The organism is Janthinobacterium amylolyticum, assembly GCF_051380655.1.
GTDB lineage: Bacteria > Pseudomonadota > Gammaproteobacteria > Burkholderiales > Burkholderiaceae_D > Janthinobacterium.
Genome location: NZ_JBNYXL010000011.1, coordinates 114897 through 171979 on the forward strand (window position 1 = coordinate 114897; position 57083 = coordinate 171979).

At 63.0% G+C, this 57083-nt stretch carries 49 protein-coding genes and 2 tRNA genes (2 of these 51 cut by a window edge); 20 read left to right on the forward strand and 31 right to left on the reverse strand.

The genetic code is table 11. From position 1 onward, the window contains the following. The 5 genes from ACQ4WR_RS22580 to ACQ4WR_RS22600 form a co-directional block, all read right to left on the reverse strand. A tRNA-Ser gene (locus ACQ4WR_RS22580) sits at positions 1-29 on the reverse strand; it reaches 61 nt to the left of the window's first position. Between the two features lie 500 nt (positions 30-529). After that, a tRNA-Ser gene (locus tag ACQ4WR_RS22585) sits at positions 530-619 on the reverse strand. Between the two features lie 110 nt (positions 620-729). Then, positions 730-2019, reverse strand: a complete 1290-nt coding sequence (serS, locus tag ACQ4WR_RS22590; RefSeq protein WP_436490039.1) for a serine--tRNA ligase — start codon at positions 2017-2019, stop codon at positions 730-732. A 146-nt stretch (positions 2020-2165) separates the two neighbouring features. Then, positions 2166-2369: a hypothetical protein gene (locus ACQ4WR_RS22595; protein WP_436490041.1), complete on the reverse strand. Its 204-nt coding sequence runs from the start codon at positions 2367-2369 to the stop codon at positions 2166-2168. Between the two features lie 149 nt (positions 2370-2518). Continuing rightward, positions 2519-3940: an aminotransferase-like domain-containing protein gene (locus ACQ4WR_RS22600; RefSeq protein ID WP_436490043.1), complete on the reverse strand. Its 1422-nt coding sequence runs from the start codon at positions 3938-3940 to the stop codon at positions 2519-2521. A gap of 179 nt (positions 3941-4119) precedes the next feature. On the opposite strand from ACQ4WR_RS22600, the gene ACQ4WR_RS22605 reads away from it, so the two are divergent. Next, complete coding sequence (locus tag ACQ4WR_RS22605) at positions 4120-4410, forward strand: DUF2917 domain-containing protein (protein ID WP_436490044.1); 291 nt, start codon at positions 4120-4122, stop codon at positions 4408-4410. Continuing rightward, positions 4407-5150, forward strand: a complete 744-nt coding sequence (locus ACQ4WR_RS22610; RefSeq protein WP_436490046.1) for an NAD-dependent epimerase/dehydratase family protein — start codon at positions 4407-4409, stop codon at positions 5148-5150. The genes ACQ4WR_RS22605 and ACQ4WR_RS22610 overlap by 4 nt, the downstream gene beginning before the upstream one ends. A 2-nt stretch (positions 5151-5152) precedes the next feature. Here ACQ4WR_RS22610 and ACQ4WR_RS22615 read toward each other — a convergent pair whose 3' ends face one another. The 3 genes from ACQ4WR_RS22615 to ACQ4WR_RS22625 all read right to left on the reverse strand — a co-directional run bounded on the left by ACQ4WR_RS22615 (position 5153) and on the right by ACQ4WR_RS22625 (position 9568). Beyond that, on the reverse strand, positions 5153-6472 hold the full coding sequence (locus ACQ4WR_RS22615; RefSeq protein ID WP_102293326.1) for a replication-associated recombination protein A: 1320 nt from the start codon (positions 6470-6472) through the stop codon (positions 5153-5155). Positions 6473-6542: 70 nt separating this feature from the next. After that, positions 6543-7202, reverse strand: a complete 660-nt coding sequence (gene lolA, locus ACQ4WR_RS22620; protein WP_436490049.1) for an outer membrane lipoprotein chaperone LolA — start codon at positions 7200-7202, stop codon at positions 6543-6545. A gap of 2 nt (positions 7203-7204) precedes the next feature. Then, positions 7205-9568, reverse strand: coding sequence for a DNA translocase FtsK (locus ACQ4WR_RS22625; protein ID WP_102293324.1), 2364 nt, complete (start codon positions 9566-9568; stop codon positions 7205-7207). A 216-nt stretch (positions 9569-9784) separates the two neighbouring features. Here ACQ4WR_RS22625 and trxB point away from each other — a divergent pair, with 216 nt between their 5' ends. From trxB to ACQ4WR_RS22640, 3 genes are all read left to right on the forward strand, one after another. Further along, on the forward strand, positions 9785-10738 hold the full coding sequence (trxB, locus tag ACQ4WR_RS22630) for a thioredoxin-disulfide reductase (RefSeq protein ID WP_034758671.1): 954 nt from the start codon (positions 9785-9787) through the stop codon (positions 10736-10738). Between the two features lie 7 nt (positions 10739-10745). Further along, positions 10746-11420 (forward strand): Smr/MutS family protein, encoded by a 675-nt coding sequence (locus ACQ4WR_RS22635; protein ID WP_436490051.1) that lies wholly within the window; start codon positions 10746-10748, stop codon positions 11418-11420. A 123-nt stretch (positions 11421-11543) separates the two neighbouring features. Next, entirely contained in the window at positions 11544-12173 is a 630-nt protein-coding gene (locus ACQ4WR_RS22640) for a trimeric intracellular cation channel family protein (protein WP_102293322.1), read from the forward strand. A 220-nt stretch (positions 12174-12393) separates the two neighbouring features. On the opposite strand, the gene ACQ4WR_RS22645 is transcribed toward ACQ4WR_RS22640, so the two are convergent. Then, the gene (locus ACQ4WR_RS22645; RefSeq protein ID WP_034758685.1) at positions 12394-12732 is read right to left on the reverse strand and encodes a P-II family nitrogen regulator; all 339 of its coding nucleotides are present in this window, start codon (positions 12730-12732) and stop codon (positions 12394-12396) included. A 174-nt stretch (positions 12733-12906) separates the two neighbouring features. Further along, entirely contained in the window at positions 12907-14523 is a 1617-nt protein-coding gene (locus tag ACQ4WR_RS22650) for an NAD+ synthase (protein WP_436490053.1), read from the reverse strand. An 86-nt stretch (positions 14524-14609) separates the two neighbouring features. On the opposite strand from ACQ4WR_RS22650, the gene ACQ4WR_RS22655 reads away from it, so the two are divergent. Continuing rightward, positions 14610-15779 carry a GNAT family N-acetyltransferase gene (locus ACQ4WR_RS22655; protein ID WP_436490181.1) on the forward strand — a complete coding sequence of 390 codons (1170 nt, stop codon included), beginning with the start codon at positions 14610-14612 and terminating at the stop codon, positions 15777-15779. Between the two features lie 61 nt (positions 15780-15840). On the opposite strand, the gene ACQ4WR_RS22660 is transcribed toward ACQ4WR_RS22655, so the two are convergent. Both ACQ4WR_RS22660 and ppa read right to left on the reverse strand, forming a co-directional pair. Beyond that, complete coding sequence (locus tag ACQ4WR_RS22660) at positions 15841-16422, reverse strand: HdeD family acid-resistance protein (RefSeq protein ID WP_436490055.1); 582 nt, start codon at positions 16420-16422, stop codon at positions 15841-15843. A gap of 197 nt (positions 16423-16619) precedes the next feature. Continuing rightward, complete coding sequence (ppa, locus tag ACQ4WR_RS22665) at positions 16620-17168, reverse strand: inorganic diphosphatase (protein WP_102293351.1); 549 nt, start codon at positions 17166-17168, stop codon at positions 16620-16622. A gap of 157 nt (positions 17169-17325) precedes the next feature. On the opposite strand from ppa, the gene ACQ4WR_RS22670 reads away from it, so the two are divergent. Together ACQ4WR_RS22670 and ACQ4WR_RS22675 are read left to right on the forward strand one after the other, a co-directional pair. Beyond that, positions 17326-18369, forward strand: coding sequence for a Rieske 2Fe-2S domain-containing protein (locus ACQ4WR_RS22670; protein WP_436490057.1), 1044 nt, complete (start codon positions 17326-17328; stop codon positions 18367-18369). Positions 18370-18876: 507 nt separating this feature from the next. Further along, the gene (locus ACQ4WR_RS22675; RefSeq protein ID WP_436490059.1) at positions 18877-21321 is read left to right on the forward strand and encodes a membrane-bound PQQ-dependent dehydrogenase, glucose/quinate/shikimate family; all 2445 of its coding nucleotides are present in this window, start codon (positions 18877-18879) and stop codon (positions 21319-21321) included. 295 nt (positions 21322-21616) lie between these two features. Here the strand turns inward: ACQ4WR_RS22675 and ACQ4WR_RS22680 are convergent, their stop codons facing one another. The 4 genes from ACQ4WR_RS22680 to hemC are packed head-to-tail and all read right to left on the reverse strand — an operon-like array spanning position 21617 to position 25763. Then, positions 21617-22813: a heme biosynthesis protein HemY gene (locus ACQ4WR_RS22680; protein WP_102293318.1), complete on the reverse strand. Its 1197-nt coding sequence runs from the start codon at positions 22811-22813 to the stop codon at positions 21617-21619. 4 nt (positions 22814-22817) lie between these two features. Continuing rightward, a complete protein-coding gene (locus tag ACQ4WR_RS22685) occupies positions 22818-23972 on the reverse strand; it encodes a uroporphyrinogen-III C-methyltransferase (RefSeq protein WP_102293317.1) in 1155 nt (384 codons plus the stop codon). Next, the gene (locus ACQ4WR_RS22690) at positions 23969-24760 is read right to left on the reverse strand and encodes a uroporphyrinogen-III synthase (RefSeq protein WP_436490061.1); all 792 of its coding nucleotides are present in this window, start codon (positions 24758-24760) and stop codon (positions 23969-23971) included. Before ACQ4WR_RS22690 ends, ACQ4WR_RS22685 begins: the two co-directional genes overlap by 4 nt. After that, the gene (hemC, locus tag ACQ4WR_RS22695; RefSeq protein ID WP_436490063.1) at positions 24753-25763 is read right to left on the reverse strand and encodes a hydroxymethylbilane synthase; all 1011 of its coding nucleotides are present in this window, start codon (positions 25761-25763) and stop codon (positions 24753-24755) included. Before hemC ends, ACQ4WR_RS22690 begins: the two co-directional genes overlap by 8 nt. A gap of 261 nt (positions 25764-26024) precedes the next feature. Between hemC and ppc the strand changes: the two genes are divergently transcribed. The 3 genes from ppc (at position 26025) to ACQ4WR_RS22710 (ending at position 32040) form a co-directional block, all read left to right on the forward strand. Next, complete coding sequence (gene ppc / locus ACQ4WR_RS22700; RefSeq protein WP_436490065.1) at positions 26025-28874, forward strand: phosphoenolpyruvate carboxylase; 2850 nt, start codon at positions 26025-26027, stop codon at positions 28872-28874. A 172-nt stretch (positions 28875-29046) separates the two neighbouring features. After that, positions 29047-30804: a PAS domain-containing sensor histidine kinase gene (locus tag ACQ4WR_RS22705; protein WP_436490066.1), complete on the forward strand. Its 1758-nt coding sequence runs from the start codon at positions 29047-29049 to the stop codon at positions 30802-30804. Between the two features lie 90 nt (positions 30805-30894). Continuing rightward, a complete protein-coding gene (locus tag ACQ4WR_RS22710) occupies positions 30895-32040 on the forward strand; it encodes an HAF repeat-containing protein (protein WP_436490067.1) in 1146 nt (381 codons plus the stop codon). A 57-nt stretch (positions 32041-32097) separates the two neighbouring features. On the opposite strand, the gene rpoD is transcribed toward ACQ4WR_RS22710, so the two are convergent. After that, a complete protein-coding gene (gene rpoD / locus ACQ4WR_RS22715; RefSeq protein WP_436490069.1) occupies positions 32098-34641 on the reverse strand; it encodes an RNA polymerase sigma factor RpoD in 2544 nt (847 codons plus the stop codon). 579 nt (positions 34642-35220) lie between these two features. On the opposite strand from rpoD, the gene ACQ4WR_RS22720 reads away from it, so the two are divergent. Genes ACQ4WR_RS22720 through ACQ4WR_RS22730 form a run of 3 tightly spaced genes read left to right on the forward strand, consistent with a single transcriptional unit; the run spans position 35221 to position 36853 of the window. Further along, positions 35221-35730, forward strand: a complete 510-nt coding sequence (locus ACQ4WR_RS22720) for a ProQ/FINO family protein (protein WP_102293312.1) — start codon at positions 35221-35223, stop codon at positions 35728-35730. A 9-nt stretch (positions 35731-35739) separates the two neighbouring features. Further along, positions 35740-36387 (forward strand): 3'-5' exonuclease, encoded by a 648-nt coding sequence (locus ACQ4WR_RS22725; protein ID WP_102293311.1) that lies wholly within the window; start codon positions 35740-35742, stop codon positions 36385-36387. Between the two features lie 37 nt (positions 36388-36424). Continuing rightward, on the forward strand, positions 36425-36853 hold the full coding sequence (locus ACQ4WR_RS22730; protein ID WP_436490071.1) for an SMI1/KNR4 family protein: 429 nt from the start codon (positions 36425-36427) through the stop codon (positions 36851-36853). A gap of 21 nt (positions 36854-36874) precedes the next feature. On the opposite strand, the gene ACQ4WR_RS22735 is transcribed toward ACQ4WR_RS22730, so the two are convergent. The 3 genes from ACQ4WR_RS22735 to ACQ4WR_RS22745 form a co-directional block, all read right to left on the reverse strand. After that, positions 36875-37222: a DUF4870 domain-containing protein gene (locus ACQ4WR_RS22735; protein ID WP_436490073.1), complete on the reverse strand. Its 348-nt coding sequence runs from the start codon at positions 37220-37222 to the stop codon at positions 36875-36877. A 92-nt stretch (positions 37223-37314) separates the two neighbouring features. Further along, a complete protein-coding gene (locus tag ACQ4WR_RS22740) occupies positions 37315-38283 on the reverse strand; it encodes an IS1595 family transposase (protein ID WP_436490183.1) in 969 nt (322 codons plus the stop codon). Between the two features lie 96 nt (positions 38284-38379). Further along, positions 38380-39834, reverse strand: a complete 1455-nt coding sequence (locus ACQ4WR_RS22745; protein WP_436490074.1) for an aminotransferase-like domain-containing protein — start codon at positions 39832-39834, stop codon at positions 38380-38382. 168 nt (positions 39835-40002) lie between these two features. Between ACQ4WR_RS22745 and ACQ4WR_RS22750 the strand changes: the two genes are divergently transcribed. Together ACQ4WR_RS22750 and ACQ4WR_RS22755 are read left to right on the forward strand one after the other, a co-directional pair. After that, positions 40003-40725, forward strand: coding sequence for a c-type cytochrome (locus tag ACQ4WR_RS22750; protein ID WP_258002824.1), 723 nt, complete (start codon positions 40003-40005; stop codon positions 40723-40725). Continuing rightward, positions 40722-41996 carry a c-type cytochrome gene (locus ACQ4WR_RS22755; RefSeq protein WP_436490076.1) on the forward strand — a complete coding sequence of 425 codons (1275 nt, stop codon included), beginning with the start codon at positions 40722-40724 and terminating at the stop codon, positions 41994-41996. The genes ACQ4WR_RS22750 and ACQ4WR_RS22755 overlap by 4 nt, the downstream gene beginning before the upstream one ends. Before the next feature lie 157 nt (positions 41997-42153). On the opposite strand, the gene ACQ4WR_RS22760 is transcribed toward ACQ4WR_RS22755, so the two are convergent. After that, positions 42154-42789, reverse strand: a complete 636-nt coding sequence (locus tag ACQ4WR_RS22760; protein WP_072456614.1) for a class I SAM-dependent rRNA methyltransferase — start codon at positions 42787-42789, stop codon at positions 42154-42156. A 188-nt stretch (positions 42790-42977) separates the two neighbouring features. Here ACQ4WR_RS22760 and ACQ4WR_RS22765 point away from each other — a divergent pair, with 188 nt between their 5' ends. Further along, complete coding sequence (locus ACQ4WR_RS22765) at positions 42978-43763, forward strand: head GIN domain-containing protein (RefSeq protein WP_436490078.1); 786 nt, start codon at positions 42978-42980, stop codon at positions 43761-43763. Between the two features lie 60 nt (positions 43764-43823). Here the strand turns inward: ACQ4WR_RS22765 and ACQ4WR_RS22770 are convergent, their stop codons facing one another. Together ACQ4WR_RS22770 and purU are read right to left on the reverse strand one after the other, a co-directional pair. Further along, entirely contained in the window at positions 43824-44366 is a 543-nt protein-coding gene (locus ACQ4WR_RS22770) for a YaeQ family protein (RefSeq protein WP_102293304.1), read from the reverse strand. Positions 44367-44404: 38 nt separating this feature from the next. Beyond that, complete coding sequence (gene purU / locus ACQ4WR_RS22775) at positions 44405-45286, reverse strand: formyltetrahydrofolate deformylase (RefSeq protein WP_102293303.1); 882 nt, start codon at positions 45284-45286, stop codon at positions 44405-44407. 344 nt (positions 45287-45630) lie between these two features. Between purU and ACQ4WR_RS22780 the strand changes: the two genes are divergently transcribed. The 3 genes from ACQ4WR_RS22780 (at position 45631) to ACQ4WR_RS22790 (ending at position 47298) form a co-directional block, all read left to right on the forward strand. Continuing rightward, positions 45631-46134 (forward strand): phasin family protein, encoded by a 504-nt coding sequence (locus ACQ4WR_RS22780; RefSeq protein WP_436490080.1) that lies wholly within the window; start codon positions 45631-45633, stop codon positions 46132-46134. A gap of 48 nt (positions 46135-46182) precedes the next feature. After that, on the forward strand, positions 46183-46557 hold the full coding sequence (locus ACQ4WR_RS22785) for a KGG domain-containing protein (RefSeq protein WP_102293301.1): 375 nt from the start codon (positions 46183-46185) through the stop codon (positions 46555-46557). 228 nt (positions 46558-46785) lie between these two features. Further along, complete coding sequence (locus ACQ4WR_RS22790) at positions 46786-47298, forward strand: YgjP-like metallopeptidase domain-containing protein (protein ID WP_102293300.1); 513 nt, start codon at positions 46786-46788, stop codon at positions 47296-47298. A 97-nt stretch (positions 47299-47395) separates the two neighbouring features. Here the strand turns inward: ACQ4WR_RS22790 and ACQ4WR_RS22795 are convergent, their stop codons facing one another. The 8 genes from ACQ4WR_RS22795 to ACQ4WR_RS22830 form a co-directional block, all read right to left on the reverse strand. Then, positions 47396-47986, reverse strand: coding sequence for a PEP-CTERM sorting domain-containing protein (locus tag ACQ4WR_RS22795; protein WP_102293299.1), 591 nt, complete (start codon positions 47984-47986; stop codon positions 47396-47398). A gap of 453 nt (positions 47987-48439) precedes the next feature. Continuing rightward, on the reverse strand, positions 48440-48985 hold the full coding sequence (locus ACQ4WR_RS22800) for an LOG family protein (protein ID WP_180979323.1): 546 nt from the start codon (positions 48983-48985) through the stop codon (positions 48440-48442). An 11-nt stretch (positions 48986-48996) separates the two neighbouring features. Next, complete coding sequence (locus ACQ4WR_RS22805) at positions 48997-49770, reverse strand: tetratricopeptide repeat protein (protein WP_436490083.1); 774 nt, start codon at positions 49768-49770, stop codon at positions 48997-48999. Positions 49771-49831: 61 nt separating this feature from the next. Then, complete coding sequence (locus tag ACQ4WR_RS22810; protein ID WP_034758777.1) at positions 49832-50503, reverse strand: TetR/AcrR family transcriptional regulator; 672 nt, start codon at positions 50501-50503, stop codon at positions 49832-49834. 139 nt (positions 50504-50642) lie between these two features. After that, a complete protein-coding gene (locus ACQ4WR_RS22815; RefSeq protein ID WP_102293296.1) occupies positions 50643-51362 on the reverse strand; it encodes a phasin family protein in 720 nt (239 codons plus the stop codon). 134 nt (positions 51363-51496) lie between these two features. Next, a complete protein-coding gene (locus ACQ4WR_RS22820) occupies positions 51497-55138 on the reverse strand; it encodes an EAL domain-containing protein (RefSeq protein WP_102293295.1) in 3642 nt (1213 codons plus the stop codon). A 303-nt stretch (positions 55139-55441) separates the two neighbouring features. Next, positions 55442-56398 (reverse strand): esterase/lipase family protein, encoded by a 957-nt coding sequence (locus tag ACQ4WR_RS22825; protein ID WP_102293294.1) that lies wholly within the window; start codon positions 56396-56398, stop codon positions 55442-55444. Then, positions 56395-57083 carry the 3' end of a GMC family oxidoreductase gene (locus tag ACQ4WR_RS22830; RefSeq protein WP_102293293.1) on the reverse strand. It continues 958 nt past the right edge of the window, so 689 of the gene's 1647 nt are visible here — the last part of the coding sequence; the start codon falls outside the window, past its right edge; the stop codon is at positions 56395-56397. Before ACQ4WR_RS22830 ends, ACQ4WR_RS22825 begins: the two co-directional genes overlap by 4 nt.

A 57083-nucleotide genomic window follows, 5' to 3' on the forward strand; every position in this document is an offset into this window, starting at 1 on the left:
AGTACATTCGACCACTCTGCCACCTCTCCGTTTACTGCGGTCTATTCGTTCAAACTGACGTGTCCGTTTGAACGAGGCGCTATTTTAGCATGGGGATTGTTGGCTTGGGTAGGGGTTTTATTGGTGATTTGCAACTGAAGGCTGGTAGCCAAACCAAAAACCAATTGGACGATTCGGGGAGGCTGGCGCGCGGCGCGGCTCGCCTTTGCAGACGCCACCTTGGCGCACGCGTGAAAACCAGTTTGACGATTCGGGGAGCCTCGCGCGAAGCGCGGCTCGCCTTTGCTGAGGTCACCTTGGCGCACGCGTGAAAACCAGTTTGATGATTCGGGGAGCCTCGCGCGAAGCGCGGCGCGCCTTCGCAGACGCCACCTTGGCGCACGCGTGAAAACCAGTTTGACGATTCGGGGAGCCTCGCGCGAGTACGCGCTCGTCTTCGAATCCCACGCGTACGCCCCGCAGGGGGCGTACTCCTCTTCGCCGCCACAAATAAAAAAAGCTCCCTTGCGGGAGCTTTCTCTATTTGTTCTGGCGGAGAGGGTGGGATTCGAACCCACGGTACGATTTAACGTACGCTTGATTTCGAGTCAAGTACATTCGACCACTCTGCCACCTCTCCATTTGCTGCGGTCTTTCCCGCATTGCTGCGAGAAGGCAAGATTATAGCAGCCGCTTGAGAAAATGGAAGGACTATTTTCAGCCTTTCATTGCAGCGACTGCCTGAGCCTTTTAAGCCTTCAGATGCGTCAGGCCGCCCATGTACGGGCGCAGCACTGCCGGGATCTCGACGCTGCCGTCCGCTTGCTGGTAGTTTTCCAGCACGGCGACCAGGGTGCGGCCCACGGCCAGGCCGGAGCCGTTCAGGGTGTGCGCCAGTTCCGGCTTGCCGGCGGCGTTGCGGAAACGCGCTTGCATGCGGCGGGTCTGGAAGGCTTCGCAGTTCGACAGGGACGAGATTTCACGGTAGGTGTTTTGCGCCGGCAGCCACACTTCCAGGTCGAAGGTCTTGGTGGCGCCGAAACCCATGTCGCCCGTGCACAGCGACATCACGCGGTATGGCAGGCCCAGGCGTTGCAGGATGGCTTCCGCATGGCCGACCATCTCGTCCAGCACCTGGTACGAGGTATCCGGGTGCACCACTTGCACCATTTCGACTTTATCGAACTGGTGCTGGCGGATCATGCCGCGCGTGTCGCGGCCGTAGCTGCCCGCTTCCGAACGGAAGCATGGCGTGTGGGCCGTCATTTTCAGGGGCAATTGGTCGAGCGCGAGGATTTCATCGCGGGCGATGTTGGTCAAGGTCACTTCCGACGTGGGGATCAGGTAGAAGGTTTCGCCCTCGCCTTCCGCGCCGCCTTTTTTCACCGAAAACAGATCGGCTTCGAATTTCGGCAGCTGGCCCGTGCCGCGCAGCGAATCGGCGTTCACCATGTACGGCGTATAGCATTCCGTGTAGCCGTGCTCGTCCACGTGCGTGTTGAGCATGAATTGCGCCAGCGCGCGGTGCAGGCGGGCGATGCCGCCCTTCATGACGGAGAAGCGCGAACCGGTCAGCTTGGTGGCCACTTCGAAGTCCAGGCCCAGCGGGGCGCCCACGTCGACGTGATCCTTGACTTCAAAGTCAAACGTGCGCGGCGTGCCGACCTTGCGCACTTCCACGTTGCCCGCTTCGTCTTCGCCTAAGGGCGTCGATTCATGCGGCAGGTTAGGCACGGCCATGATGAAGTCGCTCAGCTTGGCTTGCACCAGGGTCAGCGCCGCTTCATCGGCTTTCAATTCATCGCCCAGGCCCGACACTTGCGCCATCACGGCCGAGGTATCTTCCCCCTTGCCTTTCAACATGCCGATTTGCTTGGACAGCGCGTTGCGCTTGCCCTGCAGTTCTTCGGTGCGCGTCTGGATCGCCTTGCGCTCGGCTTCGAGGGCGGTAAAGCCTGCCACGTCGAGCGGGAATTTGCGCGTTGCCAGGCGGACGGCAACAGTGGCGATGTCTTTACGGAGAAGTTGGATATCTATCATGGGTGGATGTCGGTGCCGATGGATCGAAAGCATCCATTGTACCAAGACCCGTTCACTTCCTTATGAGTTTTGCACACGGCCCGCCATCGTCATGGCAGCCTGGCTGGGCACTCGCGCCCGCTGTACAACTGATGCTCAGGCCAGCATTAGATAAAGGCGGCTTTCTCGGCGGCGCTCAGGCGGCGGGCGCTGACGGTGACGACCGGCATCTTGCTGTCGGCAGCCTGGGCGACCACCGTGCTGCTGGCGCTCACTTCCAGCGTATTCGCGCCGGCGGTGGCGAAACTGGCGCCGATGGCGATGACGGCGGCGGCGACAAAGGCGATTTCCATGTTTTTCAGTGCGTGCATGATGTAACTCCTGGTTGGTTTGTGTGGTTGACTGCTGCTGGTATGGTGCTACTTTAGCCAACGGGCACACACAACGCCACCGGCTTGCGACCAGCGGCGAAAAACAGGGAGCGAACGGTGAAAAACAGGGACTGAAGCGCGCGCAATAGTTACAAGGCGTCATGCACCAGGCGGCCCAGGCGGCCGATCGCCTGCTCGATGCGCGGCGTCCATGCATTGCCGCAATTGAGGCGCAGATAATTGCCGAACTTGCCCGAAGCCGAAAACAGCTGGCCCGGCATGAAAGCCACGCCACCGGCGATCGCCTGCCCATGCAGGGCCAGCGCGTCGACCTGCGGCGGCATCTGCACCCACAGCACGAAACCGCCCTGCGGCTCGGACAGCATGCAGTCCGCCGGAAAGTGTGCCGCCACGGCGTCGGACATGCGCGCGATGCGCTGCACCAGGGTGCGCCGCATCTTGCGCAGCTGCTGGTCGTAGCTGCTGCCTTCCAAAAAATCGGCCAGCACGGCCTGGAAGAAATGGCTGGTGGCGCCGCTCGACACGGTTTTGAGCAAGGCCACTTCCTGCGCGAAACGCCCCGCCAGCACGTAGCCGACGCGCGAGGCGGGCGTGATGGCCTTGGAAAACGAAGAGCACAGCAGCACATTGCCGCTCGTGTCGTAGGCCTTCACGGGCCACGGCCGCTGCGGAGCAAAGCACAGGTCGCCGTACACATCGTCTTCCACCAGCGGGATATTGAATTCCGACAGCAGCCCCGCCAGTCGCTTCTTGTTTGCTTCCGGCATGACGCAACCGAGCGGGTTGTTGGCGTTCGGCACGAACAGGCACGCTTGCACGAGGCCGGCGCGCAAGGCGAGCTCCAGCGCGTCGAGCGACGGCCCCGTCTTCGGGTCGGTGGGAATTTCCAGCGCCTTCATGCCCAGGCTTTCGATCATCTGCAGCAGCACGAAATATGTGGCCGACTCGATGGCGATGGTGTCGCCCGGCCTGGCCACGGCGCGCAGGCACAGGCTGATGGCTTCCGTGCAGGAATTCGTCACGACGATTTCTTCCGGGTCCAGCTTGCCCCAGTCCAGCGCCCGGCGCGTCACCTGGCGCAGGAAATTGCCTTCGCTGATGTCGTAGCAGCTGACCTTGCTTAATAAGGCGGGTTCGCGCCGCGCCACGGCGCTGATGGTGCGCTGCATGCGCTTGATGGGCAGGATTTCGTCGGGCGGCCACGCCGTGCCCAGCTGCACCAGGTCGCGCGTCTCGTTGTCCTTCAGCACGCGCATCAAGAGATTATTGATGCCGACAAAGGCCGGCTCCTTCAGGTGCGGCGCGTCGGCGCTGCACGGACGGCGCGGCGCGCGGTGGCGCACGAAGTAGCCGGACTGGGGCCGCGCATCGACCTGCCCCCGGTCTTCCATCAGGCGCAAGGCTTGCATCACCGTGCTGATCGAGATGCGCTTTTGCTGCGCCAGGTGGCGGATGGACGGCAGCCGCTCGCCCGGGGCGAACACACGCGAGTCGATCAGGGCGCCCAGCTCGTTGGCCAGGTGCTCGTACAGATTGATGTGCGTGCTCATGTTCATCCCCTCAGTATGCGGCGGCCGCACGGTACCGGCACAGATACAGTTGCCCGTTTTTTTGACAAGCACAGTGTAAGGCAAAGGGTGCTGTGTTCATGACAATTTCGTTTTCCTGCATCTGTTCTCGTTGGCGGCCTGGGCCTAAGCTGCTCCTGTCCGCCCACCAGGAGTTTGCCATGCACACCGACCATGAATTGCGCCCACAACAGCCCTTGCGCCTGGAAAAGGCTGAGCATGCCGTGATCGAATGCCTGCACGGCACGGCCTGGATCACGGCCTACTCCGAATTTGACGACTGCGTGCTGCGCAGCGGCGAACGCTACACTATCCCCAACGGCGGCCTGGTGCTGGTGGAGGCCGTGGGTAGCGGACGCATCCGCGTGCATGCGCCAGCCGCCCACCGCCCCGCCCTGCTGCGCTGGCTGCACCTGGCTCTGTCCCACACACTGATGACAAGGAATACATGAATCAAGCAGTCACACCATTGCGCGTCCTCGTCACGGGCGCGGCCGGCGTCATCGGCACCGCTTTCTGGCAGCGCCGGCACGGGGAATTCTCCCTGCGCCTGGCTGACCTGCACACAGGCAAGCTGGCCGAATCGCCCTGCCCATCCATTCAGCTTGACGTGGCCGACTACGCCGCCTGCCTGGCAGCCTGCGCCAACATCGACGTGGTGCTGCACCTGGCCGGCGTGCCGCACGCCAGCGCCGATTTCGACACGCAACTGCTGCAGCCAAACATTGTCGGCACGCACAATATCTTCCGCGCGGCGCAGGCGCAAGGCGTCAACAGAGTGGTGTTTGCCAGCAGCGCGCAAGCCGTCGAAGGCTATGCGCTGGACGTGCAAGTACAGGAAGCCATGCCCGCGCGACCGGCGAACATGTACGGCGCCAGCAAGGCCTTCGGCGAAGGCGTGGCCTCGGCCTTCGCCCACCAGCATGGCATGACAGCCATCGCCGTGCGCATCGCCAACGTGGCGCAGTTTGAACAAGGCCAGCAGCACAGCGCACGCGACATCGCCGCCTTCATCAGCGAGCGCGACGTGGTGCAGCTGCTGGCCCGCTGCGTGACGGCCGACGTGCCGCCCGGCTACCACGTCGTGCATGGGGTGTCGGACAACCGCTACAAACGCCTGTCCATCGCCGCGACGCGCCAGCTGGTCGGCTATGCGCCGCAGGATGACGGTTTTAGCTTGTTGGGCCTGTAGCCTCAGCCCTTGCCGGCTGGTTTTCCTGCTTTTCTGTCCAGCTCGCGCAACCATGCCAATTTATCGGCGATCTTGCTTTCCAGTCCGCGCGGCACGGGCTGGTACCAGCCCGGTTCCGCCATGCCATCCGGAAAATAGGTTTCGCCGGCCGCATACGCGTCGGGCTCGTCATGCGCATAGCGGTAGGCATGGCCGTAGCCAAGTTCCTTCATCAGCTTTGTCGGCGCATTGCGCAAATGCACGGGCACTTCCTTCGACTTGTCCTTCTTCACGAACGCCATGGCCGTGTTGAACGCGTTGTAGCCGGCATTGCTTTTCGCCGCAATCGCCAGATAGATCACGGCCTGGCCCAGCGCCAGCTCGCCTTCGGGCGAACCGAGACGTTCATACGTTTCCGCCGCATCATTGACCATGGTCAGGGCACGGGGGTCGGCAAGGCCGATGTCTTCCCAGGCCATGCGCACGATGCGCCGCGACAAATAGCGCGGGTCGGCGCCGCCGTCGATCATGCGGCAAAACCAGTACAGGGCCGCATCGGGATTCGAGCCGCGCACGGACTTGTGCAGGGCGGAAATCTGGTCATAGAAATTATCGCCGCCCTTGTCGAAGCGCCGCGAGTTCAAGGTCAGCGCGTTGTCGACAAAGGCCGCGTCGATGGTGGTCGTGCCCGTCGAGCTGGCGGCCGTCTCGGCCTGTTCCAGCAAGTTCAGAAAGCGCCGCGCATCGCCATCCGCATAGCCGATCAGGGTATCGGCGGCAGCCTCGTCAAACGTCAAATGCGTCAGCGCAGCGCTTTGCGCCTTGGCCAGCAGCTGCTTCATCTCGTCTTCGTTCAGCGATTTCAGCACGTACACTTGCGCGCGCGACAGCAGTGCCGAGTTCACTTCGAAACTGGGGTTTTCCGTCGTCGCACCGATGAACGTCACCAGGCCCGATTCCACGAAGGGCAGCAAGGCGTCCTGCTGCGATTTGTTGAAGCGGTGGATTTCGTCGACAAATAACAAGGTGTGCTTGCCGAACTGGTCCAGGCTGTGACGGGCCTGGTCCATGGCCGCGCGGATATCTTTGACGCCCGCGAACACGGCTGACAGGGCGATGAATTCGCTGTCGAAGGCATTGGCCATCAGGCGTGCCAGGGTGGTCTTGCCCACGCCGGGCGGACCCCATAAAATCATCGAGTGGGCCTTGCCCGCCTCGAATGCGAGGCGCAGCGGCTTGCCCACGCCCAGCAGATGCGTCTGGCCGATGACTTCGTTCAGGGTCGCCGGCCGCAAGGCCTCGGCCAGCGGCTGGCGCGGTGCGGTGGAAAAGAGATCCGCCATAATATTTACCGGTTAAGAATGCAAAGGCCCCGCATCGCTGCGAGGCCGGTCAACAACCAGACGTCAACAATCAATTATTGATGACATCCGCGCCCTTGGGCATGACAAATTTAAAGTGATTGGCAGACAAGGTAGGGTTCTTCTGGAAATTCTTGAACGATAGCACCGACGTCTGGCCGAACGAATCGCGCAATTCCATCGCTTCGGGCACGCCGTTGCGCAAGCCGATGCTGATTTCGTCGAACGTCGTGTCCTTGGCTTTCGGCGTGGCTTTCAGCCATTCCAGGCCATCGCGCGTGCCCGCTTCGGCCAGGGTGAAATTCTTTTCCAGGTCGTTGCTGCCGAACAAAATCGCCGCTGGCGAGGAACCGAGCGCGTCGCCCAGTTTCTTCACCGTCACCTGGCTCAGGTCCTTGTCGTAGATATACAGCTGCTCGCCATCGGCTTGCAGCAGCTGCTCGTACGGCTTCAGGTAAGTCCAGATGAACTTGCCCGGACGGGCGAATTCAAAAGTGCCGCTGGCCGGTGTCGACACTTTCGCCTTGCCGCCCGCGTCCGCCTTCTTGACCTGGCGCTGCACGAATTCGCCCTTGGCCGACTTGGTACCGGCCGCAAAGCTCTTGAATTGCTCCAGGGCGCTGGCCGAGGCGCTGGCAGCGAACAGCAGGCTGCAAGCGATGCCTGCCGCGCCGATCACCATTTTTGCTGCGAAAGTCTGTTTCTTCATCATTCTTATTGCCCTTGTTCGCTACTTGCCGCCGGCACCAGGATTTCCCGGTTGCCATTGGATTGCATTGTTGAAACCACGCCGCTCTGCTCCATCTGCTCGAGCAGACGGGCCGCGCGGTTGTAGCCGATGCGCAAATGACGCTGCACCAGCGAAATCGAGGCACGGCGGTTTTTCAGCACCACCGCCACCGCCTGGTCGTACAGGGCATCGGCCTCGCCGCCGCCCTCGCCCGGCACGCCGCCTTCGGCGCCATCGCCTTCCAGGGTGCCGCCTTCGAGGATGCCCTCTATATAATTCGGTTCGCCCTGCAGCTTCAAATGACTGACAACGCGATGGACTTCCTCATCGGACACGAACGCGCCGTGCACGCGCATCGGCAAACCGGTGCCGGGCGGCATGTACAGCATGTCGCCCATGCCCAGCAGGGTTTCCGCGCCCATCTGATCGAGAATGGTGCGCGAGTCGATCTTCGACGACACCTGGAAAGCGATACGCGTCGGAATGTTCGCCTTGATCAAGCCCGTGATCACGTCTACAGATGGGCGCTGCGTGGCCAGAATCAAGTGCAAGCCGGCAGCGCGGGCCTTTTGCGCGATACGCGCGATCAATTCCTCGACTTTTTTGCCCACCACCATCATCAGGTCGGCCAGCTCGTCGATGATGATGACGATGGTCGGCAGTTTTTCCAGCGGCTCGGGCGAATCCGGCGTCAGGCTGAACGGATTCGGGATGTGTTCTTCGCGCTTTTTCGCGTCGGCGATCTTGGCGTTGTAGCCGGCCAGGTTACGCACGCCCATCTTGCTCATCAGCTTGTAGCGGCGTTCCATTTCGTTGACGGCCCAGTTCAGCGCGTGGCCGGCCTGGCGCATGTCGGTCACGACGGGCGCCAGCAAGTGGGGAATGCCTTCGTAGACGGACATTTCCAGCATCTTCGGATCGATCAGGATCAGGCGCACGTCGAGCGGGTCGGATTTGTACAGCAGCGACAGAATCGTCGCATTGATGCCCACGGATTTACCGGAACCGGTGGTACCGGCCACCAGCAAGTGAGGCATCTTGGCCAGGTCGGCCACGACGGGCTTGCCGGCGATATCCTTGCCCAGCGCAATCGTCAGGCTGGACACGCCATCGTTGTACACCTTGGAGCCGAGGATTTCCGTCAGGCGCACGATCTGGCGCTTGCTGTTCGGCAGTTCCAGCGCCATGTAATTCTTGCCGGGGATGGTTTCCACCACGCGGATCGAGGTGAGCGACAGCGAACGGGCCAGGTCGCGCGCCAGGCCGACGATCTGGCTGCCCTTGACGCCCGTGGCCGGCTCGATTTCATAGCGCGTCACGACAGGGCCGGGGTAAGCGGCCACTACCTTGGCATCCACGCCAAAGTCCGACAATTTCTTTTCGATCAGGCGGCTCGTGAATTCCAGGGTTTCCACGGACACCGTTTCCACCACGGGCGGCGCTTCGTCGAGCAGGGACAGGGGCGGCAGCTTGCCGTCGCCCAGGTTCTCGAACAGATGGGCCTGGCGTTCCTTTTCCACGCGCTCGGATTTCACCACGGTGACGACTTGCGGCTCGATCTTCACGGGCGGCGCGGCCACGTGCTTTTCCACGTGCTTGGCGCGCTCGATGACCACCACTTCATCGCGGCGCACGGCAGCCACTTCGCCCTGGCGGCGGTCTTCGCGGTCCTGGTAGCGCAGCACGAACCAGTTGAATGCGTCTTCGATGGCGCCGCCGATGCGCTCGGCCACTTGCAGCCAGGACACATGGAAGAACAGGGAAAAGCCCAGGCCGAACAGCAGCAGCAGTAATAAAGTCGCGCCCGTAAAGCCGAAGGCCACGTGGGCCGAGTGGCCCACCAGCTGGCCCAGCACGCCGCCCGGGTCGCGCGGCAGCTGCACGTGCAGGCTTTTCGCCATGCGCAGGTATTCGAGGCCCATGCTGCCGATGAGCATGATGGAGAAGCCGACGATGCGGATCAGCATCTCGACATGGTGCTCGCGCTCGGCTTCCTCTTCTTCCAGCAGGAAGCGCTTACTCAGGCGGCGATAGCCATTCCATACGGTGCGCAGCAGCCAGACACACCACCACCAGGCCGAAAAACCGAAGATATACAGCAACAGGTCGGACAGGGTCGCGCCCAGCTTGCCGCCCAGGTTGGCCACCTTCTCGACGGAGGTGGCGTGCGACCAGCCTGGGTCGAGCTTGTTGAAGCTGGCCAGGATGAGCACGAAGTACAGGGCAAACGCGGCCAGCGCGAACCAGCGCGCCTCGGACAGCAGCCGCACCAGCCGGTTGGGCAGAGGCCGGCGCTCGACCGGTTTACGGGTGTAACTATTCTGTGTGGCCTGGGCTGGTTTAGTCATTCTGGGAAGCGCTGCAAGGTGATAAATGTTACTGGAAGGGAATTTCCCATAATAAGGAGGTATTCTAAGCCATATATGGCGCCGACGGCCCCACGATTCGTCGCCACAGGCGGCTTGGTCTATAATCCGGGATTGCTTGCGCAAGCGCAATACGCCCTTGTTCTTCGCGCGTATGCCCCCAATTCGGATAGACCCCACTCATAGAGAAGCCCTATTATGACCACTACCAAACACGCCCGCGTCTTGATTCTCGGTTCCGGCCCCGCCGGCTACAGCGCCGCCGTTTATGCCGCGCGCGCCAACCTGAACCCGATGCTGGTTACCGGCGTGGAACAAGGCGGCCAGCTGATGACCACCACCGACGTGGAAAACTGGCCAGGCGACCCGATGGGCGTGCAAGGCCCGGACCTGATGCAGCGTCTGCTGCAGCACGCCGAGCGTTTCAATACGGAAATCGTGTTTGACCACATCCACACCACGTTCCTGAATGAAAAGCCGATCCGCCTGAAGGGCGACAGCCACGAATACACGTGCGACACCTTGATCATCGCCACGGGCGCATCCGCGCAATACCTGGGCCTGCCATCGGAAGCGGAATTCATGGGCAAGGGCGTATCCGCCTGCGCCACCTGCGATGGTTTCTTCTACCGCAACCAGGAAGTGGCCGTCGTCGGCGGCGGCAATACGGCCGTCGAAGAGGCGCTGTACCTGTCGAACATCGCCAACAAAGTCACCCTGATCCACCGCCGCGACAAGTTCCGCGCGGAAGCGATCCTGATCGACCGCCTGAACGCCAAGGTTGCCGAAGGCAAGATTGTGTTGAAATATAACCACACTCTGGATGAAGTGACGGGCAACGAAGGCGGCGTGACGGGCCTGAACATCAAGTCGACCATCGACGGCAAGGTCGAAGCGCTGTCCGTGCATGGCGTGTTCATCGCCATCGGCCACAAGCCGAACACGGGTATCTTCGAAGGCCAGCTGGACATGCACAACGGCTACATCAAGACGAAAACTGGCCTGGAAGGCATGGCCACGGCCACCAGCGCACCGGGCGTGTTTGCCGCCGGCGACGTGCAAGACCACATCTACCGCCAGGCCATCACCAGCGCCGGCACGGGTTGCATGGCAGCACTGGACGCCCAGCGCTACCTGGAAGGCCAGGAGTAATCGCCGCATGGCGTCGATGAAAGACTTTGCCGACCTGAAAGCGGTCAGCAAGCAGCTCAAGGAGCAGGCCGATGCGCGCGCTCAGGCTGAAGCGGAGCGCGCCAAGCAGGTCAAGGTGCAGGCCGTGGAGAGCAATCTGTTCAAGGCCAGCATCGGCGGCGTCAAGCGCCTGCCCGAGTCCGACCGCTACGTGCCCAGCCTGCCCAAGACGGGCGCCATGGCGCCCCAGCAGCCGGCGCGCAAGTTGTCGCCGGAAGAGGACGATGCGGCCGTGCTGCGCGAGTCGCTGTCGGACTTGTTTGAAGTCGACCATTACCTGGAAAACGATCCGGCCCTCAACTATGCCCGCCCCGGCGTCGGGCCGGACGTGGTCAAGAAGATGCGCAAGGGCCACTGGCCTATCCAGGATGAGCTGGACTTGCACGGCTTGCGCCGCGACGAGGCGCGCGACGGCATCGGCGCCTTTTTGAACCAGGCCACGCGGCGCAAGCTGCGCTGCGTGCGCGTGATCCACGGCAAAGGTTTTGGCTCGAAAGGCCAGGAACCGGTCTTGAAATCCATGGTGCACAGCTGGCTCGTGCAAAAGGATGAAGTCATCGCCTTTTGCCAGGCGCGCCGCTCCGAAGGCGGCGATGGCGCGCTGGTGGTCTTGCTGTCCGCCGCCCTGCAGCCCATCCGCTAGGCTTGCCAACAAGAAAATACAATTCAGTCACACGTTCCACACTGCACACGGCCCCGTTTGTCACCATTCGGGGCCGTGTCATGTTAACCTGTGACAATTATTTCCTGTCCTCGCGCTCCGCCCATGATGCCACCCCAATTGCCGCCTGGCTCGCTGATCAAGATCATTGAGGTCATCGCTATCCTGGTGGGCGCCTTTTCCGGTTTCATCGAAGCGCGCCGCAAGCGCATGGACCTGGTGGGCGTGTTCGTCGTGGCCTTCATCACGGCGTTTGGCGGCGGCACCTTGCGCGACATCCTGCTCGACAAACGGCCCCTGTTCTGGGTCTCGCACCAGGAATACGCCATTCTGATCTTCGTGCTGGCCCTGACGGCCGCGCCATTGATCCAGCATTTGCGGCAAATCGTCTCGGAACGCCTGATCGTCGTGGCCGATGCCATCGGCCTGGGCATGTTCGCCATCGCCGGCGTGGCCGAAGCGACGCGCGCCGGCATGCCGCTCTTCATCGCCTCGATGATGGGGGTGATTACGGGAATCTTTGGCGGCGTGATGCGCGATATCGTCTGCAATGAAGTGCCGATGGTGTTTCGCGACGGCAAACCGTATGCCATCTGCGCGTTCTTTGGCTGCTGGGCTTATCTGCTACAGATGCACTTCGGCGCCGAGCACGACTTCGCGCTGTGGACCAGCGCCAGCGGCATCACCATCCTGCGCCTGATCTGCTGGAAATTCGACATGCGGCTGGGGCGTTGACAGGTCATCCGGCAATATTCTTGGTGGCGCATGTCGGCTTACGCGCTGGCGCGCTAAGCCGACCTACGATGGCTGGAAATTCGACATGCGGCTGGGGCGCTGACGCATCATCGGCTTACGCGCTGGCGCGCCAAGCCGACCTACGGCCAGATGCGCGATACATCGCGTAGGTCGGATTAGGCTCGAAGAGCCGTAATCCGACAACATTGCTGGCCTGAACTTATACGGCGTCCGGGCCCGTCTCACCGGTACGAATACGGATCACCTGCTCCACGTCGCGCACGAAGATCTTGCCGTCGCCGATCTTGCCCGTGCGGGCCGCCTTGATGATGGCGTCGACCACCAGTTCCGACACGCTGTCATCGACCACCACTTCGACCTTGACCTTCGGCAGGAAGTCGACCACGTACTCGGCGCCACGGTACAGCTCGGTATGCCCCTTCTGGCGGCCAAAACCCTTCACTTCCGTCACGGTCAAGCCCGTCACGTTCACATCGGCCAGCGCTTCGCGTACTTCGTCGAGCTTGAATGGTTTGATGATGGCTGTAATCTGTTTCATGGCTTTCTCCTTATTAATAATCGACAATTCTTCACCAAGTGGCTTAACGGGACCCCGCAAAACCGTAGCGAGCAAGTTCAATACCGGGTTGAGTAGCGGAGCCGTACTTTAAGTACGGTGAGCAACGGATGCCCGGTAGTGAGCTGCGCAGTAGGTTTGGCGGGGTTCCCCTCGTTATTCGTAGAACCTCGAGGTAATCGGATAACGCCAGTCGCGGCCGAAGCCACGGTGCGTGACGCGGATGCCCACGGGCGACTGGCGCCGCTTGTATTCATTGATCTTGATCAGGCGCGTGATTTTCGCCACGTCGGCCGGCGGGTAGCCTGCCTCGATAATGTCGGCGATCGGCCGGTTTTCTTCCATATACATCTGCATGATGCCATCGAGTATTTCATACGCTGGCAAGGAATCCTGGTCCAGCTGGTCGGCGCGCAGTTCGGCCGACGGTCCGCGCGTCAGGATACGCTCGGGTATCACGCTTGAGATGCTGTTGCGGTACGCGCACAAACGGTACACCAGGGTCTTGGCAATATCCTTGATGACGGCAAAGCCGCCCGCCATGTCGCCATACAGGGTGCAATAGCCGACGGCCATCTCGCTCTTGTTGCCGGTCGTCAGCACGATGCTGCCATGCTTGTTCGACAAGGCCATCAGCAAGGTGCCGCGGATGCGCGCCTGGATGTTTTCTTCCGTCGCGTCTTCCGCCAGTCCGGCGAATTCCCCGGCCAGGGTGGCGCGGAAGGCATCAAAAGTTTGTTTGATCGGAATTTCATCGTAGCGTACATCGAGGCGTTTTACCATGTCGCGCGAATCGATCCACGAGATATCGGCCGTAAATTGCGATGGCATCATGACGGCACGCACCTTGTCGGCGCCCAGCGCATCGACGGCAATGGCCAGGGTCAGGGCCGAATCAACGCCGCCCGACATGCCGATCAGCACGCCAGGGAAACCGTTCTTGCCGATATAGTCGCGCACGCCCAGCACCAGCGCCTGGTAGACCTGCGCTTCCGTCGCCAGCGGCGCGGCCAGCGCTTGCGGCACGGGCGTGGCGCCGTCGAAGTCGACCAGCTGCAAGTCTTCCTCAAAGTGGCGAAGCTGGGCGCAAATCGTGCCGGCCGCGTCCATGACGAAGGAATCGCCATCGAAAATCAGCTCATCCTGGCCGCCGACGAGGTTGGCATACACGAGCGCCATGCCTTGCGCGCTGATGTTCTTGCGCATGGTGTCATAGCGCAGGTGCTGCTTGTTCATGTGGTAGGGCGAGCCGTTCGGCACCAGCAGCACTTGCGCGCCGGCCGCGCGGGCGCGCATCGGCGCGTGCTCGAACCACGTGTCTTCGCAGATATTGATACCGAAACGCACGCCTTTCACGCCAAACACGAAAGCCTGGTCCGACGACGTGAAATAACGCTTTTCATCGAACACGGTGGTGTTCGGCAAGTCGTGCTTGCGGTAGGTGCCCAGCACTTCGCCGTTCAGCAGCACGGAGGCGGCATTGTGGCGCACGCCCTTCTCGTCCTGCAGGGGCAGGCCCACCACCACGTGCAAATCCTTGAACTGGGCCAGGTCGGCAGCCAGCCCCGCAAACGCTTCCTGCGTTTTTGCGTAGAATGCATTGCGCAGCAACAGGTCCTCGGGTGGATAGCCGACCAGCGACAGCTCCGGCGTGAGCACGATATCGGCGCCCGCTTCAAAGGCGCGGCGGGAAAGGTCGAAGATCTTGGCACGGTTGCCGGCCAGATCGCCGACCGTACTATTCATTTGAGCAATTGCGACTTTGACTGTCATGATGATGGATATTTCGCTTATTAAACAAGACGGTGGCGCACAGGCCGGTGGTGGCGCCCCGAGAGTGATGAATGCACACTACAACAATGAATTATCGCACGGCTATCGTCTCTACCCTGGCTGAAATTGGCGAAGCGGCCTGGTCGGACCTGCTGGCGCGCCAGTCGGACGCCAAGGCGCAGGCCAAGGCAGAGGCCAATCCCTTCCTCTCCTACGCTTTCCTGCACGCGCTGCACGAATCGGGCTGCGCCAGCGCGGACACGGGCTGGCAGCCGAATTACCTGGTGCTGTGGCAAGGCGATGTGCTGGCCGCCGCCCTGCCCCTGTACCTGAAGCTGCACTCGTATGGCGAGTACGTGTTCGACTGGGCCTGGGCCGATGCGTATCAGCAGCATGGCCTGGAATACTACCCGAAACTGTTGTCCGCGATACCGTTTACGCCCGTCAGCGGCCCGCGCCTGCTGGCCCGCGATGGCGAGGCGCGCGCCGCGCTGCTGGCCTTCCTGCAAGCTCAGCAGCAAGCGGCCGAAGTCTCGTCCACGCATATCCTGTTCCCGCCGGAAAACGAGGCGCGGCAACTGGCGGCGGCCGGCTATCTCTTGCGTAGTGGCGTGCAGTTTCACTGGCTCAATCCCGGCTACACGGACTTCGAGCAATTCCTCGCCACCCTGGAGCACAAGAAGCGCAAGAATATCCGCGCCGAACGGCGCAAGGTGATTGAGGCGGGCGTGGCCATGCGCCAGGTGCGCGGCGTCGATGCGAAGGATACCGACTGGCAGCTGTTCCACCGCTGCTACAGCAACACTTATGCGGAACACCGCTCGTCGCCGTATCTGTCGCTGGATTTCTTCCGCCGCATCGGCGCCAGCATGCCGGACAATATCCTGCTGGTGATCGCCGAACGCGAAGGCCGGGCGATTGCCGCCTCGCTGCTGATCCACACCAAGGACACTTTATATGGCCGCTACTGGGGCGCGCTGGAGCACGTGCCCTGTTTGCACTTCGAGACGGCGTACTACCAGCCGCTGGAGTTTTGCATCGCCAACGGCATCGCCACCTTCGAGGGCGGCGCGCAGGGCGAGCACAAGATGGCGCGCGGCTTCCTGCCGCAAAAGACCTGGTCCGCCCACTGGCTGGCGCACCCGGCCTTCGCCGATGCCGTGCAGCGTTTTTTAGAAAGGGAACGGGGCGGCATCGATGCCTATCTCGATGAGTTGAACGAGCACAGCCCGTTTCGCGCCGCATCGCCCCCATAATGCAACAACGCTCCCGGCCGGCTGGCGGGGAGCGCTGTCGGTCACGCGCACCTGAAGAGCATCAGGCGGCCGAGCGTCCCGCGCCGGAACCGAAGGCGCCGTCCTTCTTCAGTTTATAGGCGCGCCATGCCAGGCTCAGCAGCAAAATGCCTGTCAGCAAGGCATACACGCCGATCATCCACACGAGGGCGAACGTGCCTGCCGCAGGGAATGCCAGGATCAGGATGCCGAAGACGATGGAAATGATGGCATTGAGCACCAGCAGCCATTCGCCCTGGATGGCCTTGCGCAAACGGATCGCCAGCACGATATCGAACACGCCCGAGATCAGGGCATTGACGCCGATCATGACGATCAAGGCAAACGTCGTCAGCAGCGGGTAGATGATGGTCAATATGCCCACGGCCAGGCCGCAGATGCCCAGCAGCAGCAAGGCCCACCAGTCGCCGCCATGCTTGCGGTTGCTGAATGCACCGACGACAGAGGCACCGCCGCCAAGCAGCGCATACACGGCAAACACGGTCAGCAGGGACAGCACCGTCACGCCAGGCAAGACCAGGGTGATCACGCCAAAGGCAACGGCCGCCAGGCCACGCAGGGCCAGGACCCACCACGAGCGCATCAATAAATGCTCAGCATACATACCATCTCCCGTTCAAAATCATTACAAAGTTAACTTTTCGATAATATTTTTGGCGTAGGCCTGCCCTGCCATCCATCGGAAAGAGTTATGTTGTGGCAATAAAAAAGCGCACCCGGCCATCATAGCAGGGTGCGCTTTTTACTTGCACACGACAGAAAACCGGCGGCTGGCCGCCGGCTCCGCGGGAAATGACTTGCTTAGGAAGCTGCTTTTGCGGCATCCGCCTTGTAAGCGGCGACGCCGCCAAGGATTTCTTCCTTGGCCACTTCAGGACCGTACCAGCCGTCGATCTTGACCCATTTGCCTTTTTCCAGATCTTTGTAGTGCTCGAAGAAATGCTGGATCTGGCGCAAGCGCAGTTCGTTCAAGTCTTCCGGCTTTTGCCAGTGGCTGTAGATCGACAGGACTTTATCGACTGGCACGGCCAGCACTTTCGCGTCTTCGCCCGACTCGTCGGTCATTTTCAGCACGCCGATAGGACGGCAGCGCACGACCACGCCAGGGATCAGCGGGAACGGGGTGATGACCAGCACATCGACCGGGTCGCCGTCCGGCGACAGGGTGTTCGGCACGTAGCCGTAGTTGCACGGGTAGTGCATGGCGGTACCCATGAAGCGATCAACGAAAATCGCGCCGCTTTCCTTGTCGACTTCGTACTTGATCGGATCGGCGTTCATCGGGATTTCGATGACGACGTTGAAATCGTTCGGCAGGTCGCGGCCGGAAGAGACGTTATTCAAACTCATGGGATTCCTCATTAGCGGGTGGTGTTTTAACCGCGTAATTATAGCGAAGTACAGGCCGCTTGTGCGATGCAGCAGCAGCCTGCGCGCGTTTCGCGCAGCTAGCAAGCAACATTGCCACAGTGACACAACGGTACGCATGGCCATGCCAGGGTACGCTTTGGAAGAACTCTTCAATAAAAGCGTGTTTCCCTTGCGCACCGGTTGCCGCCTGGCCGACAATCGCGGCATGCAACTAGCTCAAGACCAGTGGTACCCCGTCCTCGACAGCGTCGAACTCAAAAAACAGCCGTTGGGTGCGCAGCGCCTGGGTCGGCGCCTGGTATTCTGGCGCACGGCTGACGGCAAGCCGCATGCCCACCAGGACCGCTGCCCGCACCTGGGCACGGCCCTGAGCGCGGGCAGCATTCATGGCGACAGGCTGGTGTGTCCTTTTCACGGCTTTGCCTTCGATGGAAACGGGCGCTGCGGCCACATCCCCGCCAACGGCTGCGCGCGCAAGGTGCCGAAGGCGATGGCCGTCGACAGCTTCCCCCTTGCCGAGGCGCACGGCTTCATCTGGCTGTGGCTGGGCCAGGCGCGGGAAAGCTATCCGCCCCTGCCCTTCTTCGAACAGTTGCAGCAGGGCTGGCAGTACCGCACCGAAATCGTCGACTGGCCCGTGCACTACACGCGCGCCATCGAAAACCAGCTCGATGTGGCCCACCTGGCGTTCGTGCACCGCAGCACCATCGGGCGCGGCGGGCGCAGCTTTGTCGACGGCCCGTATGTGGAAGCGGATGCGCAAGGCATCCGCGTGTGGACCAGCAATGCGCCGGACCAGGGGCAGGAACACCGCAGCCAGGCCGAACTGGCGCAGGCAGCGCAAGGCAGGGAACCCAGCCTGCAGCTGCTGTTTCCCGGCACCTGGCTGCTCAACATCACGCCAGGATTAAGGAACTTCATCGCCTTCGTCCCCATCAACGAGCACACGGTGCGCTATTACCTGCGCTTCTACCACCGCGTGCGCGTGCCCGGTCTGGCATGGCTGTTCGGACGCCTGATGGGCTGGAGCAACCGCATCGTCCTGAACCAGGACCGCCGCGTGGTGGTCACGCAAACGCCGGCCAACAGCCTCGATGCAATGGACGACCGCTTTATCGAAGCGGACCGCGCCATCATCGCTTACCGCAAACAGCTCGCCCGCCTGCTGCAAAATAAATAGGCGGCGCGCCGATATTATCTGCGCAGGCCGCGCAACAGATAATCGGCGAGCGATGAAATAGAATAAGTATAAACACGTAGGTAATATTACCGACTTCCTGCATTAATATCTGCCGCCTCGCCGCACGGCCATCCCGACATTACCATGTGATAAACATGGTTATTATTGAGCGCATTGCATTTCTTGCAGCCATTCATGGCAACTGTCTCAGCCCGCCGCTTCCCGTATCACTGCATCGCGGCGAGCCACGCCCGGAAAACCACGACAATCCTCGCGCTGGCGCGGCTGTGCTACCCCCTTCCAGCATAATATTTGTTTTTATTTGAAGCATTTATTTCTTTAAATCGGAAAAGCGGCAAAAGCCGCCACTACCAGAAGACAATAATGAATTCTGATAAAATATTACATTCTGGTGTTTCCAAAACTTCGCATACTCTGCAAACAACGCCTTCGCTAGATTCAATATGGCGCACTTCGCGCCACCGATAAATCCTTGCAAAAAGGAATATGATGATTCCCTCTTACCGGCCCGGGCCTTTATTAAAGGTCACCGGCGTTATTTTCATTCTGTTTGGCCTCGCCCTGCTGGGCGGCGGCATCTGGCTCGCCACGCTCGGCGGCTCCTGGTACTACTTGCTGGCCGGCATAGGCATGCTGGTTGCCGGCGGCCTCGTCTTCAAGGGCCGCCGCAGCGCCCAGCCTTTTCTCGCCTTCCTGCTGTTCGCCACCCTGGTGTGGTCCGTCATTGAAGTGAAATTCGACTGGTGGCAATTGCTGCCGCGCCTGGATATCTGGTTCGCCGCCGCCGTCTGGCTGCTGCTGCCCTTCGTCAGCCGCCGCCTGAGCCCGCCAGCAGATGGCGCGGCGAAACAGGGGCAGGCAGGCAAGACCGCCCTCTCCGCCGCCGTGGCCCTGACTGTCGTCGCCGGCGTCATCGCCCTGTTCCAGGATTACCATGACCTGCATGGCGACGTGCCGGCCGAAAACATGGCCGCCACCGCCACGGGCGACCTGGCGCCCGGCGTCGAGCACAACGACTGGTCCGCGTATGGCCGCTCCGGCTATGGCGACCGCTATGCGCCCGCCGCGCAGATCACGCCGGCCAATATTTCCGGCCTGAAAGAAGCCTGGACCTATCACACGGGCGACTTCAAGGGCCCCAACGACCCGGGCGAGATCGCCAACGAAGTCACGCCGCTGAAGGTCAACGACATGCTTTACCTGTGCACGCCGCACAACATCGTCATCGCCCTGAACCCGGACACGGGCAAGGAAATCTGGCGCCACGATCCGAAGATCAACCGCGACGCGGCCAGCTACCAGCACATGATCTGCCGCGGCGTCGCCTACTGGGACGTGAACGCGGGCCGCGCCAGGAACGACCCTGCGCCGCAGGCTGCCACGATGGAATGCCCGCGCCGCATCCTGGCGCCGACCATGGACGGCACCATGATCGCCGTCAATGCCGATACGGGCGAGTCGTGCAAGAGCTTTGGCAACAACGGCGTCGTCAACCTGTATAAAAACATGGCGATGATCAAGCGCGGTTTCCTGATGCCGACCTCGCCGCCAGCCGTGGCGCAAAACGTGGCCGTGATCGCCGCCAGCGTGACGGACAACCATTCCACGGAAGAGCCATCGGGCGTGATCCGCGGCTACGATCCCGTCACCGGCAAGCTGCTGTGGAACTGGGACCCGGCCACGCCGGAAGATACCGAGCCTTTCCCTGAAGGCAAGAACTACACCAACAACTCGCCCAACTCGTGGGGCGTGGCCAGCATCGATGAAAAGCTGGGCATGGTGTACATCCCGATGGGCAATGAAACCCCCGATACCTGGGGCGGCAACCGCAACAAGAATGGCGAGAAATACAATAGCGCCATCGTCGCGCTGGACCTGGCGACGGGCAAAGTGCGCTGGGCTTACCAGACCGTGCACCACGATATCTGGGACATGGACATCGGCGGCCAGCCGAGCCTGGTCGACATCGATACGCCAAAAGGCAAGGTACCATCCGTGGTGGCCACGACAAAACGCGGCGACATCTACGTGATCGACCGCCGCGACGGCAGCCTGGTGGTGCCGGCACCGGAAAAACCCGTACCGACGAGCAATCCGGCCGCTGGCGACACCCTGTCGCCCACGCAGCCGTTCTCGGCCCTGACCTTCCTGCCAGAGCGCAATATCAGCGAAGCGGACATGTGGGGCACCACGCCGTTCGACCAGCTGGCCTGCCGCATCATCTTCAAGGAACGCCGCTATGAAGGCCCGTTCACGCCGCAAACGGCCGGCAAGGGCGCCGTCATTTCGCCTGGCCCGCTGGGCATCTTCGAATGGGGTGGCGCGGCCATCGACCCCGTGCGCCAGTTGTTGATCGTCAATCCCGACTACATGGGCTTCCTGGAAAAACTCGTGCCGCGCGCCGAGACGACGGCCAAGGGCGGCACGGGCGGCGAAATGGGCTTGCAGCCGCAGACGGGCGTACCGTTCGCCGTGGAAATCAAGGCCTTCCTGTCGCCACTGGGCTTCCCATGCCAGGCACCGCCGTGGGGCTATGTGGCCGCCGTCGACCTGCGCACCATGAAGAAAGTCTGGATGCACAAGAACGGCACCACGCGCGACAGCGGTCCCGTGCCGATTCCATTGCCACTGGGCGTGCCCAGCCTGGGCGGCATGGTCACCACCGGCGGTGGCGTGACGTTCCTCAGCAGCACGCTCGACTACTACATCCGCGGCTACGATGTCAGCAACGGCAAAGTCATCTGGAAAGCCCGCCTGCCAGCCGGCGGCCAGGCCACCCCGATGAGCTATGTGTCGAACAAGTCGGGACGCCAGTTCGTCGTCGTCATGGCCGGCGGCCACGGTTCTCTGGGCACGAAGATGAGCGACACGCTGGTGGCGTATGCTTTGCCGGAAGGCACGGCTGTCAAGAAAGCCGAAGCAAAGAAATAAACTGAACGGCAGCCAAGTGCATGCCAGGCGGCCCGCTCGATGCATCATCGGGCGGGCCGTTTTTCATGTGGCACGCACATCTGCAAGCAGGTGGCGCCGGCAAACGGGCCTGCCTCCTTGCCGCAGACGTGGCTGGCCATGGCCCGTGGCCGCGCCACCAGGCCACGACATGCCAGTGCTTGCCCCGGCTCCGCCAGCCGGCCAGCGCCCGCGTCGCGGTGGCGATGGCGATGGCGCAAAAAAAGCCGTTCAGTCTGCACTGAACGGCTTTTTTACGTCTGAAGAAACGGCTGGCTTACAGGATGGTGGCCAGCGCGCATTGGCGGTAATGGGCGGCGGCCTGTTCCGTCTGTTGCAAGGCGTCGTGCATCTGCGCCAGCTTCAGGTGCGCGTCGCGCACCATCCGCGGCTCGTTCGCGTCCGACAGCGCCTGCTCCAGGTGGCGCTGCGCCTTGCCCCAGAGTTTCTGCTTGAGGCACAGCGAACCGAGGGTCAGCGCCAGTTCCGCGTCCAGCGGACGCTTTTTCAGCCACTGTTCGCAATGTTCGATCTGCAGCAGCAAGGCGGGCGTGCCGCCTGGGGCCGCCGCTTCGCGGTAGGCGCGCACCACGCGGTCGTCCCAGTCGGCGGCCAGCGACTCTTCGCACACCAGGCGCGCTTCATCGTGCAGGCCGCGCGCATTCAGGGCCGTGGCGGCGCGGCAGGCGATATACGGCTTGACCCGGTCGCTGCTGGGCACGGTGGACCAGACGCGCATCAGCGATTCGGCGTCGTGCGTGGGGTCGGACAGCAAATGGTCATACGCCAGTTCACGCAGGCGCGACGACAGGGCCGGGTGCAGGGCGCGGTGCTTGTCGAGCGAACGCACGAGGCGCAGCACTTCCGGCCAGTTCTTCGCCTGCTGCTCGGCTTTCAGCGACCATTGCAGCGCGTGGATGTGGCGCGTGCCGCTGGCGTTCAGTTCGCGCACGGCGGCCAGCGCCGCTTCCGGCTGGTGGTCGTCGACCAGCAATTCCGTCACCGTCATCAGGCGCGCCGTTTTCAGGCTGGCATCGCCTTCGACACGCGCCAGCCAGCTGTCGCGGCGTTCGGACTGGCGCATGCGGTGCGCGGCGCGCGCGCCGATCAGCGCGGCCAGGCCGGCGTTTTCTTCCAGCTCGGCGGCCCGCAGGGCAGCCTTCTCGGCATGGCCGAAACGGCCTTCGAACAGGGCTTTCAAGGCTTCGCGCAAGCCCTTGTTGCCATCGCGCTCACGCTTGCGCTGGCGGTAGGCGGCCACTTGCGCCGGCATGCGCACGGTGGCGCGCACGGCGCGCACCAGCAGGTACAGCAGCACGAACAGCACCACCTGCAGCAACAGGAAGAAGTTCAGCGACAAATCGATGCGGTATGGCGGATAGAACAGCACCACATTGCCAGGGTTGAAACGGGCCGTCACGGCGATACCGATCGCCGCGGCCATCAGGGCGAGTAACCAGAGAAATAGACGCATGGGCTCAGGACTTCGCTTTGTAGTTGCGCACAGCGGTCAGGCTGTCGGACAAGGTCGGCATTTCGATGGCCAGGTTGCTCGCCTGCACCTGGCGCAGCAGGGCTTGCGCCGTCTGCGTGCTCCTGGCGCGCGTGTCGAAATACTTGGCCAGCGCATCCTGGGTGGCAATCAGGTCATTGCGGAACGCCGTCTCATTGCGCGACAACAATGCCATGCGGGCATTGAGCAGGCGCAGCTTGACGTTTTCACGCAAGAAATATGTTTGCGTCGGCGACAGCATCAGCGCTTCCGGCGTGTCGACCCGGCGGATGCGGATCAGCTGGCGCACGTCGTTCCACATGTCGCTGCTCCAGGTATTCCAGCCTTCGCGCACCGTGTGCAGCAGCGGCTCGGGCGCCGGCGGGCCCACCAGCTTGCCGCTGGCATCGCGCGCATGCCTGGCGCCGGCCTTGCCCGGCTTTTCCGGCGCCGCCGGCAAGGCCGGCGTTTCATCGGACAGCATCGGCAAGGCGTCGATCTGGGCAATCACGGCATCGAGGCGCAGGGCCACGCCCGTCGAATCGACGCTGGGCAGGGCCTTGAGTTTTTCCATGTCGCGCGCGATGGCGCGGCGGATGGTGATGAACTGCGGCTTGTCCGAGCGCGACAGGCTGCGGTCGGCGTTTTGCAGGGCGATCAGCGCGCCGGGCACATTGCCGGCCAGTTGCAGCTGCTGGCTGGCCGTCGACAGCACTTGCTCGATTTCCGTCAGCGCCCACTCGTCGCGGTTCTTCGACAAGTCGTTATACAGTTGTTCCAGCGCCAGCTGCTGGCTCTGGGTTTCGCTCTGGCGGTTTTCCAGCGCGCCAACCTTGATTTGCAGCTCTTTCGTGCCTTCCTGCACGGTGCGCGCCAGCATGCCCGTTTCGGCATTGCTGACGTCGCCCTTTTGCAGGCGCTTGGCCACTTCTTCGCGCAGATTACGGATCTGCTTGCTGGTCGACCAGCTTTGCGCGGCCAGCAGCACCGCCAGCACGATGACGGCGATACTCATGGGCTTTTGCAGCTGCTCGATCAGGCTCGGCGCGCGGCCAGCGGATTGGTCGGCCGCCTGCGGCGCCGTCTTCACGGCGCTGCCAGGCGTTGCATTCGATTCGGGGATGGTAGGCATTTCGTTCATGGTCGTGATTGTAACGCGGCGAGCACTCCTGCGTCGCCTGATCCTGTCAAGGTGACCCGGGCAAAGCCCAGGGCGGCCGCCGTTTGTGCAATGCGGGCATGCGGTACGATCAGATGCTGCTGTTGCATTTTTGCAACAGCTGTCTTTTCACCACCGCTGTCGTCCAGCGCCGCCAGCAAGGCCAGCAAACCGCGCAGCGCTTCCGAGCTGGTGATGATCCAGTCATTATTATGCTGCAACAAGTTTTCCAGAGTCGCGCGCAAGGCGGCTGTCAGCGCTGGCACCTGGCGGCGGTAGGCCGTAACGAACTCGACGGAAGCTCCCGCCGCGCGCAAGCCGTCGGCCAGGAAGTCGCGCCCGCCATCGCCGCGCACGATCAGCGCGCGCTTGCCGCGCAGGGCCGGCAAATCCAGTGCCAGCAACAGGTGCTCGGAATCGCTGCGCGCCGTATCGAACGGGCTGGTGATGCTGGCGTTGGCATCCGTGACGCCATGCGCCGCCAATGCCATGCGGCTGCCCTCGCCCACCACGGCCAGCGGCACGCCGGCCGGCCAGGCTGGCAAATGCGCAAAGACGCAGTCGATGGCGTTCGGCGAAACAAACACCACCAGATCGAACTCAGGCAGGCGCGCCAGCATGCGCAGCAGCTGCCCGCGCTCGGCTGCGCCGTCGAGGGCATGGATTTCCAGCAGCGGCAGCAGTTGCACGGGCAAGCCCAGCGCCGCGACCTTGGCGGCCAGCGGCCCCGCTTGCGCCGCGGGCCGCGTGATCACCACGGTGTCAGGCATGCGGCGCCAGGCCTTCATGGTTGTCGGGTGTAACAGCGCACGAGGCGAGGATGCCGGCCGCGTCTTGCGCGCGCAACAGCTCGGCCACCTGTTCGCCCAGCAGTTCCGGCCCGCTGGCCGGGCCACTGACATCGGCGCAGGCCATGCGCGCGCCATCCGGCGTGGCAACCATGGCGCGCAAGCGCATCTGTTCGCCATCGACGGTGGCAAACGCGGCCAGCGGAATCTGGCAGCTGCCGCCAAAGATCTTCGACACCTTGCGCTCGGCCGTGACGGCTTGCGCCGTGGCCGTGTGGTTCAGCGGCGCCAGCAGGCGCACGAGGTCGGCACCGTCGGCGCGCCCGCTGCGGATCTCGATGGCCATGGCGCCCTGGCCTGCGGCCGGCAGGCTGTCTTCCGGCGCCAGCACGGCGCGGATGCGCGATGCCAGGCCCAGGCGTTTCAAGCCGGCGGCGGCCAGGATGATGGCGGCGTAGTCGCCACGGTCGAGCTTGCCCAAACGCGTATCGAGGTTGCCGCGCAGGGGCAGGATGGTCAGGTGCGGATAGCGCGCGGCAATCAGCGACTGGCGGCGCAGGCTGCTCGTGCCCACCACGGCGCCGTGCGGCAATTCGGCCAGGCTGGCGTAGTCGTTCGAGACGAAGGCGTCGCGCGGGTCCTCGCGCTCGAGGATGGCGGCCAGGGCAAAGCCCTCCGGCAATTCCATCGGCACGTCCTTGAGCGAATGCACGGCCAGGTCGGCGCGCCCTTCTTCCATCGCCACTTCCAGTTCCTTGACGAACAAGCCCTTGCCGCCTACCTTGGACAGGGCGCGGTCGAGAATCTGGTCGCCGCGTGTGGTCATGCCGAGAATTTCAACGCTACACTGCGGATACAGGGCGGCCAGGCGCGCGCGCACATGTTCCGCTTGCCACATGGCAAGACGGCTTTCGCGCGTGGCGATCACCAGGCGGGCGGGAATAGTCGGCGTCAATTCGTTCGGGGTCAATTCGGATGCTTTCAAAACAAGTTCTTTCGCTGTCGTTGTCATTGTGGTTGCGATTGTCGTTGAGATTCTCGTGGCCCATTCGCCCATCCGATCTCAATTTATACCGGCATGGCGCGTGGCGTCGCTATAATCGTTATCCCTTTGCCTACACGGCCAAGTCAGGCTGGCGTCCATGTTGAAGACCACAAATTTTATCATGCGCCCCCTCCCTCCTGCGGCCAAACGCCCGGTGCGATCCTCATTCCCTTGCTTTTACACTTACTTTGGTTCTTTATTATGCTCAATGACGCAGTAGCACCAGAAATAGTTCCAGCGGCCGGCTCCGACAAGGATGCGCCGCTGAAAGAAGATATCCGCCTGCTGGGCCGCCTGCTGGGCGACGTGCTGCGGGAACAGGAAGGCGACGCCGTCTTCAACGTGGTGGAAACCATCCGCCAGACGTCCGTGCGCTTCCGCCGCGAAGCGGATGCGGACGCCGCGCTGGAACTCGACGCCATGCTCAAGGAACTGAGCCGCGAGCAGACCATTTCCGTCGTGCGCGCCTTTTCCTATTTTTCGCACCTGGCCAATATCGCGGAAGACCAGCACCATATCCGCCGCCGCCGCGCCCACTTGCTGGCAGGTTCCCCCGCGCAAAAAGGCAGCGTCAGCTTCGCGCTGAAAAAGCTGCGCGCCGCCGGCGTGCCGCGCAAGACGGTCGACATCTTTTTCCAGGAGGCGCTGATCGCGCCCGTGCTGACGGCCCACCCGACGGAAGTGCAGCGCAAGAGCATCCTCGACGCCGAGCATGACATCGCCCGCCTGCTGGCCGAGCGCGACCTGCCGCTGACACCAAAGGAACGCCACGCCAACATGCAGCTGCTGCGCTCGCGCGTGGCCACCCTGTGGCAGACGCGCATGCTGCGCTACTCCAAGCTGACGGTGGCCGACGAGATCGAAAACGCCCTGTCCTACTACCGCATCACCTTCTTGCGCGAACTGCCGGGCCTGTACGACGACATCGAGGACGACATCGCCGCCGAATACCCGAATGGCGATGGCACGATCGAACCGATCAACGCGGCCTACGTGCAGATGGGCAGCTGGATTGGCGGCGACCGCGACGGCAATCCGAACGTCAACGCGGGCACCATGCAGCATGCGCTGGCGCGCCACGCCACCACCATCCTCGACTTTTACCTCGATGAAGTGCACGCGCTGGGCGCGGAACTGTCCGTCTCGACCCTGATGGTGGGCGTGAGCGCCGAACTGCAGGCGCTGGCCGAGCAGTCGCCGGACGCCTCGCCGCACCGCAGCGACGAACCGTACCGCCGCGCCCTGATCGGCATCTATGCGCGCCTGGCTGCCACCGCGCGCGCCCTGGGCGCCACCAACATCCTGCGCAAGGAAGTGGGCGCGGCGGCCGCCTACCCGGATGCGGCCGCCTTTGTCGCCGACCTGCGCACCATCGTCGCCTCGCTCGAAGCGCACCACGGCGCCGCCCTCGTGCGCCCGCGCCTGGCCACCCTGGCGCGCGCGGCCGACATCTTCGGCTTCCACCTGGCCTCGCTCGACATGCGCCAGACGTCCGACGTGCACGAGCGCGTGCTGGCCGACCTGTTCGCCAAGAGCGGCGTGGCCGCCGATTACGCCGGCATGGCCGAGGAAGACAAGCAGGCCCTGCTGCTGAACGAACTGGCGCAGCCGCGCCTGTTGTATTCGCCCTACATCGCCTATGCCACCGAGACGGATGCGGAGCTGGCGATTTTGCGCGCGGCGCGCGACATCCGCCAGCGCTACGGCGCGCGGGCCATCCGCAACTACATCATCTCGCACACGGAAACCGTGTCCGACCTGCTGGAAGTATTGCTGCTGCAAAAAGAAACGGGCTTGCTGCGCATCGACTGGCATGCCGGTGGCGACGGCGACAGCACGTGCGAGCTGATGGTCATCCCCCTGTTTGAAACCATCCCCGACCTGCAGCGCGCGGCCGGCATCATGGGCCAGCTCATGGCCTTGCCATTGGTAAAACAGCTGATCGCCAAGCAGGGGCAATTGCAGGAAGTCATGCTCGGCTATTCGGACTCGAACAAGGATGGCGGCTTCCTCACCTCGAACTGGGAGCTGTACAAGGCCGAACTGGCTCTCGTGTCCGACTTCCAGAAGGCCGGCGTCAAGCTGCGCCTGTTCCATGGCAGGGGCGGCACGGTGGGCCGGGGCGGCGGCCCCAGCTACGAAGCCATCCTGGCGCAGCCGCCGGGCACCGTCAACGGTCAGATCCGCCTGACGGAACAGGGCGAAATCATCGCCTCGAAGTTTTCCAACGCGGAAATCGGCCGGCGCAACCTGGAATTGCTGGTCGCCGCCACCCTGGAAGCGAGCCTGGCGCCGCAGGAAGCCAATCCAGCCCGCAACAGCCAGCTGGCGCAGTTCGAAGCCGTGATGGCACAGTTGTCGGACCTGGCCTACCACGCCTACCGCGACCTCGTGTATGAAACGCCGGGCTTCACGGAGTATTTCTTCTCCGCCACGCCAATCGCGGAAATCGCCGAACTGAACCTCGGTTCGCGCCCTGCCTCGCGCAAGGCCAACCAGCGCATCGAAGACTTGCGCGCCATTCCCTGGGGCTTCTCCTGGGGCCAGTGCCGCTTGCTGCTGCCCGGCTGGTTCGGCTTCGGCAGCGCCATCCACGCCTGGATCAACGGCGCCGATGGCGGCGCTAAAGACGAAAAAATCGCCACCCTGCGCGCCATGCATGCCGAATGGCCGTTCTTTGCCACCCTGCTGTCGAACATGGACATGGTGCTGGCCAAGACGGACCTGGCGATCGCCTCGCGCTACGCGGAACTGGTGGCCGACCAGGGCTTGCGCGAACGCATCTACAAGCGCATCACGGACGAGCATGGCAATACCCTGCAATGTCTGGAACTGATCACCGGCAATACGGAACGCCTGGCAGGCAACCCGCTGCTGGCCCGCTCGATCCAGAACCGTTTCGCCTATCTCGATCCGCTCAACCACTTGCAGGTGGAATTGATCAAGCGTAACCGCGCCCTGTCCAGCGCCAGCAAGATCGACGAGCGCGTCCATCGCGGCATCCAGCTGTCGATCAACGGCGTGGCGGCAGGCTTGCGCAACACGGGCTGACGCCGGATAAACGCCCTGCAGGCAAGGCCGGCGCCGCCAACGCCGGCCTTTTTATTTTCTGTAGGAAAATTATTCTCAAGAAAACAACAATTAAGCATTACACTGGCAGCGGGTAATCCTTCCTCCGGCGCCGGGCGCGCCGCAGCGGCCAACCAAGACGCCAGGAATACGGATGAGTAGATGGTCGATTGAAACGCTCAGCGCGGTCTGTGCCGCACTGCTCCTGGTCGCACTGGGCTGGCTCGCCGGCGTGGCCTGGCAGGAGCTCAATTTCTGGGAACATGTGTGGCTGAGCGTGCTATTGCTGACGGCCACCGGCATGGCCATCTGGCTGATGCGCAAGCTGCGCACCCGCCTGGCCTGCGCGCGCCAGCAGCTCGACGCCAGCACCATGCGCTACCGCGACCTGGCCGAAGCGGCGCAGGATGGCATGTGGCAAACGGATGCCGACGGCATGATCGTGCACGTCAACCAGCGCCTGGGCGACATGCTGGGCCTGCCCCTGGATCAGCTGCTGGGCCACTCCATGGCCGAATTCCATGACGATGCCACCTTGCAGCGCCTGTGCCCGCTGCGCCAGGAGGCGGGACAAAGCTGCATGGGCGAGCTGCGCTATTTGCATGCGGACGGTTCGGAACGCTGGGCCATGCTCAGCGGGCGCCGCCTGTACGACCGCCTCGGCAGCCTGACGGGCGCCCTGGTGCTGGCCAGCGATATCACCGAGCACAAGCGGGCAGAGCAAGCGCTCAGCGTCGCCCATGCGGAGCTGGAAAACCGCGTGGCCCTGCGCACGGCGCAGTTACTGGATGTAAATACCCAGCTGTCCGCCGAGATCGCCATGCGCGCGCAGACGGAGGCGGCGCTGGCGCGCAGCGAGGAGCGGCTGCAGGACATCATTTCCATGATGCCGTTGTCGCTGTTCCTCAAGGATGCCGATTCCCACATCGTGCTGATGAACCAGGCTTGCGAACAGCAATGGGGCGTGCATTTCCAGGACATCGCCGAAGGACGCGACCGGCAGCACTTTCCGCCGCATCAGAATGCGGGCTTCCACGCCGCCGACCAGGAAGCGTTTGCCAGCCGCCAGGTGGTGATACGCGAAGAGCTGATATGGAATGCGCTACTGCAGGAAAACCGCCTCGTGCAAACGCACAAGAAACCCATTTTCGATGCCGACGGCCAGCCGCAGATGCTCATCGCCATGGCCGTTGACATCACGGAAAGCAAGCGCAACGAGGAAAACCTGCAGCGTTCGCTGGCCCAGCTGCGCGAGCTGTCCGACCACCAGCAAACCATCAAGGAAGAGGAACGGCGCCGCATCGCGCTCGACATCCACGACGACCTGGGGCAGAACCTGATGGTGCTGCGCATCGATGTGTCGCTGCTGCACACGCGCACGGCCGGCGCCCACCCGCGCCTGCACCAGCATGCGCAACGCGTGCTCGACACCATCGACGCCACCATCCGCTCCGTGCGCACCATCATCAATGACTTGCATCCCAGCACCCTGGAGCTGGGCCTGGGGCCGGCGGCCGAATGGCTGATACGCCAGATGGAAGGACGCGGCTCGATCCGCTACCGCCTGCATATCGCCAGCGAAGCGCCCAACCTGGGCCTGGACCAGCGCCAGACGTCGGCCATCTTCCGCGTGCTGCAGGAATCGCTGTCGAACATCGTGCGCCATGCCCAGGCCAGCGAAGTGGAAGTGGCGCTGGCGCAGGACCAGGATGCCATCGTCGTGCGCATCAGCGACAACGGCATCGGCATGCAGCCGGGCGACGATGGCAAGCGCGCCGCCTTCGGCCTGAAAAGCATCCGCGAGCGCGTGCATGCGCTGGGCGGCGAACTGCGCATCGACAGCCAGGCGGGCCAGGGCACGGCGCTGGCAATCCACCTGCCGCAGGCCCGCCCCGTCGCAGCCCCGGGATGATGTCACGAAAGTTAGCAAAAATAGTAGCAAATAAAGTATTCATCGGCGGCATAAAAACGTACTATAAGTTTTTTCTTTAAGGAAACTATCATGCCGCCACGGTGCTCCTGCTGGTCCGCCGCCCAACGCCTGACCTTGCTGCTGTTGCTGTCCGCGACTCCGCTGGCCGGCGCCAGTATTTACGCTGAACATGGTTTCGGCGAAAAAGGCGGTGATGGCAGCATTGCCTCCGACCTGAACCCGGCGGGGCTGGTGGCCGGCATCATCACGGAAGAGGAAGGTCGGCGCCGCGCCGTGATCTACCAGCACGGCCGCATCCGCGAACTGGGCACGCTGGGCGGCAATGAAGGTTTTACCAAGGCCATCAATGCCCACGGCGTGGTGGTCGGCTCCGCGCAGACGGCCAGCGGCGCCTGGCACGCCTTCCGTTACGAGGAAGCGACCGGCATGCGCGACCTGGGCACCCTGGGCGGCAACAGCAGCTATGCCACGGCCATCACGCACGACGGCCGGGTAGCCGGCTACGCCGATACCAGCGGCGGCGATTTCCATGCGTTTGTGACGCAGGCCGACCACAGCCTGCAAGACCTGGGCACCCTGGGCGGCGCCAGCAGCTATGCCAGCGGCCTGAACGCGCATGGCGTCGTGGTGGGCACGGCGCAACGCAGCGACGGCTTTCGCCGCGCCTTCGTCTACCGCCCCGGCGCGGGCATGCAGGAAATCGGCACCCTGCCCGGCGGACGCATCAGCTCGGCCACCGCCATCAATGACGCTGGCCTGATCGTGGGCGCCTCGGAAACGGAAAAGCGCCGCTGGCACGCGTTTGCCTGGGACGGCAAGCGCATGCTCGACCTGGGCGCCATGATCGGCCAGGGCGACAGCTATGCCACGGCCGTGAATGCGGCCGGCCACGTCGTCGGCAGCGTCAGCATCAACGGCTATGAACCGATGACCTTTGTCTACAAGGAAGGCGTGATGACGGTGCGCCGTCGCGACGACGGCCTGTACCTGACCAACAAGATCACGGACGCCGGCCTGGTGGTGGGCGCCGTCTACACGGGGCATAAATTCCAGGCTTTCGCCGTGCCGTCGCAAGCGGCGCCGGCGCCGCAGCGCAGCAACCCGCTGGAATGGTTCTTCATGACCGTCATCGCCGCCGCCTGCGGCGCGGCCCTGTACAAGCTGAAGCGCCGTCACCGCGCCGGCCTGCCAGGCCAGCGTACGTATTTCAGGTAAGCCGACGCTGAGGATGGACGAAAAAAAAGAGGCTTGCGCCTCTTTTTTTATGACTGCTTAGTTTTGCGTCAGGAAGGTTTTCAGCTTATCCGAACGCGAAGGCTGGCGCAGCTTGCTCATGGCTTTCGCTTCGATCTGACGGATGCGCTCGCGCGTCACGTCGAACTGCTTGCCCACCTCTTCCAGGGTGTGGTCGTTCGACATTTCCACGCCATAACGCATGCGCAGCACTTTCGCTTCGCGCGGGGTCAGGGAGTCCAGCACTTCCTTGATCACGTTGCGCATCGAGGCATGCAGTGCGGCGTCCAGCGGTGCCAGGGTCGTGTTGTCTTCGATGAAGTCGCCCAGTTGCGAATCGCCATCTTCGCCCATCGGCGTTTCCATGGAGATCGGCTCTTTCGCGATCTTCATGATCTCGCGCACCTTGTTTTCCGGCATTTCCATCTTGACGGCCAGGGTCGCCAGGTCCGGCTCGCTGCCCGTTTCCTGCATGATCTGGCGCGAGATGCGGTTCATCTTGTTGATCGTTTCGATCATGTGCACCGGCACGCGGATGGTGCGGGCCATGTCGGCGATCGAACGCGTGATGGCCTGGCGGATCCACCAGGTGGCGTAGGTCGAGAACTTGTAGCCGCGGCGGTATTCGAATTTATCCACGGCCTTCAGCAGACCGATGTTGCCTTCCTGGATCAGGTCGAGGAATTGCAAGCCGCGGTTGATGTATTTCTTGGCGATCGAAATGACCAGGCGCAAGTTGGCGACCGTCATTTCGCGTTTCGCGTGACGCGCACGCTTCTCGCCGGCAGCCATCTGCTTGTTGATCTTGCGCAAGTCGGCCAGCGGCAAGGCCACGCGCGCTTGCAAGTCGATCATCTTCTTTTGCAGTTCCTTGACGGCAGGCACGTTGCGGCTGAGGATGGCGCTGTACGGATACTTGCAATCGACTTCGCGGTCGACCCATTCCAGGTCGCATTCATTGCCTGGGAAGACCTTGATGAAGTGGGCGCGCGGCATGCCGCATTTGTTCACGCACAGTTCCAGCACGGCGCGCTCGATGTGGCGCACTTCTTCCATCTGCCCGCGCAGGGTGTCGCACAGCTTTTCCACCACCTTGGCCGTGAAGCGGATGCCCAGCAGTTCCTGCGAAATGGCTTCCTGCGCCTTGATGTAGGCTTTCGAGTTGTAGCCCTCGGGCGCCTTGCGCATCTTGTCGTACTGCGTCGAAATGACGTTGAATTTCTCCAATGCATTCTTTTTCAGCTGCGCCAATTGCTCGCTGGAGAAACCGGCCGCGCCGCCATTGGCGTCGCCGTCTTCTTCCTCGGCTTCTTCTTCCTCTTCCTCGTCGTCACCGCTGGCGCTAGCAGGCGCGGCGGCAGCGGCGGGCGCCGGGGCATTGCTTTCGTTCAAATCAACGAAGCCGTCGACCACTTCATCGACCTTGATTTCGTCGCGCGCGATTTTTTGCGACAGCGCGACGATTTCGCCGATGGTGGTCGGGCAGGCGGAAATGGCCTGGATCATGTCTTTCAGGCCGCCTTCGATGCGCTTGGCGATCTCGATCTCGCCTTCGCGCGTCAGCAGCGCCACGGCGCCCATTTCACGCATGTACATGCGCACGGGGTCGGTGGTGCGGCCGAAGTCGGAATCGACGGTCGACAGCGCGGTGGCGGCAGCCGCTTCCACTTCATCATCGCTGGTGACGGTGGCGACGTTGTCTGTCAACAACAGGCTTTCCGCGTCAGGGGCGCGCTCGTAGACGGCGATGCCCATGTCGTTGAAGGTGGCGATGATGCCTTCGATGGCTTCCGGATCGATGATGTTTTCCGGCAATTGGTCATTGATCTCGGCATAGGTGAGGAAACCGCGTTCCTTGCCCATGTTGATCAGGCCCGTGATCTGCTTGCGGCGGCGTTCCAGGTCCGCTGCCGAGGCTTCCGGATCGCCCAGGGCATCGGCCAGGCCGCCCTTGGCCTTGCGGTCGCGCGCTTTCGACACGGCCTTCAGTTCGGCGCGTTCGACGGCATTCAGTGCTGCCACTTCATCGTTTTCCGGCGTGAATTCGCTCGGCTTGCGGCCACGGCGGCCCGGTACCTTGACGGTTGGCAGGAAGTAATTCGACGTGTCGATGGCAGCCAGGGCGTCGGCGTCGGTGGTCTTGCTGACCACTTGCGCACCGGTGATGATGGTCACGGGTGCCGCTTCCGGCTTGGCGCGCACGACTTTCGAACGGGCGGCCGTCACGACTTTGTTCGTGGCGGCGCTTTCGCTGACCTTGCGTGGCGCGGGCGCCACCTTGGCGCCCGGCGCCACTTTCACGCTCGGCGCCTTGGCCGGCGCCGCTTCCGCTACCTCGGCAACGGCTTCAATGGCAGCGGCTGGCGCTTCGGCAGCCACTTCGGCCGCTGGCACGGCAGCCAGGCGCGAGCGGCTTTTCTTCACGACGGTGACAACGGTCGGCGCCGTCGTGACGGTGGCTTCCGGATTCGCTTGCGCATTATCGATGAAGTAAGATAAAGTCGTTTTTGGTACGGCAAGTGGTGCCGCGGCTGGGCGTGGCGCCTTGGCGGACAACGTTAAAGTTTTTGGCGTATTCTTCATGAGATATCTCTTAATGCGAGACCAGATGGTGTCGGCGCGAAGTGAATGATTCCACCTAAGCCTGCGAAACCGGACTCGATGGAGCGTGTTGTTGCGGCTGCCGTCAACGGCAGCGGCGCCTGTTTATCGGAACGTTCAAAGCCCGCGCCTCCGGCATGCGGAGCGGCGGGCCGTACGGCGAGGCCGGAGCCGGGTCAGATAAATAAGCGATGTACATTGCGGAATGAAAAAAAGCCCGTACCAGAACGGGCTTGAATCTATTGTTGTTCAGTGAAGACACAGCGGAGAGCAAGATTATGCACGAAGGCCCGTTATCTGAATAATTGATAAGTGGAATAACCGATATCAAAAAAATCAATAATGGGGGCCCTGCACCGCACTGCTCCTATCCCCTGCACACCTGAGCCAGACCTTCAAAAACAGGGTCCAGTCATCAGCGCAAGCCGACATTATACACATTTCCCGTATTTCGCGCTGTGCCGGCTGTCATGCGAAGCCGCTTATCGCACGTCAAGTTGCCAAAAAAGACAATGCACTTGCCTGTGGCGCGTGCTATGCTCCCCTTTTATAGCCCAACCAATGATGTCGATGACCAGCTCCACGCCAGACCAGCAAGCCACCACTCCTGACACGCCAGTCGATGCAGCCCCAGCGGCGGCACCGGCCGCAGCAGCCGCACCGGCGCCCGCCGGCCTGACCGCGCGCGCCCTGCTGAAACAGTTCCAGGAGCAATTCCCGCCATTCCGCGATTGCCTGCCTTTGTCGATCGGTATCGACAAGCAGATCCTGGCGCGCCTGCCGGACCTGGACCGCAAGCTGATGCGCACGGCACTGGGTATCCACACGGGTTCGCTGCGCTACCTGCGCGTGATGGAAAAAGCCAAGGTGCGCTACGACCTCGACGGCACGGCCGGCGCGGAAGTGACGCAAACCCACCGCGACCACGCAACGCAAGTATTGCAGCAGCGCTTCAAGAAGGAAGCAGAACGCAAGAAAGCCGAACGCGACGCGGCCGCCGCCGAAGAAGCGAACCGTTTGCGCCTGGAAAAACTGAATCAGCTGACCGCGAAATTCTCGCGCAAAGGCTGATCCGGCTTCATGGACACCGCCGCCGCGCCGCCCCTGCCGCCCTACCAGGGCATCGCTCTCGACCATGTCAAGCTGGTGCGCACCAGCGACGATGCGCAGGCGGCCATGGCCGCCCTGCTGGCCGCCGATGCCATCGGCTTCGATACGGAATCGAAGCCGACCTTCGTCAAGGGCGAGTCGTCCACGGGTCCCCATCTGATCCAACTGGCCACCGATGACATCGCCTACCTGTTCCAGGTAGGCGCGACGCCGGCGCCGGCCCTGGCCGAACTGAAAGCCATCCTCGAATCGACCAGCACCCTGAAAGTGGGTTTTGGCCTGTCCGACGACGTCAAGCGCCTGCGCGCCAAGCTGGGCATCGCCCCGGCCCAGGTGCTCGACCTCTCCGTCGCCCTGCGCGGCGGCCAGCGCAACGACCTGGGCGCGAAGACGGCCGTGGCCAAGTTCTTCGGCCTGCACCTGCAGAAATCCAAAAAGATCTCCACCACCAACTGGGCCACGTCGCGCCTGACGGAAAAGCAGATCCTGTACGCGGCCGACGATGCGCAAGTGGCCCTGCGCGTGTACCGCCGCTGGATCGCCGATGGCGGCAAGGTGGCGCCGCAAAAAGCGCCACGCGCCGCCACACCGCCGCCCACACCGCCCGCACACGCCTGAGCCGGCCGGCATCCCGGCTGGCCATGCGCTACTGTTCATGAGCAAAAACACCTCCATCGGCACCACCCCGCAGGCGATCGCCGCTGCCGAACAGGCGCTGGGGCGCACGCTGCCCGCGTCGTACGTGCAATGGCTGCTGCTCAACAATGGTCGCGCGCTGGGCGCCTTGAACGTGTTTCCCGTCTACGATGCGGCCAATGCACGCAAGACCTGGGAATCGATCCAGCGCCATTACCATGACAACTGGCAGCAGTGGCTGGAGAATACGGGCGCGGCCGGCCACGCAGCCGACGCCCTGCTGCCCTTCGCGCAGTTCGGCACCGGCGATTACTATTGTTTTGACTATGCGCGCACGGGGCCGACGGGTGAAGCCGTGGTCGTGCTGTGGTCGCACGAAACAGGCGCCACCAGCGAGGTGGCGCCTGACTTTGCAGCGTTCCTGGCGCTGCCCGGCCGCCCTGGCTGACACCCGAGGGCCGGCAGCGCCTTACTTGACCGGACGCCAGGTCAGCGGATAGCGGTAGACGACGCCATTGCTGGCCTTGACGGCGGCAATGATGGAAAACACCAGATTGCCCAGCGCCACCAGCCAGAACAGGAAAATGCCGATGATGACGAAAGTCAGCACGAAGCAGACGATGTACCAGAGGATCAGCGTGATCTGGAAGTTCAGCGCTTCGCGGGCATTTTCGGCCGAGAATTTATCCGCGTCATCCTTCTTGATCAGATAAATGATCAGTGGCGCCACCCAGCTGGTGAACAGGCCACCGATATGGGAAAGAATGGCGATCGTCGTATCTTGCGTACGGGCTACTTCCGGTTGCGAGTTATCCATTATCATTCCCATCATTAGTTATAGATACTTCAATATAACAGCAATATTTCTTTTTGAAATGAAACACCTGCATGCGGCAGCGATTATTTTGGCTATGTCCTCGTCAGGTGTGGGAAATCGCCCAGCGTGGCTTTCAGCAAGGATTCCGGGGAGCGGATGCGCCTGGCATCAAGTATCCAGCGCCAGCCCAGGTAGTTCGGCAGATAGCGCGTCGCCACGCCATGAAACGGATACGGCCATTGCCGCAATCGGCTGTGATAGGCGTTCACATTTTGTACATGGGCGGCGCCGCGCACGCGGATGCCGGCGCGCAAGTCCACGGCCTGGTGGCTGATGCCCGCCTCCCGGGCAAAGGCCGGATAGGCGGCATGGCCATCCGTCACCAGCAAGACGTCCTTGTCCATCATGGGTGGCAAGCTAAGGTGCAGCTGCGCCTTGGTGAGCTGCCCTCGGCCCGTGACGAAGTCCAGGGTCTGCCCCGTGCGGTCGCGCGCCACCAGGATGCAGACGTGTTCTTTGGAAATGCCGCGCAGTTGCGCATGGCCACCACGCTGGCGCGCCGGACGCGTCAGGCGGCGCGCCCCTTTCTGCGACTCCAGCACATACAATTCATCGGCCTCGGCAATGCCATGCAGGCAATGGGGCCGGTCCGTTTTGGCCAGGCTTAAAAAGCGGTGGCGCCAGCGAAACGTCGTGTTGCGGTGTACGCCCAGCTGGCTGGCCGCCTTGCGTACCGAACTGGAATCGAGCAGACAATCGGCGTATGCGATCCACAGTTCCTTGTGGCGCAAGTGGGCCAACGGCGTGCCGGTCAGCGCGTTGAACGTGCGGCCACAGGGCACGCAGCGGTAGCGCTGCAAGCCGTGCGCGTGTCCATGGCGGTGCAGATGCATGGATAGACAGGCTGGGCAGTGCAATGCCCCTTGCGCCACTCCTTCGATCAATGCCACGGCGGCATCCTGTGGCGCGGTTCCACGCAGCAAGGACATGCCAGCGTGGCGCTGGCGCATGCTCAATGCGGCGAACTGGGCGATGAAGGTTTTCCACTGCGCGGCTTGCATCATCGGCCCCCTGCGTGCTGTTGTGCAGAGTCAGACAGCGGGGGCGCCGTAAAATTCCCGCACATCCCCTATCTTGCGATGACATAGCCATTATTTTCAAGCGCCGCCACCCTGGCGGCTTTGCGCCGGCGCAGCCAAAGCCGCACCCTGACGCGCCAGCCGCCCCAGCGTGGCGATGGCCGCTTCCAGCTGCGGCGTCCACGGGTGGCCGTAATTGAGGCGGATGCAGTGGCGAAACGCCCGCGTGGCGGAAAAGATGGGACCAGGGGCAATGCTGATGCCGGCCGCCAGCGCGCTGCGGTGCAGGGCCAGCGCATCGACGTCCGCCGGCATCTCCACCCACACGAAATAGCCACCCTGGGGCCGCGTCACGCGCGTGCCGGGCGGAAAGTGCACGGCGATGGCTTGCAGCATGGTGTTTTGCTGCGCGGCCAGGGTCAGGCGCAGCTGGCGCAAATGCCGGTCGTAGCCCCCTTGCGCCAGGTAATCGGCCAAGGCCATCTGCAGCGGGATCGGCGCCGACAGGCTGGTGGTCAGTTTCAATCGCTCGACCTGGCGCGCATGGCGGCCCGCCACGGCCCAGCCCAGGCGAAAGCCGGGCGCCAGGGTCTTGGAAAACGAGCTGCAATGCATGACCAGCCCCGCACTGTCGTGGCTTTTCGCCAGGCCCGGACGCTGCTTGCCGAAATACAATTCGCCATACACATCATCCTCGATCAGGGGCACGCCATGACGCGCCAGCAATGCGACCAGGGCGCGCTTCTTTTCCGGCGGCATCAGGCTGCCCAGGGGGTTCTGGAAACTCGTCATCAGCCAGCAGGCCTTGGGCTGGTGCCGCTGCAGCACTTCTTCCAGCGCCACCAGGTCGACGCCGTCGCGCGGGCTGGTGGCGATTTCCACGGCCTTCAGTTCCAGCCGCTCCAGCGCCTGCAGGCAGGCATAGAAGCTGGGCGACTCGATCAGCACCGTGTCGCCGGGCCGCGTGACGGCTTGCAGGCAGAGGTTCAGCGCTTCCAGCGCGCCGTTGGTGATGACGATGTCCTCGCTGGAGACCAGCACGCCGTCAAGCTGGTAGCGCAGGGCGATCTGGCGGCGTAGTTCGGCGTTGCCCAGGGACAGGTCCGTCACGGTGCTCCATGGGTCGAGGCGGCGCATGCTGGCCGAGACGGCGCGCGCCAGCCGCGCCATGGGAAACAGATGCGGACTGGGAAAGGCCGAGCCGAACGGCACGATGTCGCGCGCGCCGACGGCGCCCAGCACCTCGAACACCAGGTCGCTGACATCGACGGAGGTGCTGGCATCGACGGGGCGGGAACTGTCCGGCTCCGGCGCCAGCGCGGCGCGCTGCGGCGCCACGTAATAACCGGAACGGGGACGCGAGACGATCATGCCGCGCGCTTCCAGCAAATAATACGCCTGGAACACCGTCGACGGGCTGATTGCGCGCCGCGCATGCTGCTGGCGCACGGACGGCAGCTTTTCACCGGGCAGCAGCAACCGCGTGCCGATCATGGCGGCGATTTCCTCCGCCAATTCTTCATATCGCTTCAAGCCCGCTCCCTCAAACTGATCCGTAGTTTTAATGCACAACTGATCCTGTCAGCATGACAGCGCCCGGTATATGCTAGTCTCATAAAAATTATCCGGGCAGCAACACCGGCACGCCATCCAGACCGACGAGACAGCTTACTTCCCATGCCATTTTCCATGCAACTTTCCATGCTACCGCATTCCCTCGCCGTGCTGCTACTGGCTGCCGTGCTGCCGGGCATGGCGCTGGCCGCGCCCGCCGCCATATCCGCCAGCCACGACAGCCTGGAGCAGCGCATCAAGGCTTGCACGGCTTGCCATGCGCAGCAGGAAAAGCGTGACGCTTTCTTTCCCCGCATCGCCGGCAAGCCGGCCGGCTACCTGTACAACCAGCTGCTGAACTTTCGCGATGGACGGCGCCAGTATCCGATGATGGCGTACATGGTGGAACACCTGCCGGACGCCTACCTGCGCGAGATCGCCGACTACTTTGCGGCGCAGCACCCTGCCCCGCCGCCGGCCCAGCCCAGCAATGCCGGCACGGCCGCCCTGGCCCGCGGACGGCAGCTGGTGCTGCAAGGCGATAGCGGCATGAACATTCCCGCCTGCATCGCCTGTCATGGCGAGCAGCTGGCCGGCGTGGCGCCCGCCATTCCCGGCTTGCTGGGTTTGCCACGCGACTATATCAACGCCCAGTTTGGCGCTTGGAAAAACGGCAGGCGCCGCGCCCACGCCCCCGACTGCATGGCGCAAGTGGCAGAGCGCCTGTCGAATGCGGACGTGGCCGCCGTCTCGGCCTGGCTGGGCACGCAGGTGGCGAGCGCCGAGGCCCGTCCCGCCGCCAGCATCGCCCTGCCGCTGCCGCTGCACTGCGGCGGCGTGCCTGGCTCCGGCGCGCAGGTGGCGCCATGAAAAAATGGCTGATCGCTCTTGCCGGCGTGGCCGCCGTCGCGGCCGGCGCAAAATTCCTGCTCTACCCGGGCGATGACCTGGGGCCGCCCGCCGCCCCCAGCGCGCTGGGCAAGGAGCAGCTGATCGCCCGCGGCGCCTACCTGGCCAAGGCGGGCGACTGCATGGCATGCCACACGACGCGCGGCGGCGTGCCTTACGCGGGCGGACGCGCCCTGCAGACGCCATTCGGCAAGGTGCTCTCGCCGAACATCACGGCCGACCGGGAAACGGGCATCGGCAGCTGGACGGCCGACGATTTCTGGCGCGCCATCCACAACGGCAAATCGAAGGATGGCCGGCTGCTGTATCCCGCGTTTCCCTACACCAATTACACCAAGGTGCGGCGCGAGGACAGCGACGCCCTGTACGCGTACTTCCAGAGCGTACCGCCGCACCAACAGGCGAACCGGCCGCACGAACTGCGCTTCCCCTACAACCAGCAAATCGCGCTGGCCGCCTGGCGCGCCCTGTACTTCAAGCCGGGCGTGTACCAGCCGCTGACGAGTAAAAGCATGGAGTGGAACCGCGGCGCCTACCTGGTGCAGGGCCTGGGCCACTGCAGCGCCTGCCATAGCAGCCGCACCACCCTGGGCGGCAGCGACGACGGCCTGTCGGGTGGCCTGATCCCCGTGCTGGGCTGGTATGCGCCATCGCTGACATCGGACGCGGAAGCGGGCCTGGGCGACTGGGACACGGCGCATATCGTGGAATTGCTGCAGACGGGCGTGTCGCCGCGCGCCACCGTGTTCGGCCCCATGGCCGAGGTGGTGCGGCAAAGCCTGCAGCACATGGGCACGGCGGACCTGCAAGCCATGGCCGTGTACCTGAAAAGCCTGCCAGGCCCAGCGCAAGCGACGCCGCGCGCGCCGCGCGACACCTCGGAAACGGCCCGGCAGCAACTGGCGCTGGGCGCCAGACTGTATGAGGAACACTGTGCCAGCTGTCACCAGGCCGATGGCAAGGGCGTGCCGCCCGGCTACCCGCCGCTGGCCGGCAACCGCGCGCTGACCACCGTGTCGGCCGTCAACGCCATCCGCCTGGTGCTCAACGGCGGCTTCGCGCCCGGCACGGCCGGCAACCCGCGTCCCTACGGCATGCCGCCGTTCGGCCCCGTGATGGATGACCGCGAAGTGGCGGCCGTGGTGACGTATCTGCGCGCCTCGTGGGGCAATGATGCGCCGGCGGTGAGCGCTCTGGAAGTGAATAAATACCGCAGCGTGCCGCTGGAGTAATCGGGTAAGGCGGCAAAATCCGGGCATCCGCCCCTGCGGGATCGGAATGCCCCAACTGGGCGCAATCCCCCGCCGGGCGCGACCACCTTGGCTTGCGGCTTAGCCATGAAAAAACCGGCCAGCGCCGGTTTTTTCATGCATGTAACAACAGCCGTTCTCAGCGGAACTTGCTTTTATGCCCGGTTTTCAGGTCCAGCGCATAGCGCACGCCGTTGTCGGTCAGCATGACTTCATCGGGCGGCTCCTCGCCGGCCAGGGCGCCGTCGATCAGGGGCAAGCCTTCGCCCTTGCGCATCAGGTCGTCACAGCGCTCGTACACATTGGCGCAGCCCGTGGACGCCATCAGCGATTGCACGATGGCCACTTTCCACGCATCGACGCCGCCCGCGTTAAATTCACAGATCAGGTAGCCTTGCACGCCGCCGAACAGCTGTACCACCAGGCCCGGCAAGCCCTCGTCTTCGCCCTTGATCAGGGTCTGCAGCTGGTTCTCGCCCGCCTTCTTGATGGCCGGCAGTTTTTTCTCGATGGCGGCCTTGACGCGGCGCTTGATCAGCGCGTGGTCGACCGGCTCGTCTTCCTTGAAGCTCCAGATGCGCGCGCGGATCTGCGACTTCGAATTGTAGGCGGCGCGGGCAATGAACTGCTTCGACGAACTTTGCACGATGGCCGTCGAGCCGGGCTTCATTTTTTCCTGCGGCTTGCCTTCGACTTTTTCAATGGCGGAGGCGTAAATCCACGATTGGCCCAGCAAGCTCTTTTCCTTGCCCTGTTTGATGGTGATGATCAGCATGTAATTCCAGTAGTGGGACCGGCGCGTGCCGGTCGTCGTATGTCCAATACCCGCATGATACCTCATGCCATCCTGTCGCAGCCGCCTGCATTCTGTGCCGCCAGCCGTGCAGTCTGTCGCAGCGCCCTGCGCGGTGCCGGCCCGCTGGCATACCATGCAGTCAGTCCACATTCAAACAGGGAGCAAGCATGCCACACACACTATTCCACCCCCGCCATGCCCGCGCCGCGCGCGTCCTGCTGCTGGCCGCCTGCGTGCTGGCCGTGCCCGCCGCACCGGCACTGGCCTCGCCGCTGGACTGGATCTCCGGCAGCAGCGTGCAAGGCAGCGGCAAGCTGCAAAAACAGACGCGCGAAGTGGGCAGCTTCAACGGCGTGGCGCTGAACGTGCCCGGCAATGTCGAACTGCGCATCGGCAACACGGACAGCGTCACCATCGAGGCCGACGACAATATCCTGCCGCTGATCGACACGGCCGTGGAAAACGGCACCCTGCGCATCCGCCCCGCCAAGCGCAACAGCAATCTTCGCCAGACCAGCCTGACCATTGTCATCCAGGCGCGCCACGTCGAGCGCATCAGCGTGGGCGGCTCGGGCAACATTGCCGCCACCGGCCTGCGCGGCGAAAAACTGCGCTTCGACGTGGGCGGTTCCGGTTCCATCAACGCACAGGACCTCGACAGCCGCATGGTGGCCATCGCCATCGGCGGCAGCGGCAACTTCAAGGCCAGCGGCAAGACGGAGCAGCTGACGGCCTCCATCGGCGGCTCGGGCAATATCCAGGCCGGCAAGCTGGCGGCACGCGACGTGCAGGTGAGCATCGGCGGCTCGGGCGAGGCCACCGTGTGGGCCAGGGACGACTTGAGCATCAGCATCGGCGGCTCGGGCGAAGTGAGCTACTACGGCGACCCGCGCGTCAGCCGCAGCATGCAGCGTTCGAGCAGCATCCGCCGTCTGGGCGCGGCACCGATGTAATGGTGCACAATGCAAAAAGCCCGGATCGCTCCGGGCTTTTTTCGTTTCAGGCAGTCAATATCAGCGCGCCGGCTTCACCGGTTCGCGGTCGATCAGCACGGTGTTGACGCTGTCGGTCAGCCAGATCTGGCCATCCTGGATCGTGCATTGCAGCTGCATGGTGCGCTGCGCCAGCTTGCTCATGTCTTGCGCCGCTTCCGACGGCAAGTTGATCACCGTCAGGTTCTTCGCCCGCTCCAGTTTATTCGCGATCTGCTTCCACCAGATGTGGCTGGTTGAGCCATAGCTGTAGACGATCACCTGCTCCGAACGGCCGCAGGCCTTGAGGATGCGTTTTTCGTCAGGCTGGCCCACTTCGATCCACAGCTGGATGGCGCCCGTCAGGTCTTTCTGCCACAGGTCCGGCTCTTCCGTGTCGAACAGGCCCTTGGTAAACGTCAGCGCCTCGTCGGCGTGGATGGCGAACGCCAGCAGGCGCACCATCATGCGCTCGTCCGTCTCGGACGGGTGGCGCGCCAGGGTCAGCGCATGATCCTGGTAGTAATTGCGGTCCATGTCGGCGATCTGCAGATCGCATTTGAAAATTGTTGCTTTGAGGGCCATCGTGTTTCTGTCTCGGTAAAGGAAGGGTGAAGTCGGTATCAGCGGAAGACCACGGTCTTGTCGCCATTTTTCAGGATGCGGTGCTCGACGAACCATTTCACGGCGCGTGCCAGCACCACGCACTCGACGTCGCGGCCGATGGCCGTCAGGGTGTCGGCATCCATCGCATGGTCGACGCGTTCGACGTCCTGCTCGATGATCGGGCCTTCATCCAGGTCGCCCGTGACGAAGTGGGCCGTCGCGCCGATCAGCTTGACGCCGCGGTGGTGCGCCTGCGCATACGGCTTGGCACCCTTGAAGCTGGGCAGGAAGGAATGGTGGATATTGATGGCGCGGCCGTCGAGCGCCTGGCACAGGCCCGGCGACAGGATCTGCATGTAGCGCGCCAGCACCACCAGGTCGATCTGGTGCGTGTCCATCAAGTCGATGATCTTCGCTTCCTGCGCCAGCTTGGCCGCTTCCGGCGCGCCTGTCGCCAGCGGCAGGTGGTGGAAGGGAATATTGTAGCTGGCCGCCAACTGGTAGAACTCCATGTGGTTCGAGACGATGGCGGGAATTTCCACGTTCAGCAAGCCGCTCTTGTAGCGGAACAGCAAGTCGTTCAGGCAATGGCCGATCTTCGACACCATCAGCATGACGCGCGGCTTGACGCGCGCATCGTGCAACTGGCCGTGGAACTGGCCGTTTTGCTGCATGGTCTGCGACAGGTCGGCGAAGTCGGCGCGCAAGCGGGCGTCGCTGATGGCGCCGTCTTCCAGCGCGAAATGCACGCGCATGAAAAACAGCTGGGACTCCTGGTCGCCGAACTGGGCCGAATCGAGGATGTTGCAGCCGTGCTCGGCCAGGAAGCCGGACACGCGGTGCACGATGCCGCGCTGGTCCAGGCAGGACAGGGTCAGGATGTATTCGGGATGCGTCATGGTCGCGGAATAAGGTCAAAAAGTAAGGCGGTGCTCGGCTCAGCCACGCGCGCCGGCCATCGGCTGCGCTGCCGCGAGCCGGCTATTGTCGCACGGCTGAGGCCCAGAACCCGCATTTTCCACGCAGCTACCGTGGCTGTTGTGGCCAGCCGTCTGATTGCGGTTCATTTGATCTGGCGCAAAACCATCGCATTTTTCAAGCAGCCGGGGGCCATTCTGGCCCCAAACGGGCATCTGGCACGGAACCTGGCGCGCCCTGCGGCGTCTATCCCTTTGCTTGTTTCAACTACGCCGCATCCGGTGCACCGGGTGCTTTTCGGACCAGATTTCCATTGAGGTAGAACATGTTCTCTAACAGTATCAGCCCCGCGCTCAAGTCCCACCTGGAAGCCCAGCTTAATTTCGCCACCGAACTGTCGCGCAAGATGTTCGACACGGCGCAGAAAATGAGCGAACTCCACCTGCGGCTGGCGCAAGACCTGTTCCAGGAATGCAGCAACACCAGTCAGCAACTGCTGTGCGCACGCGACACGGGCGAGCTCCTGTCGGCGGCGGCCCAGTTGCAACCGGGCGGCGCCACCTTGCGCCAGTACCAGCAGCAGTTGGGCAACCTCGTCGCCCATGCCAACGTCGAAATGAACCGCGCCGCGGAAACGCATATTCCCGAAGCCAGCCGCACGGCCGTCGCCTTCGCCGATGAAGTGGTACGCAAGACGGCCGAAGAAACGGAAAAAGCCACGCAGCGCCAGCGTGAACTGATCGAAAAAATGCACGCTGGCGGCCACCGCGATGGCGCGGGCGCCGGCCAGGGCCGCGACAACGGCAGGCATGCCCATCAACCGCATTGAACACCTGCATTCACCACCGAACCCCCACTAGACAGCAAGGAGAACACCATGGCTAGCAATCAAGGCAATGAACAAGGCAAAGGCACGGGCAGCAGTCAGAAAGGCACGAGCAAGCGCGGTTTCGCCGCCATGAATGAAGAGCAGCAACGCGAGATCGCCAGCAAGGGCGGACAGGCAGCCCATCAGAAAGGCACGGCGCACGAATTCGACTCGGAAGAAGCGCGCCGGGCCGGACAAAAAGGCGGCGAAGCCGTCAGCCGCAACCGTGAACACATGGCCGAAATCGGCCGCAAAGGCGGCGAAAGCCGGCAATCGGCCCAGCGCGCCAATGAAAACCGCGGCAGCACGGCGGCGCGCAGCGGCGCTACCGAGCAGCAATCGAAGACGAGCAGGCAAGGCAAGGAGGAAGACGACAAGGGCTGAGCTGTTGTATTGACGCTGACGGCAGCCTGCAGGCAGTAGGCGGCAGGCGGCAGGCGGGGCGGCAGGCGCGGCCAGGATGCGGGAGCTGGTAGGTGCATTCAGCACGGCCCCTGCCACTCTGCCACTCTGCAGCTCTGCCGCCTTTGGCGAGGACTGGCGCAACGCCGGGCGCGGCGGTATGGTACATTCTCGCCTTATCGACCCACTCGCCTTCCCGCCCGCCCCCGCATGCAGCCATCCCTGAAATACCTGAGCGCTTATTCCGAGCAGACACAATCGCAAGTACAGCAACTGATCGCGCAGGACAAGCTCGGTGAAGTCTTGCTGAAACGCTATCCGAGCGCGCATGACGTGCGCAACGACAAGGCGCTGTATCAGTACGTGCAAGACTTGAAGAATGAATTCCTGCGCAACGCCGAACCCATTAACAAAGTGGCGTTTGACAGCAAGATCCACGTGATCCAGCATGCGCTGGGTTTGCACACGTCCATTTCAAGGGTGCAAGGCGGCAAGCTCAAGGCCAAGCATGAAATCCGCGTGGCCACCATGTTCAAGGAAGTGCCGCTGGAATTCCTGCGCATGATCGCCGTGCACGAATTGGCGCACGTGAAGGAAAAGCAGCACGACAAGGCGTTCTACAAGCTGTGCACGTATATGGAACCGCAATACCACCAGTATGAATTCGACGTGCGGCTGTACCTGACCCAGCTTGACCTGTCCGGCCAGCGCCTGTGGTCATGAGCCGGCCACACGTGAAAAATGCCGCCCAGCAAACTACTGAGCGGCATTTTTTTTACCTGCGGCCGCCACCGGTGCGGCCAGGGCGGGAACGCTGGCGTCAGGCGGCGTTCTTGCGGCGGCGCATGAAGGCCAGCAGACCCAGGCCACCCAGCAGCATGCCGTAAGTGGCTGGTTCCGGCACGGCGCTCACGGCCAGGTTGTCGACCTGGAAGGTGCGCAAGGCGCCTTCTTTCCACGTTGCCGACAGCAGATTGCTGAAACCCGAGAACGAGTAATTGGCGAAGTTGTGGCTGCCATCGAGGGTGAACGTCTGCGTCACGGTACCGCCGCCTACTTGATGACCGACAAAAGTGACGTCATAAGAACCGGGTAGACTCACGAAATCAGCCAGGCTGATCGAGTTCAGCGAGAAAGCGGCACCGTCGGCGCGCGACAAGGTCGTCGTCGACAGGGCGGTGGCGCCCAGGCCAGCCGAACCGGCGTAGGCGAAGCTGTCTTGATGTGCCGAGCTCAACAGGCCCAAAAAGCTGCTGTCGAAATTGTAGCCGCCTTCGGAATAGGAGTTGAAGACGGAACCGAAGTAGCCGGGCTGTTCCAGCGAATCGAAGCCGATCGTGGTCGTTTGCGCCTGGGCGCCGCCAGCGGCGGCAAGAATGGCGGCGACAGCGGTCGCACGCAAAAGGGTCATAGGTTTCAAAATAGCATCCTTTCGAGATGATGAAGTAGCGTGGCTGTGGCAACTTGAGGTAGTTCGGCACCGTTTTTGGGGGAGTCTTGTCGCGCTCGCAGGTGTCCGATATTCCTAACTTTTGAACAGCACCAGTAGACCACAATCATAATTAAAAATCATCTTCATTTTCAAAAAAACATGCATCAAGAGAAATATTATGTCGATATTTTTATCAATTAAAGCGTCCTCAGCGATAAATTTTCCCGTCTAGAAATAGTTGTCCAGGCATCTATATGCAACCGGCAATCTTGCCTACTTGCCCGGGATCATCAGGCTGCGTCCAGCCGTTTTTCCCCATGACAAGTTTTACCATCCTGATGGCAGGAACCTGGCCTTGCCATTTCATCCACGCATTAAAAAAGCCATGTCCTTTTCGGTGCATGGCTTTCTCATTCTGGCACTGATGAATAACTAGGGCGCGCCATCCTTCAGGCGCTGCACCAGTGCCGCCGCATCGGCATCGGCATTCAGGAAGGCGGCGTGCTGCGGGCGGATGAAGCCCTGTTCCCGGCCATTCGTCACGAAGGCCAGCAAGCCGTCATAGAAACCGTCGACGTTGAGCAGGCCGATGGGCTTGGCATGCAGTCCCAGCTGGGCCCAGGTCAGCATCTCGAACAATTCTTCCAGGGTGCCGTAGCCGCCGGGCATGGCAATGAAGGCGTCGGACAGGCTGGCCATCATCGCCTTGCGCTCATGCATGTCCTTCACGATGAACTGGCGCGTCAAGCCCGTGTGGCCCACTTCGCGCTCGACCAGCTGGGTGGGAATGACGCCCGTCACCTCGCCGCCCAGGCGCAGCACTTCATCGGCGATCACGCCCATCAGGCCCACCTTGCCACCGCCATACACCAGCGAAATATTTTCCGCCACCAGCACGCGCGCCAGTTCGCGCGCCGCGACCGCATAGTCCGGCGACACGCCCGCGTTGGCGCCACAATACACACATAAAGCCTTGATCACAGTTGTCCTTACTCTTTCAATTCATCAATAGCAGCCTCGACTTCGAGACGCTCCTTGGCATCGACGGCCTCGCAGTCGGCCGCCTTTTCATACAGGGCCAGCGCTTCCGCCAGTTTTTTCTTTCCATCGAGCATGTTCAACGCGCGTGCATACTCGCTGTGGGCCAACGCCGAATACGGCGTCAGGGCCAGCGCCGTCTTGAAGTGCTGATAGCCATCTTCCTTGTTGGCGCCATAGGTCAGGCTGCCGATCATGGCGCCGACCTTGTCGATAATTTCCGTATGATAAATGCCAAACGCGATATGCGCTTCCGCATGCATGGGCGCCACCGTCATCGTGCGGTCCAGGCTGTTGCGCACGCGCGCGCCCATGCCCTGCGCCAGCGCCTTGACGACGGAGGTGCCCAGCGCATAGCGGCCCAGGCTGTAGGCATGCCAGTAATAGCCGGCCGGATTGTCCGGCTGCTCAATCTGCTGGCGCTCGCAGCGCTCGGCCACTTCCTCGTACATGTCGAGTTTCAGGCGTTCATTGACTTCCAGGTGCGTGGCGTAAATACACGTGGCCTTGTGCGCCACCGCATAGCCGGGCACGCCAACGGCCAGGCCCAGTTTCGCGGCACGCTCGAAGTCGCCCGAGTGAAAGGCCAGCCAGGCCTGCAGCAGCGCCGGGTGCGTGGGAAACGGTTCGACATCGCCCGCATGCAGGCGCGGCCAGGCCGCCTCCAGGCTTTGCGCGGTGTAGACATACGCCTCGCGCGGATAAGGGAATTGTTTCCAAGCCATGCATGCCTCCTGTGAATAACGGCTGGCCATGCTGCCGGCAGCTGGTACGCCGGCAGCATGCTCAGTCGTTCTTGAGTTTGGTCACATATTCTTCCGACAGTTTACGGAACAACAAATGCGTTTCGTTGCGCAAATACGGTCCGATCAGCGACAGCACCTGATAGCAGCCGCGCGCCAGCGCATCGGACATCGATTGCTGCTCGCTGTACTTGCGCGGATTGCGCACATATTCGTACGACAGCCAGTAAGTGGCGACCACCACCATATTTGTCGCCATGGCAGCCACTTCCATGTCCGACGCTTCCAGCGACTGCTCGCTGCGCAAGTCCTCGCACAGCTGCGTGGCGACCTTGATCTTGTGCGCGAGGATCAGCTTGAAGTGCAGTTCCAGCTTGCGGTTGCGCGACAGCAGATCGTTGAGGTCGCGGTAAAAGAAACGGTAGCGCCAGATCAGCTCGAACATCAGGTGCAGGTACAGCCAGACGTCTTCGATATTCGAGCGGCGCCCGTCCGGCACGGTCAGGATGCGTTCGATTTCCGCCTCGAACTGCACGAAGATGGAATTGACGATATCGTCCTTGTTGCGAAAGTGGTAGTACAGGTTCCCCGGCGAAATGTTCATCTCTTCCGCGATCACGGTGGTCGTGATATTGGGTTCGCCAAACTCATTGAACAGGCGCAGCGACAACTCCAGGATGCGTTCGCGGGTACGGCGTGGTGCTTTTTGTAGCATGGCGGGCAATCTCTCTGTGTTCTGCCTCAAGCATACCACCTTAAATAGCCGCAATGAAACACCCCGCCCAGCGGCGCCGGCGAAATAGCGGGGCAAAAAAAAGCCTGCGCAAGCAGGCCGGGATGGCGATGGCGCCGCGTCAGGCGGCCGGGGCTTTCTTCTTCGCCGCAGGCTTTGCGACAGGCTTGGTGACAGGCTTGGCCACGGCAGGCGCCGCCGGCTTGACGGCGGCCCTGGCGGCAGGCTTGGCCACGGTCGCTTTCGGCACGCTTTTCGGCGCCGCCTTCGCCGCGGTTTGCGTTGCGGTTTGCGCTGCAGTCTTGCTGGCCGGCTTGCTGGCCGGCTTCGCTGCCACCTTCGCGGCAGGCGCCTTGGCAGCCGGCTCCGCGGCAGCCTTCACGGCCGGCCTGGCCGTCGCCTTGGAAGCGGCCTTAGGCACGGCCTTGGGAATCGCCTTGGCCGCCGCAGGCTTGGCCGACAACGCCAGTACCTGCTGCTGCAAGGCGTCGATCTTCGCGTGCAGGGCACCGATCTCATGCCGGGTGGGCACGCCGATGGTGCCCAGGGCGCGCGCCACGCGCTCTTCGAACACTTGCTCCAGCTTGTCCCAGGACCCGCTGGCCTGCTTGCCCACCCCGTCGGCCAACTTGCCGACGCTGTCGCTGACGCCGGCCACCTTGCTTTCAGCGCGCTGCTGGAATTCCGTGCCTTCCTTGACCAGCCTGGAAAACACGCGGCCGCCCTCTTCCTGCGCCTTGGCAAAGGCACCCAGGCCCGCTTGCCAGATCTGCTGCGCGGAGGAACGCACGGCGTTCGCCAATTCCTTGTCTTCCGCCAGTTCCTTCAATTTTTTCACCATCGCCAGCTCCTGTCGTTTGCAAGGCCATCATCATGATGACGCTTTTATTCTAGTGAGCAAAACTAGAGACGGGAGTCTAATCCGCCAGCGCGCTGCGCCGCACGGTGCGGCAGCGCACGCAGGCGGGCGGGAACTCAGGCGGCGGCCTTCACGGGACCGTGCAGCAGACCGTGCAGGCGGAAGCCTTCGCGGATATTCTCGCGCAGGACGGCGCCCTTCCAGGGCTTGGTGTAGAAGCGGTCGACGGCGCCGCGGTTGATGGCCGCCATGATCGGGGTCAGGTCGGCAAAGGCCGACAGCATGATGCGGAAGGTGTCGGGACACAGATGCTTGACCCGCTCCATGAATTCCGTGCCGCTCATGAGCGGCATGCACTGGTCGCACAAAATCACCTGCACCTTGTGGCGCGCCAGGATGTCGAAGCCTTCGGCGGCCGTCTGCGCCGTCAGGATGCGGTAGCCATCCTGCGCCAGGAAGTCGCTGAGCACGTCGAGCATGAAGACATCGTCGTCGACGATCAGCAAGGTTTGCTGCTCTTCGCTGCCCGCGTCCTGCGGCGCCTGCAGCAACTTGCCGCCCATCAGCATCTGCTCGAATTCTTCCTGCGGCACGGGACGGCTGAAATAATAGCCCTGCATCTCGTCGCAGCCGTGGCGCCGCAAATACGCCAGCTGCGCGTCTTTTTCCACGCCTTCGGCGATCACTTGCAGCTTCATGCTGTGCGCCATGCTGATGATGGCCAGCACAATGGCCGCGTCGTCCGGATTGCTGGTGACTTCGCGCACGAAGGCGATATCGATCTTCAGCTTGTCGATGGGGAAGCGCTTCAGGTAGGCCAGGCTGGAATAGCCGGTGCCGAAATCGTCGATGGAAATCTGGATGCCCAGCGCCTTGAGGTTGCGCAGCACGGCGATGGTTTCCTCGGCATTCGACATCAGCGAGCTTTCCGTCAGCTCCAGCTCCAGCAGGTCGGGCGCGATGTCGTACTTGCGGATCGCCTTGAGCACTTCTTCCTCCAGGCCGCCCACAAAAAACTGGATGCCCGAGACATTCACCGACAGGTGCACGGGGCCGATGCTGCTGGCGCCCCATTCGCTGATCTTCTTGCAGGCCTCGTCGAGCACCCAGTTCCCCACCCGTACGATCAGCCCCGTCTCTTCCAGCAGGGGGATGAAGAGGGCCGGCGACACCATGCCGTGGCCCGGGCGGCGCCAGCGTATCAGGGCCTCGGCGCCGCTGATGCGCCCCGAGATGATATGCACCTTGGGCTGGAAGAACAGCACGAATTCCTCGTTGTCGATGGCGCGCCGCAGGGCGTTTTCCATGTCCAGCCGGGCCATCGATTGCGCGTTCATTTCAGCCGTGAAGAAACGGAAGGCGTCGCGGCCCGCTTCCTTGGCGCGGTACATGGCCGTATCGGCATACTGGATCAGGGTGTCGGCGTCGACGCCATCGTCGGGATACACGGAAATGCCGATGCTGACCGTGACCGTCACTTCATGGCCCTGCAGGTCGAACGGCTTGCGCATCGATTCGCGGATCTTGTCGACCACGCCCACGGCATGCTGGGCGCCTTCGGGCAGCACCAGGATGGCGGCGAATTCATCGCCGCCGAAGCGGCCGATGGTATCGCGCACGCGCAGGCAGTCGACCAGGCGGCTGGCAAACTGGCGCAACAGGTCGTCGCCGATGGTGTGGCCCAGCGTGTCATTGATGTTCTTGAAGCGGTCCACGTCCATGAACAGCACGGCCACGGCCCACTGGTGATCCGCCGCCTGCACCAGCGAATGCGTGAGCGAGGCGTAAAACTGGCTGCGGTTCGGCAGGCCCGTCAGGGTGTCGAAATGGGCCAGTTTCATCAGGCGCTGCTCGGCGTCCTTGCGCTCGGTGATGTCGCGCGCCACGGCCACCAGTATCCAGCTCTGGCCCGAACGCAGGGTGCGCCGCTGCACTTCCACGGCCAGCGGCGAACCGTCCTTGCGCTGCAGCTGCAATTCCGTCATCGGGCCGCCCTGGTCGCCCGCCAGCAGCTTGTTGTACAGCTCTTCCAGCTGCGCCTCGCCCTCTTGCGGGCGGCCAGGCCCGGCCCGCAGGAAGTCTTCGCGCTCGAAACCGAGCATGCGGCACGCCGTCTGGTTGACGTCGACAAAGCACATGCCGGCCCGGTCAACGAGGAAAATCGCATCCGCCGTGGCATCCATGGCCAGGCGGAAGCGGCGCAAGTCTTCGTCGAGGCGGATGCGTGCCGCCATGTCCAGGGTCAGCTGCTCGTGGTGGCGCTTGATTTCGTCGTACAGCAGCAGATTGTCGTAGGCGACGGCGATCTGCGCGGCCACCGTCGCGGCGACGCGCTCGTCGACTTCGGAAAACTCGTTCGCGCCCAATTTATCAACCAGGTACAGCCAGCCGTGGCTGCGCTCGCGCGAAGCGATGGGCACGCCCAGGAAGGAGTGGATGGGCGGATGGCTGTCGGGCAGGCCCAGCGCCGTCGGATCGCCCTTCAAGCCGTTGACCCGGTAGGGCTGGCGCTGTTCCAGCAGGCGCTCGAGGATGCCCACGCGCGGCGCGCTGGCGATGCGTTCGAGGTTTTTCTCCGCGCCGCACGAGGAAAAATAACTGAGCTTGTCGGCCCCAGGCTCCAGCATGCCGATGCACGCATACTTGGAGACGCAGATATTCTGCGCCACCTTGCAGCCCGCCTCGATCAGCGCGCGCGGATCGCGTTCGGCGCCCAGCTCGATGCCCAGTTCAATCAGGGCCGTCAGGCGCAGGCTGACGGCCTGCAGGCTGGACAGCGAGCGCGACAGCCGTTCCGTCATGATGGCCAGGTCCTCCGGCACGGGCGCGTCGCCATCGCCCTGCACGGCCAGTTGCGAAATCTGCTGGCTCGACGTTTCCAGCTCGTCCAGATAGCCGCTGACCTGATGGTCGATATCGGCCAGCTTGTGCGGACCCGCCGGCACGGCCGCGCGCGCCACATCGGGCACCGTGGGCAGCAAGGCGGCACCCGCGGGGGCCAGGCCCAGTGCCTCGTTGACCGTGCGCGTGATGACATCGGGATCGGACGGCTTGGGCAGCACCCAGCGCACGCCGCAGGCCTGCGCCAGCAAGGTCGCTTCTTTTTCGCGGTAGGTGGCCGTGTAGAAGATGATGGGCACGTCGGCCAGCGCGGGGTCTTCATGCACGCGCGTGACGAACTCGTAGCCATCCATGTTCGGCATGAGGATGTCGGAGATGATCAGGTCCGGCCGCTCGGTGCGCATGACGTCGAGCGCATCGGCGCCGTTGGCCGCTTCCAGCAGGCGGTGGCCGCCGTAGCCCAGCAGGGCTGTGAGGAATTCGCGGTTCAGCACATGATCATCGACGATCAGTATCGTTGCTATGTCGTTTTTAACTGGCGTCGACGGCGCCCCGGGTAAAAAAGATTCCAGCTCCGCGACAAACAGGTCGGGTTCGATCGGTTTGCCGATATAGCCATTGAAGCCCGCTTCGAGCAGGCGCTCGCGGTCGCCCACCATGGCCAGCGCCGTCACGGCCAGGGCCGGGATCTTGCGCAGCTGCGGGTCTTTCTTCAGTTCCGCCACCACGCCATAGCCATCGAGTTTGGGCAAATGCACGTCGCAGATGATCAGGTCGGGCAATTCGCTGCGCGCCATGCGCACGCCCTCTTCACCATCATAGGCGGCCAGCGGCGTGTAGCCGAAGGCACGCAGCAGGTACACCATCAATTCCATGTTGGTGGCGTTATCTTCGATAATCAGGATTCGTGCGGACAATTAGCACTCCCAATAAAAACAGCATTGACTCATTTTATGCCACCACCCATCTTCTCACTTGCGCGTATAACATAATAATCCTACAACATATTGCCATACTTCCCGGCAAAAATCTTTTGACCGGTGTTCAGCTGAACAGTTCCAGCGATCACAAAAATAAATTTCTCGGTGGCACCATCCTGACCTTAGCTTAATACAGGACGCCAGTGTAAAACAGGTTTTTCTACCTCAATCCATATTAAAGACAAGCAACAGCAGAGTCAAAAGAGACACACTTGCCATGCTGATAAAACACAACAGGATTCAGGCAAAATGGGGGGAGGATGGGGGTTGGCAGACTTCGTTCTTGATAGTAATTTCTGCCAGCAGCTGACGCAGTACGCGCGCGTCGCTGGCCAGCGCCACGTGGCCGATGCCGCCAAAGGCGATATTGCGCGCGCCGGGCAAGTGCGCGGAAGCCTGCGGCGCGACGATATTGTCGTGGTGCGAATAGATCGAGGTGATCAGGGCGCGCGTCTCGGGCGTTTCGCTGGCGGCCAGCTGCGCCAGCCATTCGCTAGGGGCGTCACCGATGCGGCTCATCTGCCGCGCATTGGCGCCCGCCGCCAGGTTGGCCAGCGCCGTGCCGTGGTGCGGCGTGCCAATCGTGATGATCTTCGCCACGCGGGCGGCGCCATAGTGGCGCAGCCAGGCACGCGCCACCAGGCCGCCCATGCTGTGCGCGACGATGATGGCCTGCGGCTTGCCCGTCAGCGCGCACAGCGCGCGCAGCGCCTGCTCCACCTGCACCGCGTAAGCGTCGATATCCGCATTGATCGGCTCCAGGTCGACCGCCTTGTGCACGATGCCCGCCTGCGCCAGCTGCCGGCTGAGTTTTGTCCAGTAGCCGCCGTTGCACACGTAGCCGTGCACCAGCAGCACCGGCAGGCCGGCGCCGGAGATGCTGCGCGCCGCCTGCAGGCGCGGACGCAGCATGCCCCACGACGACGTCCACAGGGTGGCGCGCAATTCGCCGAAAAACAGGCGCGCGGCGCCCACGGCGTCCAGCTGGTATGCGGGCGGCACGGGGCTGCCACCACGCCGGCTTTCCCAGAAATTGCGCGCCACCACCAGCGCGCGCACGGCCAGCAGCATGGCGGCCGCCAGCAGCAAGGCCAGCACCGGCGAAGCGATGCCCCACGCGTGCATGGCCAGCCAGGCCAATCCCAGCACGGCCAGCACTTGCAGCAGCATCAGCCACTTGAGGATGCGCGCGATCATGCGGCGCCTGTGGCGGCGGCAGGCACGGGCACGGGCGCCGGCTTGCCCGTCAGCTGCTGCGCCAGGCCGCTGGCCAGGCGCGCCGCCACCGCGTAGATCGTCAGTTGCGGATTGGCGCCGATCGAGGTGGGGAACAGCGAGCCATCGTGCACGGACAGGTTGCGCACGCCGTGGTAGCGGCCATCGGCACCCGTCACGCCCAGGCGCGCGTCGTCCGACATGGCGCAGCCGCCCATCACGTGGGCCGACACCACGCGCGCCAGCAAGGCCTGCATCGGCAAGGCGCCGATGGCCTGCTTTGCCTGCGCCCAGCTGGTGTAGTGGCTGGCCATTTCATGCACGGGATACACGCTCTTCGCGCCGGCGGCGAACTGGATTTCCGCCATCGACAGCAGCGCGCGCCGCACGCCATCCCAGAGGTAGGGCGTGAGCGGATAATCGAGCACGGGCGCGCCGAAACTGTCGATGGAGACGCTGCCGCCCGCCGAGTCATGGTGAAAACCGTCGCGCAGCAATGCCAGCAAGGCATGCACATGGGGGAACTCGCGCATGGTGCGCGCGTGTTCGTCGCCAAAGCCGCCCATGGTGGTGGCCATCAGCAGCGGATGCAAAGGCGGCGCTTCGAGCTTGTAGCCGATGGGGCCATCGATGGGCGCCACGTGCAGGAAATGGTCGGAATAAATCG

Bases quoted from the DNA above. Each gene is read 5' to 3' on its own strand.
- serS (WP_436490039.1), bottom strand. From the start codon at position 2,019: ATGATAGATATCCAACTTCTCCGTAAAGACATCGCCACTGTTGCCGTC.
- ACQ4WR_RS22595 (WP_436490041.1), bottom strand. From the start codon at position 2,369: ATGCACGCACTGAAAAACATGGAAATCGCCTTTGTCGCCGCCGCCGTC.
- ACQ4WR_RS22600 (WP_436490043.1), bottom strand. From the start codon at position 3,940: ATGAGCACGCACATCAATCTGTACGAGCACCTGGCCAACGAGCTGGGC.
- ACQ4WR_RS22605 (WP_436490044.1), top strand. From the start codon at position 4,120: ATGCACACCGACCATGAATTGCGCCCACAACAGCCCTTGCGCCTGGAA.
- ACQ4WR_RS22610 (WP_436490046.1), top strand. From the start codon at position 4,407: ATGAATCAAGCAGTCACACCATTGCGCGTCCTCGTCACGGGCGCGGCC.
- ACQ4WR_RS22615 (WP_102293326.1), bottom strand. From the start codon at position 6,472: ATGGCGGATCTCTTTTCCACCGCACCGCGCCAGCCGCTGGCCGAGGCC.
- lolA (WP_436490049.1), bottom strand. From the start codon at position 7,202: ATGATGAAGAAACAGACTTTCGCAGCAAAAATGGTGATCGGCGCGGCA.
- ACQ4WR_RS22625 (WP_102293324.1), bottom strand. From the start codon at position 9,568: ATGACTAAACCAGCCCAGGCCACACAGAATAGTTACACCCGTAAACCG.
- trxB (WP_034758671.1), top strand. From the start codon at position 9,785: ATGACCACTACCAAACACGCCCGCGTCTTGATTCTCGGTTCCGGCCCC.
- ACQ4WR_RS22635 (WP_436490051.1), top strand. From the start codon at position 10,746: ATGGCGTCGATGAAAGACTTTGCCGACCTGAAAGCGGTCAGCAAGCAG.
- ACQ4WR_RS22640 (WP_102293322.1), top strand. From the start codon at position 11,544: ATGATGCCACCCCAATTGCCGCCTGGCTCGCTGATCAAGATCATTGAG.
- ACQ4WR_RS22645 (WP_034758685.1), bottom strand. From the start codon at position 12,732: ATGAAACAGATTACAGCCATCATCAAACCATTCAAGCTCGACGAAGTA.
- ACQ4WR_RS22650 (WP_436490053.1), bottom strand. From the start codon at position 14,523: ATGACAGTCAAAGTCGCAATTGCTCAAATGAATAGTACGGTCGGCGAT.
- ACQ4WR_RS22655 (WP_436490181.1), top strand. From the start codon at position 14,610: ATGAATTATCGCACGGCTATCGTCTCTACCCTGGCTGAAATTGGCGAA.
- ACQ4WR_RS22660 (WP_436490055.1), bottom strand. From the start codon at position 16,422: ATGTATGCTGAGCATTTATTGATGCGCTCGTGGTGGGTCCTGGCCCTG.
- ppa (WP_102293351.1), bottom strand. From the start codon at position 17,168: ATGAGTTTGAATAACGTCTCTTCCGGCCGCGACCTGCCGAACGATTTC.
- ACQ4WR_RS22675 (WP_436490059.1), top strand. From the start codon at position 18,877: ATGATGATTCCCTCTTACCGGCCCGGGCCTTTATTAAAGGTCACCGGC.
- ACQ4WR_RS22680 (WP_102293318.1), bottom strand. From the start codon at position 22,813: ATGCGTCTATTTCTCTGGTTACTCGCCCTGATGGCCGCGGCGATCGGT.
- ACQ4WR_RS22685 (WP_102293317.1), bottom strand. From the start codon at position 23,972: ATGAACGAAATGCCTACCATCCCCGAATCGAATGCAACGCCTGGCAGC.
- ACQ4WR_RS22690 (WP_436490061.1), bottom strand. From the start codon at position 24,760: ATGCCTGACACCGTGGTGATCACGCGGCCCGCGGCGCAAGCGGGGCCG.
- ppc (WP_436490065.1), top strand. From the start codon at position 26,025: ATGCTCAATGACGCAGTAGCACCAGAAATAGTTCCAGCGGCCGGCTCC.
- ACQ4WR_RS22705 (WP_436490066.1), top strand. From the start codon at position 29,047: ATGAGTAGATGGTCGATTGAAACGCTCAGCGCGGTCTGTGCCGCACTG.
- ACQ4WR_RS22710 (WP_436490067.1), top strand. From the start codon at position 30,895: ATGCCGCCACGGTGCTCCTGCTGGTCCGCCGCCCAACGCCTGACCTTG.
- rpoD (WP_436490069.1), bottom strand. From the start codon at position 34,641: ATGAAGAATACGCCAAAAACTTTAACGTTGTCCGCCAAGGCGCCACGC.
- ACQ4WR_RS22720 (WP_102293312.1), top strand. From the start codon at position 35,221: ATGATGTCGATGACCAGCTCCACGCCAGACCAGCAAGCCACCACTCCT.
- ACQ4WR_RS22725 (WP_102293311.1), top strand. From the start codon at position 35,740: ATGGACACCGCCGCCGCGCCGCCCCTGCCGCCCTACCAGGGCATCGCT.
- ACQ4WR_RS22730 (WP_436490071.1), top strand. From the start codon at position 36,425: ATGAGCAAAAACACCTCCATCGGCACCACCCCGCAGGCGATCGCCGCT.
- ACQ4WR_RS22735 (WP_436490073.1), bottom strand. From the start codon at position 37,222: ATGGATAACTCGCAACCGGAAGTAGCCCGTACGCAAGATACGACGATC.
- ACQ4WR_RS22740 (WP_436490183.1), bottom strand. From the start codon at position 38,283: ATGCAAGCCGCGCAGTGGAAAACCTTCATCGCCCAGTTCGCCGCATTG.
- ACQ4WR_RS22750 (WP_258002824.1), top strand. From the start codon at position 40,003: ATGCTACCGCATTCCCTCGCCGTGCTGCTACTGGCTGCCGTGCTGCCG.
- ACQ4WR_RS22755 (WP_436490076.1), top strand. From the start codon at position 40,722: ATGAAAAAATGGCTGATCGCTCTTGCCGGCGTGGCCGCCGTCGCGGCC.
- ACQ4WR_RS22760 (WP_072456614.1), bottom strand. From the start codon at position 42,789: ATGCTGATCATCACCATCAAACAGGGCAAGGAAAAGAGCTTGCTGGGC.
- ACQ4WR_RS22765 (WP_436490078.1), top strand. From the start codon at position 42,978: ATGCCACACACACTATTCCACCCCCGCCATGCCCGCGCCGCGCGCGTC.
- ACQ4WR_RS22770 (WP_102293304.1), bottom strand. From the start codon at position 44,366: ATGGCCCTCAAAGCAACAATTTTCAAATGCGATCTGCAGATCGCCGAC.
- purU (WP_102293303.1), bottom strand. From the start codon at position 45,286: ATGACGCATCCCGAATACATCCTGACCCTGTCCTGCCTGGACCAGCGC.
- ACQ4WR_RS22780 (WP_436490080.1), top strand. From the start codon at position 45,631: ATGTTCTCTAACAGTATCAGCCCCGCGCTCAAGTCCCACCTGGAAGCC.
- ACQ4WR_RS22785 (WP_102293301.1), top strand. From the start codon at position 46,183: ATGGCTAGCAATCAAGGCAATGAACAAGGCAAAGGCACGGGCAGCAGT.
- ACQ4WR_RS22790 (WP_102293300.1), top strand. From the start codon at position 46,786: ATGCAGCCATCCCTGAAATACCTGAGCGCTTATTCCGAGCAGACACAA.
- ACQ4WR_RS22795 (WP_102293299.1), bottom strand. From the start codon at position 47,986: ATGACCCTTTTGCGTGCGACCGCTGTCGCCGCCATTCTTGCCGCCGCT.
- ACQ4WR_RS22805 (WP_436490083.1), bottom strand. From the start codon at position 49,770: ATGGCTTGGAAACAATTCCCTTATCCGCGCGAGGCGTATGTCTACACC.
- ACQ4WR_RS22810 (WP_034758777.1), bottom strand. From the start codon at position 50,503: ATGCTACAAAAAGCACCACGCCGTACCCGCGAACGCATCCTGGAGTTG.
- ACQ4WR_RS22815 (WP_102293296.1), bottom strand. From the start codon at position 51,362: ATGGTGAAAAAATTGAAGGAACTGGCGGAAGACAAGGAATTGGCGAAC.
- ACQ4WR_RS22825 (WP_102293294.1), bottom strand. From the start codon at position 56,398: ATGATCGCGCGCATCCTCAAGTGGCTGATGCTGCTGCAAGTGCTGGCC.